The sequence below is a fragment of the Soonwooa sp. genome (assembly GCF_030151385.1).
Classification (GTDB): Bacteria; Bacteroidota; Bacteroidia; order Flavobacteriales; family Weeksellaceae; genus Soonwooa.
In genome coordinates this window covers 1-47,254 of record NZ_JASLDS010000008.1, presented here as the reverse complement: position 1 = coordinate 47,254, position 47,254 = coordinate 1, and the positions used below count along the sequence as shown (strand labels likewise).

Genomic DNA, 47,254 nt, shown 5'->3' with positions numbered 1-47,254 from the left:
TTATGAATTATGAATTATGAATTATGAATTATGAATTATGAATTATGAATTATGAATTATGAATTATGAATTATGAATTATGAATTATGAATTATGAATTATGAATTATGAATTATGAATTATGAATTATTTTTACTAAACACTAAACACTAAACACTAAACACTAACACCAAAAACCGCCAACCATCAACCAAAAAATCCCTATGTAACAAAAGTAGCGGTGTAGGATTTTTCAAACTCAGAACTTTGTACAACTAAATTGAAGAATATGAAAATAGAACAAATTTATACAGACTGTTTGGCTCAGGGCGCTTATTATATCGTTTCCAATGGCGAGGCAGCGATTATTGATCCTCTTCGTGAAACTCAACCCTATATTGAGAGGTTGCAAAAAGATAATGTTACATTAAAATATATTTTCGAAACGCATTTTCATGCTGATTTTGTAAGCGGTCACGTTGATTTGAGCAAAAAAACAGGTGCTAAAATCGTGTATGGACCAACTGCAAATCCAGATTTTGAAGCAATTATTGCTAAAGACGAGCAAGTTTTCGAAATTGGAAATATCAAGATTAAAGTTCTTCACACGCCTGGTCACACGATGGAAAGCAGCACTTTTCTTTTGATTGATGAAAATGCAAAGGAAACCGCGATTTTCTCTGGAGATACGTTGTTTTTAGGTGATGTTGGTCGTCCAGATTTAGCTCAAAAAGCTGCAGGTATGACGCAGGAAGATTTGGCTGGATTGCTTTATGATTCTTTGAAAAACAAAATTATGCCTTTAGCGGACGATACTGTTGTTTATCCAGCTCACGGAGCGGGTTCGGCTTGTGGTAAAAATATGCAAAAAGAAACGGTCGATACTTTAGGAAATCAAAAAAAGACAAATTATGCTTTAAATCAACCTAACAAAGAGGCTTTTATAAAAGCAGTTACCGATGGATTGTTACCGGCTCCTGCTTATTTCGGAATGAATGTGGCGATGAATAAAAATGGCTTCGATAATTTCGATAAGGTTTTAAATAATGGTCTAAAAGCTTTATCTGCCAACGAATTTGAAGAAATTGCAGAAAATTCTGAAGCCTTGATTTTAGATACACGTTCCGCAGCAGATTTTACAAAAGGATTTATTCCGCAATCGATAAATATTGGACTGAATGGTGATTTTGCACCTTGGGTTGGTGCTTTGGTGAAAGATGTTCGACAACCGATTTTGTTAGTAGCTGATAAAGGAAATGAAAAAGAAGTCGTTACCAGATTGAGTCGTGTGGGTTTTGATAATATTTTAGGACATCTTGAAAATGGTTTTGAAACTTGGAAAGGCTCAGGAAAAGCAATCGATATGATTAACAGAATTTCAGCGGAACAATTGGATTCAGAATATTTTGAAGATATAAAAATTCTGGACGTTCGTAAGGAAAATGAATTCGAAGCCGAACATGTGGAAAACGCTTACAGCAGACCTTTGGCGTACATTAATGATTGGATAAATGATCTAGATTCTAAAGAGCATTTTTATATTCATTGTGCAGGAGGTTACAGAAGTATGATGGCGGCGAGTATTTTGCAAGCGCATGGTTATCATAATTTTTCGGAAGTTGAAGGCGGTTTTAATGCAATTTCAAAAACAGATATTCCTAAAACCGATTTTGTTTGTCCATCTAAAAAAATGATATTATGATTATTAATTTCTTAAAGAAAATTTTGGGTTTTGAAGATTCAAAAAAGTTAGTAGAAGTTATTAAAAATGGAGCGGTATTAATTGACGTTCGTTCCAAAGGAGAATTTGCGTCTGGAAGTATTAAAAATGCAGTGAATATTCCATTAAATGAAATTCAAAATCAGAAAAATAAGCTTAAAAATCAAGAAAATATTGTGGTTTTTTGTCGAAGTGGAATACGAAGTAAACAAGCACAATCAATTCTAAAACAAGCTGGATTTGAAAAGGTTTTTAATGGTGGCTCTTTGCAAAACATGAAAAATTTAACAAAGAATTGATTTTATAAATTGAAAGAGTTGAATTCTTAATAAATTATTATACATCAACTTTAAACTTAAAAATTTTCCCGTCCTTGCGACAAAATTTTAAACTTGAAAAAATGAATACAGAACAAAACAAAAATAGTCAACCAAACGCCAATCAAGTTGATCCCAATTACTGGGACAATCGTTGGGAAAACCAAGAAACCGCTTGGGATATTGGTTATGCAACACCTGCGATAACCGATTATATGGATAAAATTGAAGATAAAAACATTTCAATTTTAATTCCCGGTTGTGGAAATGCCTACGAAGCTGAATATCTTTTAAAAAACGGATTTCAGAATATTACTTTGATTGATATCGCACCCAAAGCTGTTGAAATTCTACAAAACAAATTCAGAAATGACCCACAAATAAAAGTAGTTTTAGGTGATTTTTTTGAGCATAGCGCCAACTATGAATTGATGTTGGAGCAAACTTTTTTCTGCGCGTTACCTGTCGCATTGCGAGAAAATTATGCAAAGAAATCCGCTGAACTTTTACAACCAAACGGAAAAATTGTTGGGGTGATGTTTAATACTGTTTTTGAACAGCAAGGTCCTCCTTATGGTGGCAATATTGAAGAATATCACAAGATTTTCGAGCCTTTTTTCAATATTAAAAAAATGGAAGAATGTTATAATTCTATTCCACCAAGAAAAGGAAGTGAAGCTTTTGTGGAGTTGGAAGTTATATGTGAAAAGTAAAAAGAGCCAAGGGAAAGGTGTAAGTAAAAAGAGCTGAGGGAAAAGTAAAAAGTAAAAAGAAACAAGTAAAAAGTATTCAAACCTTAAACTTTCAAACTCGGAATTCAAACCTCGTATCTCGCAACTCGCATCCCGAACCTCGAAACAAAAATTATGTTAGAATTAATAAAAAATCCGTGGCCGTGGTATGTTGCGGGACCTTTAATCGGGCTTACTGTCCCAATGTTACTTATTTTAGGTAACAAAACTTTTGGAATTTCCTCATCGTTAAGACACATTTGTGCGTCTTGTGCACCATCGAATATTCCGTTTTTTAAATACAATTGGAAAAGCGAAGTCTGGAATTTAGTTTTCGTTTTCGGAATTTTAATTGGTGGATTTATCGCTTTTAATTTCCTTTCAAATGGGCAACCAGTCGATGTTAACCCCAATCTTAAAACCGAATTGGCAAGCTACGGAATTACAGATTTTTCAAGTTTAATCCCAGCTGATTTTATGAATTGGGAAACTTTATTTTCATTGAAAGGTTTCTTTCTATTTGTAGTTGGTGGATTTTTAGTTGGATTCGGAACGCGCTATGCAGGTGGTTGTACGAGCGGACATTCCATCATGGGATTATCGAATCTTCAGTGGCCGTCATTAGTTGCAACTATTTGTTTTATGTTAGGCGGATTCATAGTTGCTAATTTAGTAATGCCTTGGATTTTGTCTCTTTAGTAAGAATAAAGGAAAAAGGAAAAAGTTAAAAGAGCCAAGTTAGTAGTAGAAAGTTAGAAGGAAAAAGTAAAAAGAATCAAGTTTAAAGTTTGGGAAGGAGAACGATAGCGAGGAAAATTGTAATTTTTAACTCATAACTCATAACTCGAATCACGCATCTCGAATCAAAAAAAATGAAAACATCAGATTATATAAAATTTTTAGTCGCCGGAATATTCTTCGGAATCGTCATCACAAAAGCGGAACTCATCAGTTGGTTCAGAATTCAGGAAATGTTCCGTTTGCAATCTTTCCACATGTACGGCGTTATCGGAAGTGCTGTTGTGACGGGAATGTTGTCGGTTTGGTTAATCAAAAAATTCAAAATAAAATCTTTGGATGGCGAACCTATAAAAATCGCTGACAAAAAATTCAATAAAGGTCAAATTTACGGTGGTTTAATCTTCGGATTTGGCTGGGCGATTACAGGCGCTTGTCCAGGACCATTATTTGCACAAATCGGAACTGGAGCTTTGGTTGTTATAGTAACCTTGCTTTCAGCTATTTTGGGAACTTGGGTTTATGGTAAATTCCGTGATAAGTTGCCGCATTAGAGATACGAGTTACGAGTACCGAGATAAGGGATTTGTAAAGTAAGATTCGAGGTTTATTTTTATCCTACATTTGATAAGTTTATGATATGCTTAACCTTAAGCCTTAAACCTCAAAATCAGCAACTCGAACCTCATAACTCATAACTGGAAACCCTAACCTCGAACCTCGTAACTGGAACCCGCATCTCCTAACTCATATTTTTCCTACATTTATGCTTCGTAATTTGAAATATGAAAAACCCTTTCAACCGAACCATTACAATTTTTGGAATTTTTAAGCAGCTTCAACCTTTCATTAGGCCTTATCGTCTAATGATTTTTTGGACTTTGGTGCTTACTTTGTTGGGCGCTTTGGCGGCGCAAGTCAACCCGATTGTTCTGAAATATACGGTGGATGAGGTTCAAAAGTTGATTGATTTGCCACATCCAATGCAGGAAGGTGTTCATGTTTTGGTCATTATTTCGATTATTCTTTTGGTGAAGGAAATTGCGAATATCTTCATCAATTTCGGACAGAAATTTTACGGTGAAAAAATCCGAATCAACGTTAGTTCCGAGTTGGCACAGCGCGCAATTGATAAAATTCTGACCTATAAAGTTTCTTATTTTAATGATGAAAACCACGAATCTGGAAAACTTCAAACCCGCATCGATAGAGGAATTGAAAGTTTAACAAAGCTCGTACAGAACTTTTTCATCGATATTTTACCTCTTTTTACGACTTCCATTATTGCGCTTATCGTGATGTATATGCAGAATGTGTATGTCGGTTTGGTTTCCACGATTATCGTTCCGATTTACTTTTGGGTGAGCAATCTTCAAGCTAAAAAACTCGCTGGTGTACGCCGAACTTTAAGAAATCAACGTGAGCAAAAAACATCGGGATTGCTGAATCTTATTAATTCGATTTTAGTGATTAAAAGTTTTGTGCGCGAAGATTTTGAAGGTAAAAAACAATACGACCTCCAAATGCAATTGATGGAAAGCCAGTTGTACACACGTAAAACGAACTTTTTCTATGATGGATTAAAAACATTTATCGAGCAAATTGGTGTCGTTTTAATTATTCTTTTAACCGTTTATTTAGTGCTCGACCAACAGATGACGATTGGTGCAATCATGTTGCATATTATGTTGTTTAACAACGTTTCTTCGCCTATTCGCCAGCTTCACCGGATTTATGACGATATGAATGACGCAATGATTTATGCAGAAGGTTATTTTGATATTTTAAACGCTGATGATGAAGAAGAACCGAGCGGAACTTTTGTTGAAAAAGAGATTAAAGGAAATTTTGAACTTCAACACGTTAATTTTTCTTATCCCAACGGAACGCAGGCGCTTTTCGATGTTAATATGTTGATAGAACATGGAAAAACTACAGCGTTGGTAGGACTTTCGGGCGCTGGGAAATCCACAATTATCAATTTACTTTGCAAATTTTATTTGCCAGATTCGGGTGAAATTTTGCTGGACGGCGTCAATCTTAATGATTATGACAATACTTTTTTGAGAGACGATATCGGTTTGGTGCTTCAAAAAAATCACATTTTTAAAGGAAGTATTGAAGATAATATTCGATACGGTGATATGAACGCCAGTTTTGAAGCCGTTGTTGAAGCGGCGAAAAAAGCATATCTGCACGAGCAAGTGATGGATTTACCATTGGCTTATCAGCATGATGCGACGCAGCTTTCTGGTGGTCAACAACAGCGAATTGCGATCGCAAGATTGTTTTTGAAAAATCCACCTATTATTTTCTTGGACGAGCCGACGGCAAGTTTAGACGCGATTGCCACGGAACAAATTAAAAACTCTTTGGATGCTATTAAAAAAGGCAGAACAGTGGTTATTATTTCGCATTCGTTGTCACAAATTATCGATTCGGATAGAATTTATGTGATGAAAAAAGGTCGCGTTGTCGAAAACGGAACACATGACGAGTTGTACCATCAAGACGGAACTTACAAAGAAATTTTTGATGCGTCCGCTCGAAGTTTGAACCTCGATTTGTTGGTGAAAACGTATAAAGATGATGAATAATTAATTTGAAATTTTTTTTCAATCATTTCAAAAAAATATAATTTTCAAACTAAAAACTAAAAACTAAAAACCAAACTCTCGTGTCCGAACATTACCTCAAAAAAATAGACCGCGTAACCGCTATTCTCACGCAATTGCAGAGCAAACCTTTGGTGCGTGCTCAGGATTTGGCGACGAAATTTGACGTCAGCATTCGGACGATTTACCGCGATATTAAAACTTTAGAAAGCGCAGGAATTCCCATTATTGGCGAAGCTGGAAATGGCTATTCTTTAATGGAGGGCTACAAATTGCCGCCTGTAATGTTTACCAAAGAAGAAGTTTTGAGTTTTATTACCGCCGAAAAATTAATGCACAAATTTTCACATGAAAGTTTAGGAAGTCATTATCAAACTGCGATGGATAAAGTAAAATCTGTTCTGAAATATTCCGATAAAAATATGATTCAGGATATTGAAAAACAGATTGATGTTTACAATTATGCGCAAAAAGAGGTAGATGTTGTCAAGAATGCCATCCCAATTATTTTGGAAAGCATTGCTGAGAAAAAACAATTGAAACTAAATTACCAAGCCGTCAACAACGAAGTTACAGAGAGAATTGTAGAAGCTGTCGGGATATTTTTCGAGTTTAATTTTTGGTATATGATGGCATTTTGCACACTGAGAAGGGATTTCCGGCAATTCCGTATGGACAGAATGCAAGGAATTAGGAAACTGGATTCCGATTTTAAAACGGAATATGGCAGTCTTGCCGATTACAAAAAGAGTTCCCAAAAGGAAAAAGTTGAAGTTCAGATTTTAGTTCCCGAAAAATTGAATGCGCACATCGTTAATTCCAAGAAATTTTATGGTTTAACAAAAGAAGAATACACCGAAAACGGAATTCTGATGACTTTTGAAACGGAATGGATTGATGATGGTTTTCCGCGTTGGCTACTTACTTTCGGCGACCAATTGGAAATTATTTATCCAGAAACTTTAAAAGATAATTTCAAAAATCTGGTGAAGAGGATTTATGAAAAACTTTAATAAATAGTTTCGGGCGCGGCAAAGCCGCGCCCGAAACCCAAAATTGTTTAAACTGTCGTTGTCAAATATTCATCCAAAAACTATCGCTCCCAGAAAAATGGAGGTTCAATTCCCAATGCTCGTAAATACACGTAAGCTTGCCCTCTGTGATGAATTTCATTATCCACGAAATACAAAATATTTTCATAAACTGGGAATTTGTACTCGCCAAAAAGATTAAAATTCTCCTCAAATCTTTCCGCAGGAATTTGATTATAATAATCGTTTATCAAAACCGTTTCCTCATCCCAACGGTCCAAAAGTTCCTGTTTTGTTTTTGGCTGAAAAGCATCTTCGTTGTAAGCATCCATTTTATCATTCAAAATTCCCTTCAAAGCTTGACTTCCGATAGAAATCATTTCCACTGCCATTTTTGAAAAAGGTCTCATTCCTCCAATCGAAAACTCCAATAAATCCTTTTCTGGAAAAGCCTCAATCACTCTTCTGGTCAAGTTTCTGTGTCCTTGCCAATGTTTCAAAAGTTGTTCTTTAGAAAGAACTTGCGCTGTTGCTGTCATGTCTTTTTGTTTTAAAATTAATTTCTACGACAAAATTACGAGGCGGTTCTGACAACAGTTTGTCAGTAGCGAAAACAAATTTTCTTTTTCTTTTTTGGGTGTGCCCGCTTGCCGTTTTGGCGCTCGCTTCGCTCGCGCTCCTTGGCGGTCAGTCGGTCTACGCCTGCAATCTTTTACCTCCACTTCGTGTCGGCAAAAGGATTTCCGGCTCCGCCCTCACACGGGATTTCGTCTTCGGAACAAAAATTCAACATATGATTGAAATTGGAACCAATTCAAAATCAATAGCAACTAAGTACTTGTTTAAATATTATTGTGATTTTTTTTAACATTAAGGAATTAAGATTTAAAAGAAATGAGCTTAAAAACCTTAACAAAAATCAATTTATTGATTTCTTAATTAAATAAACAGATTGATGTACTAAATTTGACTACATCGAACCTAAATGTTTCTTAATGTTTAATAAAGAATAAACTTCGTTTATTTTTTTAAGTAAATTAAGCTTATGAATTTTAAACAATTTCTAAACGTTTCACGAAAGTTGATATTTTTAAATTCAATCATTTAGGAAAATTATTTATCCTAAGTTCGTGACATTAAAATAACCATTCGTTCAACCAGATTTTGAAAAGAATGTGTCGTGAAAATGCTCCGTAGGAGCATCCTGTTAATAGCAATGCAAATGAATGAAACTGAGCTCCGTAGGAGCGACCTTAAAATTATTCAAACAGATTAAAAAAAACGTATCGAGAACTTTTGCAAAAAAACTCCCGATACACGTTGTTAAATTATGAACTAATGTTGCAGATAAAAATGTTTTCTCTTAAACGAACATTACTTAAACTGGCTTTCCAAATTCTGTAGTTCAGAAATAATAGAATTAATTCTATTTTCCGTTTTTCTCAATTGTCGTTTACCCAAATAAAAATACGCAAACAAAATCCATCCAAAAGTCAATGCATAAGCGATGATTTTAAACCGTAAACTACCATCTTGCAGCACTTCAACCATATAAAGTCCTAAAGCCGCACTTAACAAAACAAAATATAAGGGAATATTCCAACGGACTAATTTTTTTCGAAATTCATTATAGCTTTGCCATTGCTGTAGATATTGGGATGGCGCAGCATTTTCGTCGATTTCTTTTAATTTTTTTGCATTCACAAAAGAAACAAAAGCTTGTAAAAAGCAAATTGCAGCAACCGCAAACATGGCAAAATAAAGCGTAACACTCGGATGTCGAAAATCTATAAAATAAGCCAATCCTAAAATATAGATTGCCGTTAAGCTTAGCAAAATGCTTCCTATTCTTTCTCTACGAATCATTTTTTGCTGGCTGCTTGTCATTTTAGAAAAATCAAACTTTAGTTCTGGAGCGGGCTCCGAGTTCGATTTCCAAAGCTGTTGTATATCATTGAAGTCTTGCATTTTCTTTAAAAATTTCGGTAAGTTCTTTTTTTATTCTATGAATTTTCACGCGCAGATTATTTTCGGTAATTCCTGTAATCTCTGCAATTTCTTCGTAAGGTTTTTCTTCCAAAACCAAAGAAATAATAATTCTGTCGGCTTCCTTTAGTTGGTGAATACTTTTGTGAAGAATCTGGATGTCTTGTTGACGGTCATCGCTCGGTTCGTCTGCAATATTGGGGAGTTTTGCGTCAGAAATTCTTTCCGTTCGCTTTTGTTTTTCGAGGCTCATTAGACATTTGTTTACTGCAATTCTGTAAATCCATGTGCTCAATTTTGCATCATTTCGGAACTGTTCCAGATTTTGCCAAACCGCTATGAAAGTCTCTTGCAAAACATCTTTTGCCTTGTCGGTGTCGCCTGTATAACTCAGGCAAAGCTTCCTGATTCCTGGCGCAAACTCCTTGTATATTTCGTTGAAATACTCTTGTGAAGGCATCTTAATTTTTTAAGAATTTATCCAAATTATCGTAAAACCATTGCGGATTATCGTACATGATGAAATGTTTGGCGTCCGCAATTTGTAAAGTTAGGTTTTTTACATTTTTATATTGTTCAGAAAGCATGGTTTCAGATTGTTTAAGTGTTCCGTAATTACTTCCTAAGACCAAAACCGGACAAATAATCTTTGTTAAATCAGCTCGTAAATCGGTAGTCATCATCTCATAAAAAGCCGTTCCTAAGGTTGTTCTATCGCTTTTCATTTCCCATGAAGCAACCAATTTAATTTTTTCAGGATTGGTAACCAAAGCAGTCGCACCTTTTTCAGAAAACGCTTTTAGTTGGTCGTCTGTCATTGAAGTGAATTGCTTAACCGACGCATCTTTGTTGATGAATTGCTTAGCTTGTTCTTCGGTAATCGCTGGATTTTGCAGAGCAGGATAAAACGGAACGCCATCTACAATTATTACTTTTTTGAAAAGTTGAGGTTCCGTACTTGCAATTGAAGCACTTAGAAAACCACCCAAACTATGTCCCATGATAATTGGATTTTTCAGATGTTTTTCTTTTGTGTAAGCAATAATTTCGTCGCGCATTTTAAGAAGAAAATCGCCAGAAACTGGCTTTACACCTGCAAAACCAGGAAGTGTGAGAATATGACATTCGTAGTTGTTTTTCACGTGTTCGGCAGTTTCGTTCCACACATCACCACTAGAGCTAAAACCCGGAATCATAATAATCGGCGTTCCTTTTCCCACAATTTTTACATCAAAATCGTATTTCGATTGCGCGCTCAACATGGAGATAGAGCCAATCAAAATTCCCATTGTAAAAAGTCCTTTAAAAATATTTATTTTTTGAGATTTAAAGATTTTCAAAATCAATATTGCACCAATAATTGTCCAAAAAGCTGTATGTAAAGTTTCCATTTTCTTAAATTTTAAATTATAAACTCAGTTTTAGAATATTCTGATTATAAGATTAGGAAGCTTACAAATTATTACAAAAAAAATGAAAATAAATTGTAATACATTGATTATCAATATTAATTTTTATTATTTGGGAGTGCCCGCTTGCCGTTTTGGCGCTCGCTTCGCTCGCGCTCCACAGCTTGCGGTCGGTCTACGCCTGCAATCTTTTACCTCCACTTCGTGTCGGCAAAAGGATTTCCGGCTCCGCCCTCACACAGGATTTTGGTTTAAAAAAGATAGCCTTAGAAATGCTAAGACTATCTTGAAAAGAAAAATTTTTATTTGATTGCAATATTAAGTTGTTTAATGTATTTTTTTGATAGAGGTATATGTTTTAGAGTTTAATAAATTGTGAGTGAACTAGAAGGGGAATATAAGAAATTGTTGAAGGCTGTTTCGTTTGAAATAATTTGTCAAATGATTGGTTTTATTACTTAATGAATATCTATATCTAAATTGAATTTTCAATTAATAAGATTATCATTAAGAGTAAGGTCTTTAAAAGTCTGGTGTTTAAGACTCTTTATTCTACTTTCCTGCATTCGGTACTACATCGTTTTAGATTATGTTTTTTAGAACAGACGAAAACTATCTAAGTTGTTTCTATTATTTGCTACATAATTTTAGAAAATTGTCGAACATTTCTGGGTTTTCCATATTTTGTTTTGCAACAATAGGTGATATGACTTTTTTGCTTTCTTTTCCCCTAAGAAGATACTCTAAATATAAGTTGGCAGAGCCTATTGGAAGTTCTTTTTCTTTATTGGATGTTGGATTTATTTTAGTAATAAGACATGTTTTGTCCAGTTCATAAACGTAGTATGTGTTATTTTTATAGTTAATACTAGTTCTGTAAAGTGTATTCTCTGTGCTAGCTTTATTTTGAGATTTAGGAAATGTTACATTGCAAATAAATAGGGCAACAAGAATGTGAGTTTTCATGACTTTAAGTTTAATTGTTTTTTTTAGTTTTCCCCAGCTTTAATTGTATGCCCAGTTTTGTATCCATAACTCACTATAGTTATTTTGTTTTTTTCAATAAGTAGTTTTAGCCAACCGTAAGTAGCAAATTCTGAATTACCTCCAATATTAAATCCTAGATAGCATGGTATATCAAATTTCACAGTATTACTAGCCGTGTTAGAGTTATTGTAATACGTAAACAATGGAAAATTTCCAGGGTAGTAGCCTGTGTTTGTTCCTATTTCGGAGTTTTCTGGAAAGTTATATAGCGCACCGCCATTGCTAGTGCAAAATCCTAGTGGTTGAATGCTTGACAAAAAAATAGTGCATTGCGTTATGTTACCAGCATTATCGACATTCCGTGAATATAAAATATTGTAATTATAGACAACGTTGTTGATTGTTATAGTACCTATGTAACTTTGGGTAGAATAATTGAAGTTAGTCAATTCTTCACCTAGCATTACAACTTCTGCTTTATCGCTAAATACAAGTCCTTCGATTTCGCTTCTATCACTGCAATCTTGAAATATTAATATTGCCAACAAGATTTTCATTAAATCGTAAATGTTATTTTTCATTTTTCTTTAGTTTTTGAGTTACCACAGTCTTCCGGTTCTTGTTATTTTTATTCCAAAATAAGATACATCCGTTTTTTCGAGGCTTGATGGGAATAATACATTTCCGCCTACAAAGTATTTTGGAGAGTAATAGATTTCAATACTACCTATTGAATTTTGCATTCCTACTAAGGTAAAGCCTAGGTTCGGTTTAAGGTCTTTTGGATAGAAGGACGGTTTGTCAAAAAATACACCAGCTTTTACCATGAACTCATCATCATCATCAACTCTATGTAACATTATACCTCCGCCATAACGTAAAACAGAATAGTTATATTCGCCTTCTCTTACGTCGTCTGTACTGGATGTTCCTCCCTGGCTAGAAGCTTCTGCATCTGCGTCATAGTGTATGTTTCCATTCCTTTTGAAATAGCCTCCTTCTGCATAAAACTTTAGTAGTGAGTCAACATCCCAACTTCCTCTAAGCAAAACTGTACCACCGTATTCAGTAATTGTTGCAGTTGTACCTGGCGTAATACTTATCCCGAGGCTGTATTTGGGACTGAGGTAAGCCGATACTATTTTATTATTTGCAATACCGAAAACAAAGCCTAGGTCAAAACCAAAAGTTTTGGGACTTTCTATATAGGATTTATTGCTATGGTAAGAATTTATGTTGTTAGAAACTAGCGGAATTTGCTCCATGTTTAATCCCATGTATATCTTGCCAGATGTAAAACCAGGACTGGCCTTATCTTCCAAAATTGACATGCCAGATACCGCTGCAGCTGTCATACCTGCATAGGCGAGCTTTGCATCATCGTCTCTTCTCTTTTGTTCTTCAACTCTTACTTTTCTTTCTGCTGTTTTTTTAGCTTCGACGGCTTGTTGGTACTTTTGCTGAGCATTTGCACGTTCTTCGTCGGTAGTTGCGTTATTTTGAGCATTCTGATAATGAGTCATTGCGTTAGTATAATCGCCACTCTGCATTGCGCTGTCGCCTTGCTGAATTTCAGAAGTATATTTTTCTTGTTTTTCTTTCTCGAGGCGTTGATTTTCTTCATTGTCTTTATTTGAAGAGTTTTGCAAATCTTCAAGTATATCTTCAAGTTTTTTATAATCTCTCTTCAAATCATCTACTGCAAATACTTTCTTTTCATTGTCAGTAACTGTGGTGCGTGTATTACAAGGATAATCACTTCTAAGAACATACTTTGCTTTTTTATCTAGATCTGGAATTTTTTGGCATATTTCTTCTTTCAATCGCCAGTATTTATCATATTCTTCAACTGCGCTAAGTCCAGAGTCTGTTTTATTACTAGAATTATTATGGTTATTTCCTTTTGGATTGCTGGAATTAGATGAGAGATTATTATTGCAATTTTTGTCACAGACTCGTTGTCCTCCTTCACAGGTATAAGAGGGTATTCCCCAATCATCTTTCTGGTTTTCTATATAACGATACACTGTATATGTAAAATTTCTAATTTGACTTGGGGGACTATTACTAAAACCTCCTTCCATTCCATTAAAATATATGGCACCTGCTTTAATATCATATCGTCCCGAAAAAAAACGTTCACCTGTTGATAATTCACCCTTTGTGCTAAAATGAACGTTCTTAGAGCCTGTATTTCTAATTTTGAAAAGATATTCGTACTTTTTAACTGAAGATGCCCAACCATTACATTTCATTGAAAATTGTAAATTCGGGAAACAAGAGATCGTGGACCAAGCTCCCCAATCTGTTTTTCCTTCACCGTTTTTTTGTCCAAAACAAAAAGTAAAGGGAATTAAAATACTCAATAGTAAAATTTTTATTTTCATGGCTTATGTATTTTGTTTAACACAAAGCTATGTGGGGTAGTAGAAAAAAAAAATACCTAGAGCTAGGTATTTTTACATTCTATATCCACGCTTCTTTTAGCGTTTTTTGTACCAATTCTAAAGGTGATTTTACATCGGCTTTTTCGAGTATGTTGCGCCGATGTGTGTTGACTGTATAAAGTTTAATTGATAAATCATCAGCAATTTGTTGGCTCGTTTTGCCTTCGACAATTCCTTTTAGGATGTCGCGTTCTCTTTTTGTAAAAATGTCAAAAGATTTTTTGAGGACAAAATCTTTGATGTTGTAGTAGGATGGACGCCCGTCAATCCCAATAATTGATACCGATGGTTCTCCTTTTGGCTTTATATGGGAAATGTCAGTATGGATGTGGAAACTGTGGAAAATATTGTCTTTGTCATAATCTACCATTAAGTATTGTACCAATATTCGCTTGTAATTCCCATTGCTAGCTTTCAAGCGTACATCGTATTGGAATTTATAGAAAGGATATTCCTCATAAGACAAAGCATTGAGGAAGCCAGTGATAATTTCCTCAAAGTTGATTACAAAAAAGCGATCTTCGGGATGTATAATTTCAAATAAAAGTTTTGAGTCAAAGCTTTTTGGGTCGTATCCCAAAACCTGTTGCAATTCCTCACTAGAGCTAGCAACGCCGCCATTTACCAAGTCAAAAAGGAGGTAGTAGTAATCACCAGCGTGAAAAATACTCAGGAGTTTTTTATAATGTTCAATCTGTTCAGTCCAATTTGCAGTATTACTGCGATCAGACTTGTTTTGGATGTTACGATCCCAAAGTTTTTTAGCTGCATTTAGCAGCTTGTCAGAATTTTCCATGATTTTTAGTTTTTTTTAGTTTAGGTTATTTTATATCCATGCTTCTTTTATAGCACATTGGATAAGCTCGAGCGGTGTTTTTACATTTGCTTTTTCAATAATATTGCGGCGATGTGTATTGACGGTGTGAAGGCTTATGAAAAGCTCGTCAGCAATTTGTTGGCTCGTTTTATTTTCCACAATTCCCTTGATAATTTCTAATTCGCGTTTTGTAAACAAACAAGCAGAGTGATCGCAAGTCTGATCCTCAATATTGTAATGAGAAATTTCATCATCAAGGCCAATTAGAGACAGACATGGAAGTCCGTCTTCCTTAATGTGCGTGATATCTGTGTCCAAAGAAAGTGTTTTGTAAAAATGAGTTTCATCAAAATCAATTTGAACAGTCTGATGCAGAATTCTTACATAGGTTCCATCTTTTTTTTTCAGTCTAAAGTCATATTGGGCTTTGTAAAAGGCAAGCTTTTCGTAAGGAAGTTTTTTGAAAAAAGCGTCAATTTTTTTCTCAAAATTCACAACATATTTTTTGTCATCAGGATGTACATTGTCCAAAAAAGTCTTAAGATTCATTTCATGGCTTTCATACCCTAGGACATCTTTCACGTTTTCGCTTATCATTTCGAATTCCGATGCCGATAAATCTACCACATAATGAAAATAAGAGCCAATATGGAAAATATTAAGCAGGCGTTTATAGACTTCAATCTGTTTTTTTGTTGAGGAAGCATGGTGCTTTTTTTCTTTGTCGACGACGTTTTTCCAGAATTTTCGTGCTGTGGAAATAAAGTTAGAATTGGGTTTCATGGTTTTGTGTTTTTATAGTATTAAATTACATAAAATCAATGTATTGAGTGATGTTTTTTTTGTTTTTTTATTTGGGTGTGCCCGCTTGCCGTTTTGGCGCTCGCTTCGCTCGCGCTCCTCAGCTGGCGGTCGGTCTACGCCTACAATCTTTTACCTCCACTTCGTGTTGGCAAAAGGATTTCCGGCTCCGCCCTCACACGTGATTTCGGCTTCAAAGGAAACTAAGTGAACATTTTTAAAATTTCGTATGCTATTCGAACAAAAAGAAATTGATTATACTTTGTGCTCTAACAATTTGGAGGTACTAAAAAAATATTCGGCACCACAGGCGCCTAATATTTTTTTTAAAATAAGGTCTTGATACAACTTTGAGCTCGAATGTTACTTTTTAAGAAAGAGTGTTTCCAGTGGCGGCGAAGCCGCCGCTGGAAACTTCAACTTCAACTTCAAGGTGCAAGACATCAAACACCAAACACTAAAAACTATACACCAAACACGAACCTCGCAATCCTAATACGTCAACATCAAACCAGCTCCCCAACCCATTTCCGAATCATAATTTCCAGAAATAGAAAGCCACTTTTTAACGATGTAACTTAAGCCTGTATTAAATTCCTTATCAGAGTTTACGGAAATACTTCCGCGAAGCCTTCTCGAAAGCGGAATATCCTCTCTGCTAAACTCCAATACAGCTTTTCCGTTGTGGTCGACACTTGCGTCTGCAGTAACTAAAAACGGCAAAACGTACTGAATACCAACGATAAAAACATTATTATTTTTCGGAGCTACATTTTGCCCAAACCACGTTTTCTTTGGATTCATGAGCATTCCATGATGGTCAAGTTCAAAATGCTTTTTCTGGGTTCGGAATCCAACATAAGGCAACGCCCATTGGAATTTACCGAGATAACGTCCAACCTTTACATTTCCTTCAAAGTGGTTAAAATCCCAGTTCGAATGAAAATTATTCACATTCACCCAACGAGGACCGAACATTGTCATTGTTTCTGCATGGATTCTATTGCTCGAAACATCCAACATCGCCATTGAACTCATCATCGAATTATCTCGTTTAAAATCTTTCCAAGCCTGTTTTTTATTAGGTAATTGTGGATTTGGAGCTGAATTTTCATAAGAGAAAATTCGTCCCATTCCCGCCATCATGTGATACAAAATATGACAATGAAAAAACCAATCGCCATCTTGATTGGCAGCAAATTCTATAGTGTTGGTTTCCATCGGCGTAATGTCCATCACATTTTTCAAGGGTGAATATTCACCTTTAGAATTAATTAATCTAAAATCGTGACCATGCAAATGCATTGGGTGGCGCATCATCGAGTTGTTGTACATTTTGATACGCAAAACTTCACCTTTCTTAACCAAAATTTTATCCGTTTCCAAAACCGTTTTGTTATCCAAAGTCCACAAATAATGTGACATATTTCCTTCCAGAGTGAAATTCAATTCCTTGACATTATCTGATGGAAGTTCTGTAATTTCTGGTGCCGAAAGCATATTGTACGACAAACGTTTGATTTCAGGTTTGTCGTCCAACTTCATTTCCGAGTGTTTAGAATGGTCTGTCTCTTCATGTTTTGATGGCTCTTCTTTTGTTTTAACGCCCATCATTTCGTTCATGTGCTTTGCCGAAGCTTTTCGTTGAGCTTCCGAAAGTTCGGGATACATTACTTCATTCATATCCATCATTTGGTTGCCCATTTCCATGTTCATCGGCTTCATGTTGCCACTCATTTTCATCATGCCGTTCATCATTTTCATACCTTCAAAAAGCATCAAACGAGGGAGATTCGGCGCTTCTACTTTTTCACCCGAACCAAGCCACAACGAAGCATGACCAGAGCGGTCTTCTGACGTTGCTCGAAATTCAAAACTTTTATTTTCTGGAATCGTAACTTCAATATCGTAAGTTTCAGAAATACCAACAATTAGTCTATCCACGACAACGGGATTCACTTCATTTCCATCATTTCCAACAACTGTAATTTTTCCACCGCCATAATTCAACCAAAAATAAGTTGAAGAACCGCCGTTGGCTACTCGTAATCGAACTTTGTCGCCCGCTTTAAGATTCGAATAATCCGAACTTGGCTGTCCATTAATTAAGAATTTTTCGTAGTAAACGTCACTCACATCCATCGCTTCCATACGTTTCCATTCATTGAGTAATTTTGTTCCGAAACTACTTGCTTTTATAGCTTCCCAATAAGATTGAACCGCATTTTTCTTTACTGCGTACCAATCTGTATTTCCCATGTGAAGACGACGCATGATGTTTTTGGGATTTTCATCACTCCATTCACCCAACAAAACTGGTATTTCCGCTGAGTAATTTTGATTTAATTCTTGACCTTCACGTTTTTTGAAAATCAAAATTCCATTCATCCCAATTTGTTCCTGAATACCTTGGTGTGAGTGATACCAATAAGTTCCATTTTGCGAAATTTTAAATTTATATAAATGTGTTTCGCCCGGCATGACAGGTTTCGTTGTCAAATACGGAACGCCATCTTGCTCGTTCGGCAAAATCACGCCATGCCAATGGAAACCCGTTTTCTCTTTCATTTGATTATGAAGATAAATTTCTGCAGTATCGCCTTCTGTAAAGTATAAAGTTGGCGCTTGCAATTTTCCGTTAACCGCAATTGCGCGGCGGTTTTTTCCTGTAAAATTGACAATCGTGTCTTTTACATACAAATCGTATCGAACAGTTTTTCCACCAAAAGAAACCTTTCCGTTTTCGAAATTTCGTTTTAGTTTATCATTATTTTTAGAATCGTTTTGATGTTTGTTTTCAGATTTTAGTGTTTTCACCAACTCGAGTTCCATTCCGCACTTTGGACATTTTCCAGGTTTGTCGGAAACCACTTCAGGATGCATCGGACAAACATATTTTCCTTGCTGAATTGTGGCAGTTTTAGTCTCTGTATGTTGATGATTTTGTGAAAACCCGAATGCGAAAAACGATACTAAAATTACAATTAGTAGTCTTTTCATTTTTTCTAAATTTTTAAGTAAGAAGTAATTTAAGTGTTAGTTTTTTTTAACAAAATTCAAATTTTAGTTGTCATCGAATTAATTTAAATTCCGTAGGAACGAACTGTTAATAGAAAATCAGTGAAATTATCAAGAGAGCACCGTAGTACAGCTTGTTATTTTTGCAGACCGCTCCTAGCGGAGCTTAAGATTAAATCATCAAAAATCTTCTACTAACAGAATGCTCCTCTGGAGCATTGTTAAGTACATATTAAGTAAGAAAGTACTAACTAATTTCGTGTGAATTTTAGTCGTATTTTATTCATTATTATATTATAAGTTGAAAGTTCCGTAGGAACAATCTGTTAATAGAAATCTTATGAAATCCTTAAAAGAGCACCGTAGGTGCGGTCTGTTAATCTAACAGGTCGCTCCTAGCGGAGCTTAAGATTAAATCATCAAAAATCTTCTACTAACAGAATGCTCCTCTGGAGCATTATTCAGCATATATTCTACAAGTAAGTATTGTAGATACTAATTTTAGTCTAAAAACTAAATACTAATAACCAAAAACTATTTGCTAATTTTTAATCTCAGATTTTACGCTTCCGCAAGACAACATTTTGCTTCCATAGTATGGATTTACAATTTTGTTTTCGTTGCTCAACCAGCTGCCTTCCGCCATCGGACAATATTGAACGTAAACACTTTTATCCGAAAGTTTGAACTTTTTAGCAATCTCAATCATATTATCAGAAAGATTGTAAAAAGATTCTCTTTGCTTTTGGATGTTTCGCGCTTCGGCAATTGCTGTAGCATCTTTTCTTAAGGAAGTAATATTACCTTCAGAAATTAATTTTACATCGATAGTTCCTGCTGTTTTTATGAAATCCAAGGCAGCTTTTGAAGTTTCGTCGGACTTATCCGAAGCCAAAGCATTTTTTATAGCGATGTATTGATTGTAAAGTTTAGAAATGTTCGCATTGCTCGTCTTTTGAGCAGAAATTGAAATGATTGCGAATATAGAAAGTGCGAATGTTAGAATATATTTTTTCATTGTAATTGATTTTAAGATTTAATCCTTCGACTTCGCTCAAAATGACAAGGGAAGCCAAGAATCAAGGTTTTTTTTTGAATTTAAATTTTATAAGATTTGTCATTTCTACGAAGAAGAAATCTTCTTCCAAGTGATGAGATTCCTCATTCCACTTCGTTTCATTCGGAATGACAAAGACAATGTTTTAACTGAAAAATAATTTCAATCCAAAAATTCTAAATTCGAAAATTACAATGTTGAATAAATATAGGTACAGACCACGATTCAGGTGGTGCGTTGATTTGTATTGATGAAAATTTTGAATCCGAAAAAGAAATATCGGGAAACTCAAAATGATGCGTAACAACTTCTGCAATTGAAGAAATAAAACTCAATTGTAAAAGTTCGGATTTTTGAGAAGTATCGGTTTTTAAAACTTTAAACTCGGTTTTACAACAATCATTTTTAGATTTTGTTCCACATTTTCCACATGCTTCATCTAATGTTTGATTGATAGAAGCCAACTCATTCATGCAATAATGCACACTGAAAACTGCTCCAGAAGACAATCCGAAGTAGAAAACAGAAAATACTATTGCAAGAATCTTTTTCATTTACAGTACAAAAGTAAATATACAATTTTTAAGCTTGTTATATTTTTGTGGAGAAATGTTATAAAATATTTTGATGCTTAAACTGTTTTAAAAGCGTAATTTTAAACTTTAAATTTTAACAAATGACATTCAAAGTATATACAAAAACGGGTGACAAAGGCGAAACTGGTTTGTACGGCGGAACAAGAATTTCTAAGGCAAGTGCGCGTGTAGAGTCTTACGGAAACATCGATGAACTCAACGCTTTTATTGGAGTTGCGAAATCTTATGTTAAGGATTTGCGTGTTTTGGACCAATTAAAGAAAATTCAATTTGACTTGTTTACAGTTGGTTCCGAAGCAGCGACGCCAATTGATAAATTGTTTTTAGCAAACGGAAAAGCGCGTTTACCGTTGGTAATTTCTGAAAAGGAAATTGAAGAATTAGAAGCTTGGATTGATGCTTTCGAGGAAGAATTAGAACCGCTTCAATATTTTATTTTACCTGGAGGTGGAAAAGCAGCGACGCATTTTCACGTAGCAAGAACGGTTTGCAGAAGAGCCGAAAGAAGCATGGTTTTCTTGAATGAAACCGAAGAAGTCCGTCCAGAATTGATAAAATATCTAAATCGTCTTTCGGATTATCTTTTTGTATTGTCCAGATATATTTCAAAAATCGAAAACGAGCCAGAAGAATATTGGAATCCTAATGACAGAGCTTGAGCAGTTTTACGAAAATGAACCTCCTGAACTTAGAGAAGTTTATTTAGTATTAAGGCAAATTATCCTCAAACAGGACGATAACATCACACCAGAATGGAAATACAAACTTCCATTCTTTTATTATAAAGGTAAAATGTTGTGCTATTTGTGGTTTCATAAATCTTTCAAAATGCCATATATTTCTATTATGGATGCTAATCTTTTGCATGACGACAGGTTATTGATGGAAGATAGAAAACGTGCAGGAATTTTACTTATCAATCCTAATGAAGATTTGCAAATTGATTTAATTGAAGAGATTTTGCAAAATACTCTTGAACTTTTTAAAAAAGGAATTATTAAAACACCGAAAAAATGAAAAAAGCCCTACTTTTTATTAATGGTGAGCCACCGAAAAATTTAGTTGACTTTTCTAAATATGATTTGGTAGCTTGTACAGACGGCGCATTGGATTATCTTTTAAAATTTGATTCTGAGATTGTTTTAAAGCTTGATTTCATTTCTGGGGATTTTGATTCGCATATTGTTGATGATTTTAACAACGAAAAATTCATTGAAACACCCGATCAAAATAAAACCGATTTCCAAAAAGCTTTAGAACTTATTTTAGAAAAAGGAATTATAAATGTAGATGTTTTTGGCGCAAGTGGTGGAGAAATGGATCACTTTTTAGGAAATTTGAGTGTTGCCGATTTTATGAAATCCGAAATGAATATTCGTTTTTTTGATGAGTTTTCAAGTTATTATTTTATTCCAAAATCTTTCACGATTTCGGATGTTAAGGACAAAATGATTTCACTTTTTCCGTTTCCAAAAGCCGAAAGTATTACAACAAAAGGTTTGAAATGGCCTTTGTATAAAGAAAATCTTAAAATGGGTGAACGCATCGGAACACGGAACCTCGCTGAAAACGATAGTGTTAGCATAGAATATAAGAAAGGGAATCTTCTCATTTTTGTTGGACATTAACTTTATCATAAAAAATATTAAAAGGTGCATTTAGCATCTTTTTTTATTTAATTTTGTATTTGTATAATTTGTAAAATCAGGATTTAAGAAATGAAAATAAAATATTCGGAGTTAATTGACCAGACCCTTTATTTTCCCACACAAGAATTCAATGTTGAGGAGAATAAGTTGACCTTTCATGATATACCTTTGATGGATGTTGTTGAAAAATACGGAACACCGCTAAAGCTCAATTATCTTCCGAAAATTTCACAAAATATTCAACGTGCAAAAGCTTGGTTCAAAGAAGCATTCGAAAAGCACGATTACCAAAAGAATTATCGTTACTGTTATTGTACGAAGTCGAGTCATTTTGCTTTCGTTTTGGAAGAAGCAATTAAGAATGATATTTCGATTGAGACTTCATCGGCTTTTGATATGGATATTGTTAAAAGTCTCCACGAGAAAGGAAAATTCGATAAAGATATTGAAGTCATTTGTAACGGTTTCAAAACAGATGATTATTTGACGAAAATTTCGGATATGATTAATTCTGGTTTTGAAAACATCACACCGATTTTGGACAATTATCGTGAGTTGGATAAGCTGACGGAATCGATTGATACGACTTTTAATATCGGAATCCGTATTGCATCGGAGGAAGAACCGAAGTTTGAATTCTATACTTCGCGTTTAGGAATTGGTTATCGTGATATTATCCCTTATTACAGTCAAAAAATTGCTGAGCATCCGAATGCTAGACTAAAGATGTTGCATTTCTTCATTAATACTGGTATTAAAGATACATCGTATTATTGGAATGAATTGTACAAGTGTCTTCGTGTATATGCGCGTCTTAAGAAGATTGCACCTGAGGTTGATTCACTTAATATTGGTGGCGGTTTCCCAATTAAGACTTCTCTAAATTTCGATTACGATTATCAATATATGATTGACGAAATCGTTTCTCAAATCAAAAAATTCTGTGAAGAGGAGGGTGTTGATGCACCTAATATTTATACCGAATTTGGTAGTTTTACAGTAGGTGAAAGTGGCGCTACACTTTATAGAATCGTCTCTCAGAAGCGTCAAAATGATAGAGAAAAATGGAATATGATCGACTCATCTTTCATGACAACTTTGCCTGACACTTGGGCGATTTCTCGTCACTTTATTATGCTTCCACTCAACCGTTGGGATGACACTTACGAAAGAGTTTTCCTTGGAGGATTGACTTGTGACTCTGATGATTATTACAACTCAGAGCAGCATACCAATGCAATCTATCTTCCTGTTTATAATGATACAAAGCCTTTGTACATAGGCTTTTTCCATACTGGTGCTTATCAAGATACAATTAGTGGTTATGGTGGTGTGCACCATTGCTTGATTCCACAGCCGAAGCATATTTTGATTGATCAAGATGAAGATGGAAAATTTACGTATAAAGTTTTCCAAGAAGCGCAACAACCAGAAGATGTTTTAAAACTTTTAGGATATTAATAATTAAGGCGGCCATTGGCCGCCTTAATTATTAATATCCACCAGCGGCAGCGAAGCTGCCGCTGGAATAAAAAATTGCGCAAACGAAGTTTGCGCAATTTGTATACTTAATCTTTATTTCGGCAATTTTCTGGGATTTTGTACATCAGTACAAGTGCCCAAATTTGCAAAATACCTTGTACAGCATTTGCGATGGTTAATATCGGATCGTTTAGAATGTTCATTACTATAATTGGCATTGCAAGCGTCCCGACAACCACAAAACCTAACAAAATAAATCTCATCCAATCGACGCCTCTTTTCATCAGATATCCCATGATGAAAATTACAACCAAAGCCAAGAATGGTACAATATTGTACAAAGGATTGGCTAATTGGTCAAATTTCCAGATGAAAATTCCGATTCCGATAGCACCAGATAAATACACCAAATTTCCTGCTTTAACATGATTGGGATGGATGATAATTTGCTCAGCTTTTCTCTTATCATCTATTAAATGAAGGATTTGCGCCTCTTCTTGCGAACTAAACTGTCGACCTCTATTCTTTAAAATATTAAAAGCATATTCTATCGATTCCGAAACATAGCGGTCATTTGGAGAAATGTAAAGTTCTAACTCTTTATCATTTTTCTGTTCTAAAATTTTTCTATCAACATACATAGCTTTGTGATTTGGTTAATCCTAATTTACGGAAAATAACTGAACATCAATACTTTGTAGTGTTAAAATTTTAATGTTTGATGGATGTGATTAGCATTGTTGCAAGCATATTAAATTTTGTTTAACTATATTTTGATTCTTAATTGGCTAAACAATCCTCTTTTTGAATGCTTTTTTGATTAAATATTATTTCTAAATGTTGGAGATATTCCTTGTGATAATTCTCAATTCGCTCAGGCGTTGCATTTTTTTCTAAATCATGAAAATGAAAACCTTCCATTCTCGTCATTCCTGCAAATTCATTCATTTTATGAAATCCGAATAGAATAGAATCGTCAATTGGGTGTTGGTCAAAAAACTCACCTTTCATGGTAAAGGCAGTATCTGGCGCATTCCAACTTGTTGTAACCATATATTTTTTTCCGTGCATTAGTCCGCCTCTACCATAATTAATTGCTGGATTTTTGCTAGAACGTCCATCATTAGCATAGATACCGTTGTTGTGTCCTGCGGTGAAAACTTCGTCAATATATAATTTTAAACGATTTGGAACTTGGAACCACCAAACAGGAAAATGATAAATTATTAAATCTGCCCATTTGAAATGTTCAACTTCTAAAAACGGATCAAAATCGTCATTGATATTGGTCATGCGAAATTCAATATTATTTTGTTCTAAGAAATTGGAAGTCCATTGACTCAAAGTATTGTTAAATGCTCCTCCTGAATGGGCGAATTTTTGTCCGCCGTTAATGATAAATACTTTCATTATTTTATTGTTTTCTAAATTGTTCTGCAAAGTTCGGGGAGTTTTATGTATTATAAAAATAATTTAATTTATACATTTGTATCATTAAAATAATGATTATGCTTAATTTGGAATGGCTTCGAACTTTTAAATCCGTTTACGAAACGCAGTCCTTTACGGTTGCTGCACGTAATTTGTTTGTTTCGCAACCTGGTGTTAGTTTGCACATCAGTTCGTTAGAAGCTTACGTTGGTTATGCTTTGTTTGATAGAGTTGGAAAGAAATTGGTTCCGACCGAAAAAGCGCAGATGTTGTATAATTTTACGGTAGAACCTCTTCTAAAGTTAGAAACTGCCGAACAAGCTTTTCATAAAACGACCAAAACTGAACGCCCAACTTTAAGTATTGGAATGTGCTTTGAGACTTTTCAATTTACCTTAGAGAAGTATATTCCGACCTTTGATTTTAATGTCATCATTCGTTTTGGATTGTACGAACAGATGTTTTCAGATTTGGATAAAGGTTTGTTGGATTTGATAATAACCCCTCAAAAAACCAATTTAAGAACATTGGAGTTTGAGCCTTTTTCGCAAGAAAAAATTGTTTTGATTAATGGAAAGAATACGGAGACAAAGCTTTTAGAAAAACTGCTTTTACAAAACAGAATTGAAGAAGCCGAAGATTGGCTAAAACAACAAATTTGGTACAGCACGGCTGCTGATATGGAACATTTGCATCGTTTTTGGCAGGCTAATTTCAACAGGCATCCAGATTTTAAACCCAATTACATTGTTCCAAATATTTGCTCAATTATCAGATGTTTGAGTATTGGTGACGGTTTTGCAATTGTACCTGATTTCTTGTGCAAAAATCATATTGACGACGATAAAATCGAAATCGCTTGGGATGGCATCAACAAAATTGAAAACACGCTTTATTTTGGAACTCGAAAAAAGCCTCGCAATCTTGCCGAGATTAATCAAATCAAAGAGATATTTCGCAAGGCTGATTTTTAATTAAAATATTTGGTAATCTTTGGAAGTTCCAATTCTGCGTAATCGTTGACCAGTGTATTTGCCAAAGTGTAATCTTGTCCTAGAGTATGTTCGCTTTTGTAGGCGGCGCAAAATATGCCAGCGCGATGCGATGCCAAAATTCCGTTGGTAGAATCTTCAATTACCATACAATGTTCGATGGCTTCGTCAGCAATTTCTGCAGCGCGAAGAAATATTTCTGGATGAGGTTTTGATTCTTTAAGGTCAGCACCACTTATTTTTCCAATAAAAAATGGATCCAATTGAAATTTTTTAAAAACCATTTCAATGGTTGTATTGGAAGCCGAAGATGCTAAAACCAATTTGATGTTGTTGTCAAAATAATGTTGAATTAAACTTTTAACTCCAGGAAGCAAATCAAATTCTGGGTCGTTGTCAAAAAGTTCTTTGAAGATTTCACGCTTCTTTTTTACCAATTCTTCCTTTTTGGCATCGAGCTTATACTTGTCAATTAATTCTAAACAAACGCTGTCGGTTGTGCGCCCTGTAAAGGTTTTGAAAAGGTCTTCAGTAACGTCCATCCCATAATGTGCAAACATTCCGAAATAGGCTTTACGGTGAAGCGGTTCTGTGTCTACGATGACACCATCCATATCAAATAATACGGCTTTTAAACTCATTTTTCTTTCATTTTTACTTGACGCAAAAGTACTGAAAATTAATTTTTTAAGCCCAAAATCCAACTCGAAGCTATATCTAAAACTTTCGGTGAAATAGTTTCGGTGATTTCTCCGTATTCATCAGGACTTCCTGTTGTAGCTGTTTGGAAAAGATGGTTTACTCCAGCGATTTCTTCTGTTTTGAAATTCTTGTTTCCTGCTTTTGTCAGAGCCATTTTAATGGCTTCTAGATTTGGTTTCGCTGCAACTTGCGAATCTAAACTTCCGTTAAGTGCTAAAACGGGGATTTTAATTTTTGACCAATTATCAGCTGGTTTGTATTGTAAGAAATAAGTCATCCAAGGCTCGGTCAATTGTGAATATGCCGATTTTTCCTGCGGATTTAGATTTGGGAAATTTTTTGTCAAGAAATTAGAAAAGTCAACGGCAATATTTTTTCCTTTGTAATCGGCGATATAGTTGAATATTGCTTTTTTTTGCTCCAAATCTTTTTTAACAACATCTTCAGGTAATCCTGCATGTTTCAAAATATCCTCGTTTTGACGGTACATCAGTTGGTTTATCGCAACGCCAGGACCTGCTAGGGAAATGATAAATTTAACATTTGGATTTTTAACAGCGACCATTGGTGCAATCATGCCGCCCTCGCTGTGACCAAGAAGTCCAATATTTTTGTAGCCACGTTTTGATAAAAAATCTACCGCTGCATCGATATCTCCAGTGAAGTTTTCGGAGGTGTCATTGCGCGAACCAACGGAAGATTCTCCCATACCGCGATCATCCAGTCGTAAAGTTGCAATTCCTTTTTTCGCAAAATCGTCGGCGATAACAGCAAAAGGTTTGTGGCCTGCAATTTCTTCATCTCGATTTTGTGCGCCAGATCCAGTAATTAAAATGACAATGGGAAAATTCTTTTTGTCTTTCGGAAGGCTAATTGTTCCAGCTAAAGTGTTGCCGTCTTTTTGATTTTTAAAACTAATATTTTCGGTAGGATAGTCGAAAGGCGGCTTTGGAGTTTGCGGGCGGACAAGTACCGAACTTTCATTTCCGGAATATGGTGTTAAAGTCATATCGAAGCTCAAACCGTTTTGCATAAACTTTCCTGAAATTTTGTTATCCTTATAAGTGCCAACAAAAGTGATGTGTAACTTCTCTGAATTTAGATTGAGTTGATTGTTAATAAAACTAGCTTTTTCAATCGGAATGCCTTTGGCGCCTTGTTTGGGGCTGTCCATAGTTGCTGTAGGATTTTCTGAAGTGCCACTAAGGTTGATAATCAATGGGAGTGTCTGACCAGAAAATTCGAGTTCGCCTTGCCAGCTTCCAATAATATTTTGTGCATTCATAAGGATTGCGAATAAAAAACTTAAAACTAAAAAGTATTTTTTCATGATTTGAAATTTATAAGATTGTGTATACAATATATTTAGTAATAATTTCGGAAAAAATGAAAATCGCGGCAAAAGCGCCATAATGCCAAGTTTTCTTCGCATTGGTAGCTGTTTTGAAACCGAAAACCATCAGACAAATCGCATAAGCAATTATTCCTAAAGCAAGGCAAGAAATCCAAATAAGATTAAAAGTTTCATCTGGGGAAAACTGGATATTTCTAATGCCGACAGAAGGATCATTGATTTTTGCTTCAATGCTTTGCATTGCTGGGATGTTGTTTAGCAAAGGAAAGATATAGATGGGAATTCTGTACAAAAAAGATGTGTTAAGAATGTCAATCATTCGGGTTTTTGGATTGATGATTCTTCCCAATATAAAAAGCAAAATACATGGCAAAACAATATCAATGATGTTGGCTGTAATAGCTTGTGTATAGGTTATTAACGGAAAAGAATGTGCATCGAGAATGCCATCATAAATAGTCTTGTTAAAATATGATATAAAAGATCCAGCAACGGCGGTTATAATACCAATTAGAAGGAATGCCTTTGACGGTATTTTGGCAAGTGGATTAAAAATATAGGTCCAATTCATAATTTATGATTTTAAGTTTTTAATTTTTTCGATGAGGTCATCCATTTTGTTGCGCATGGTCGGGTAGGAGAGTTCTGCCTGTTTTGCCATTTCTTTGATGCTGCCGCTGTTTAGGAAGAATTCTAAGATGAAGTCTTGCTCATCACGATTTAGCTTTAAGTATAGTGGTAAGTCATAATCACCGTTGACGACAGTGCTGCAATTGCCACAAGTCATTTGACTGACGCGCAAAGTCGATTCGCAGCTTGGACAAAAGATCGGAAGTTTCATTATTTTGAAATTATTTTTGATAAAGTTAAAAATAATTTTAATAAAATTTAAAATTATTTTAAATATGATTTGATTTTGTTTAATTCAAGCCATAAAAAAACCTCTCACAAGGAAAGGCTTATTATTAATTGCTAGGATTTTATTTCCAAAAATCTTCTTGATAGGTTCGGACGGATATTTTTGTACAATTATTGGTGGACATTATAAGATTAATCTTGTCAATAGGATTCTCAATACTATATCTGAATTGCGCAATCTTATCTTTAGATTCTACTTTGCTTCCATTTTTAAAAATGGCAGTCCATCTGTACGAAATATCATTGCTGTCTTGTTCGGGTATCAAAACCAATTTTCCATCTTCATATTTGTACTCTTTGTAAGTCATCGTGTTAATGATACAATCCTTGGTTTCAGTTGAAACATGCTGATAACTTGGCTCGTCCTTATTTGCTTCAGTAACATTAACTTGTTTTGAGCACGTTTCTGTGCCTTTATTGGTAAGCGTTGTCAAAGACAATGTTAGCTTGCCAGCTTTTTGTGGATTGACATATACAAAATTTGCACGATTATCATTTTCGATAAAATTTTCTTTGCCTTTAATCGACCATTGATAACACTCTGCACATTGCGCGTTGTCTTTTTCTATACTAAACTTCGTGTTCTCATTAACCGAAATTGTTGATGGTCCACTAATGTGACATTGTGCAAATGCTGCAATCGTCACATTAATGAACAATAAACTTAAAATATTTTTCATTTTGCGTTTTTACTTTTAGCTTCTTATATAATTAAACTTGAATAACACCAAGATTAAATTTCTCTGTAATTGGAGCGTGATCGGCAGCCTCAATTCCCATGCTTATCCATTTTCTAGTGTCGACTGGATTGATAATGGCATCTGTCCAAAGTCTTGCGGCTGCATATTTAGGGTCGATTTGCTTGTTGTAATTCGCTACAATTTTATCTAAAATTTCTTTACGTTCTTCCTCGCTAATTTGTTTACCTTGCTTTTTAAGCGCAGATTCCTGAATTTGTAATAAAACAGTTCCTGCTTGTTGGCCGCCCATTACGGCAAGTTCTGCCCAAGGCCAAGCCACGATTAATCTCGGATCGTAAGCTTTTCCACACATGGCGTAGTTTCCGGCACCATAAGAGTTACCTGTGATAACTGTGAATTTCGGAACAACAGAGTTAGAAACAGCATTTACCATTTTTGCACCGTCTTTGATGATGCCACCATGCTCGGATTTAGAACCAACCATAAAGCCAGTTACGTCTTGTAAAAATACCAATGGGATTTTTCTTTGGTTGCAATTTGCGATAAAACGCGTCGCTTTATCAGCAGAATCCGAGTAAATAACACCTCCGAATTGCATTTCGCCTTTTCCGCTTTTTACTAATTTTCTTTGGTTGGCAACAATCCCAACACTCCAGCCATCGATACGTGCAGTACAGCAAATGATACTTTTTCCGTAGTCTGGCTTGTATTCTTCGTATTCCGAATTGTCGACAAGACATTTAATAATATCAAATGTGTCATATTGCTCCGAACGGCCAACTGGCATAATTCCGAAAATGTTTTCTGGACTTTCTTTTGGTGGAGCACTTTCGATGCGGTCAAATCCAGCTTTGTCATAACTTCCGATGGACTTCATAATTGTTTTGATACGATCCAAAGCATCTTTATCGTTTTTAGCTTTATAATCTGTAACACCCGAAATAGAACAATGCGTTGTTGCACCGCCTAAAGTTTCGTTATCGATAGATTCGCCGATTGCCGCTTTTACAAGATAACTTCCTGCAAGGAAAATACTTCCAGTTCCGTCAACAATCATCGCTTCATCGCTCATAATTGGCAGATAAGCGCCACCAGCAACGCAACTTCCCATAATCGCAGAAATCTGAACGATTCCAGCTGAACTCATTTTTGCATTGTTTCGGAAAATACGTCCGAACATTTCTTTATCAGGGAAAATTTCGTCTTGCATTGGAAGATATACACCAGCAGAATCTACCAAGTAAATAATCGGAAGTCTGTTTTCCATCGCGATTTCTTGTGCACGTAGATTTTTCTTACCTGTAATCGGGAACCAAGCGCCAGCTTTTACTGTAGCATCATTAGCAACAACAATACATTGTTTTCCAGAAACATATCCAATAACGACTACAACGCCACCAGAAGGACAACCACCGTGTTCTTCGTACATGTCGAATCCTGCAAAAGCGCCAACTTCGATGCTTTCCGAATTTTTGTCTAGAAGATAGTCGATACGTTCGCGAGCCGTTAGCTTGCCTTGGCCGTGTTGCTTCTGTAAAGCTTTGTCGCCGCCACCTTTTTTTATTTGGTTATAGAGTCTATTTATTTCTGAAAGTTTCAGTTTGTTTTGATCTTCACGCTTGTTGAATTCTAAATCCATTTTGTAATTTTTCTTAGAGTCTAAAAATACTCGTTTTTATAGATACGGACAAAATTTGATCTTTGATAATCTCATTTTTAAGAAAAAAAAGTATTTTTTTTTTAACTAATTAACCAAAAATCCCCGCATCAATCGAAGTGGGGATTTTGTTTATATCAACTTAAGCTTTCTTTTTGCGCATTCTCATATTCAGGAATTCTACAACTAACGAGAAGAAAATTGCGAAATACAGGTAGCCTTTTGGCACAGCACCAACTTCTTGTCCACCAAGTACAGCGCCTGACAAGTGCATACTTTCTGTGATTAGCATAAAACCAATAAGGATTAAAAATGCCAACCCAAGAATCTGAATTGATGGATTTTGATTGACAAAATTTCCAACAGGAACCGCAAATAACATCATCACACCAACCGAAATAACAACGGCTGTTATCATAATTGGAAGCGCACCATGGACGCCATTCGTCATACCAACAGCGGTTAAGATACTGTCAACAGAGAATACCAAGTCAATTAATAGAATTTGAAAAATAATATTTCCAAAAGATTTTGCTCCAGAGCCTGTAGACAGTTCCTTTTCGTGTTCGCCTTTGTTGTCCACCTTTTCGTGGATTTCTTTAGTACTTTTATATATCAAGAAAATACCTCCAGCTAATAGAATCAAAGCTTGTCCTGTAAAGTCGGCGCGGAACCATCCCCAATCTATTCCAAAGAGAGAGGCCTTCATCGCGATTAGCCAAGTGATACCAAATAGCAAACCTATTCTCATAAACATGGCAAGGAAAAGTCCAATTCTTGTTGCTTTTTTGCGTTGGTCAGGATGTAATTTACCAGTAACTATCGAGATAAAGATAATATTGTCAATCCCAAGGATTATCTCCAAAAAGGTCAGAGTGAGAAGCGCGATGATAGCGTCCACCGAGCTGAATATTTGTAAAATTTCCATTCTTTTATTTTTGCAAAAATAACTTTATTATCGCTAGTTTTGCATTAAATTTTACAAGCCGTTATACAATGTTGAGCTCGCACTTGGTTAGATTACATTTAATCGTTTTTTTGTGGGGATTTACCGCAATTTTAGGAAAGTTGATTCAGGTAGATGCCGCATCTTTGGTTTTTTACAGAATGCTTTTCACAGCATTTTTTTTGTTTATCTATTTAAGATTTATTAAAAAAGAAAATCTTCGAGTTGACAAAAAAACATTGTTTCGACTTGTTGGCATTGGAAGTGTCATGGCGGCGCATTGGTTTTTCTTTTTTGAGTCCATTAAAGTCTCGAATGTCTCGATTGCGTTATCATGTTTGTCACTGTCGACTTTATTTGCTGCTTTTATTGAGCCTATTGTTTTTAGAAGAAAAATAGACTGGGTCGAGATTCTTATTGGTGTTGTTATTGTAGCTTGTATTTTATTGATTTTCAATGCAGAGTTTAAATATAAATTAGGAATCTTCTATGGCATTCTTTGTGCGCTTTGTGGAACTATTTTTTCTGTCCTTAATGGAAAAATGTATGGCAAAACGTCCTCAGGAAATATTATTTTTTATGAAATATTTGGTGGATGGGCGATGATTACAATCTTTTTTATGTTAACAGGACAATTATCACTCTTCCATGAAATAAGTTTGAAGGATTATGCGTTAGTAATTTTATTGGCTAGTGTTTTTACAGCCTATCCAATGTTCGAAAGTATAAAGTTGATGAAGTATATTTCACCTTTTACATTGATATTAACGGTTAATCTAGAGCCAGTGTATGGGATTATATTAGCTTTTTTTATCTTTGGAGCTTCAGAACATATGAGTCCGATATTTTATATCGCCTCGGCTGTCATGATATTGTCCATTATTGTTAATGGTTTGATTAAATCTAAAAGGAGGAAGTCGGCAGAGCTGATGGAGTCCAGTAAGATCATAGATTAATGAAGAAATATTTATTTTTTATTTGCCTTTGTATGTTAAGTTTGACAGAGGCACAAATTATCAGAAAATATTCCAACGAATTTCTGAATATCGGTGCAGGAGCACGTGGTCTTGGTATGGGCGGCGCGGTTATCTCTAACCAAGAAGACGTCTATGCGCCAATGTGGAATCCTGCAGGACTTAACGGTATCGAAACCGATTGGCAAGCTGCAGCAATGCATGCGGAGTATTTTGAATCCATCGCTAAATATGATTATGTTGCTTTTGCAAAATCTGTGGAAAATGGGGTGTTCGGTGTTTCATTGGTGCGTTTGGGTGTTGATAACATTCTTAACACTACCCAAATGATTGACCAAGACGGAAATATTGATTATGATAAAATATCTTCTTTTTCGACGGCAGATTATGCGGCGATTTTGTCTTATGCTTTTTATCCAGCTGGTAATCATCGTCTTAATCTCGGTGTTAACGCGAAAGTAGTCTATCGTAATGTTGGAAAATTTGCAAGTGGTTATGGTTTTGGCTTTGACTTAGGTGCAATTTATAAAAGCGAATCAGGTTGGAACTATGGTGCGATGTTACGCGATGCAACAACAACAGTTAACTTCTGGACGGTTAACCAAAAAGAATTATCGACGGTTGTTAATGGGGAAGAGTTTAACCCAGCGCCAAAAGATAAAATGGAAATCACAATGCCAAAGCTTAATGTTGGGGCAAGTAGATTGTTCGAAATTAATCGTGATTTAAAACTTCTTCCTGAAGCTGGTATTAATGTTGATTTTGCTAAAACACCATCTTTAATTTCAACAGATTTTGCGAGTATTACACCTTACGCTGGTGCCGAGCTAACCTTCCAAGATATGATATTTGTGCGATTGGGTGTTAACCAATTTAGCAATATTACAGATATTGAAAGTCTAAAGCGCAAAGTGTCTTTCCAACCAAGTGCGGGAATTGGTATTAAGTACAAAGGACTTACTTTGGACTACGCAATTACGAATTCTGGAATTGGTGGTTCTAATTTCTATTCGAATTTTTTCTCTTTGAAACTTGATATGAAAGATTTCAGAAACTAAATCTTAATTTTTTTTCTCAATTGTTAATAAATTGAGAACTGTCATATTTCCATAAGCTTAACTAATTCAATTAGTTAAGCTTTTTTATTTTTGAATTTATTTAGAATTATTAAAAATAAATTTGCAGAAATGTTAATTATTTATAAATTCGCAGCGTTATTTTAAATCTTTCTAAATAAATATAACGTGAACAAGAAAATATTTAGCCTCGGATTAATCGCGATTTCTGGATTTGCATTTAGCCAAATGAAATATGAAGCGGTTAGTGATACAGTAAAGATTCAACAGATTGAAGACGTGCTTCTTCATAAAACTGGTAATCCAAACAAAGCAAAACCTTTATCGTCAAAATCGAACTTGACGATGATGGAAACACCACAACCTGTTGCAATTGTAACACATGAGATTATCGAAGAGCAACAAGCTAAACAATTAAGCGACGTTTTGCAAAATGTGAATGGTGTCTATGTGACATCATCTCGTGGGAATTCGCAAGATAGCTTTGGAGGTCGAGGTTTTTCTTTAGGTAACGATAATATTTTCAAAAACGGAACTAGAATTAACAGTGGAGTTTTCCCAGAAGTTAGCGGTTTAGAAAGAGTTGAGGTACTAAAAGGTGCTAATGCGATGATGTTCGGTAACACGGCTGCTGGTGGTGTTATTAACTTAATTACAAAAAAACCACGTTTCCATTTTGGTGGAAGTGCGACGCTTAATGTTGGAAGCTGGAACTCTTACAAGCCAACTTTTGATGTTTATGGACCTTTGTCAAAGACCGTTGCTTTCCGTGCTAATGGTGCTTATGAGTATGCTGATAGTTTTAGAGATGTTGTTCACTCAGAAAAATATTATTTTAATCCATCTTTCATTATTAATTTAGGTGAAAAATCTCAATTAATTGTTGAGGGAGATTATCTTAAAAACAATTCGACGCCAGATTTTGGTATTGGTGCTTTAACGACAGGTGATGGTAGTTTTAGATTGGTAGATTGGTTACCTCGTAATACATTTTTCGGAACAGATTGGCAATACCAAAACGTTCAGCAGACCTCTACGAATATTACATTTAACTCTCAGTTGAGTGACAAATGGACATTGAATGTTATTGGTTCTTATCAAAACTATGTTAAGGATTATTTTTCGACAGAAAGAGTGCAGTGGACTTATCAAAAGGCATTAGATCGTTACAATTGGACAACGCCGTTTAATAAAACTTATAATGAGCAAAATTATGGTTCTATCCAAGCGAATCTAAATGGTGAGTTTAACACTGGTAGAATTGGACACAAAGTATTAGTAGGTGCTGATGCTGATTACGGACAAGCCGACGCTTATGCGTATGCTTTGAAGTCGCCGACTAGCATTCTTTTTTTAGATGATCCATCAACGTGGAATAATGGAAGCCTTGCAAAGCCTGCTTCTACGGATCTATCAATGACAAGAGCAACTGCACGAAGAGCTGGTGTATATGTTCAAGATTTTGTGAGCTTAACTAAAGAGTTCAAAGTTATTGCAGGTCTTAGATGGTCCTATTTAGAAAATATGCCATCTTACAAAACAACTTATGCAACAAGTGCAAAACCTGCAACTAAAGATGCTGTGGCAAATTCTAAAACTTCTGATAATGCCTTATCTCCAAAATTAGGAATTGTCTATATGCCTAATGATAACTTGTCTGTTTTTGCAACATATACAAATTCTTTTGCTGCAAATACAGGTAGAGATGTTTATGACAATAGCTTAAAACCTACTAATATTGATCAATACGAATTAGGTGCTAAAAAGAATCTTTGGAATAATGCTGTGGCTGTTAACCTTTCATTATATCAAATCATTTATCAGAATTATTACCAAACGTCAACATTTTTGGCTGATGGTGTTACTCCAAATACTGATACGACAATTAAGGAATTTGCTGGTAAAATGCGAAGCCGTGGTGTGGAGTTAGATATTACTGGTAATCCAACGCCTAATATTTCTGTAATCGGTGGATTTTCATATAACAATTCAGTTTACTTAGATACACCTGCAGAAACTGGTTATGTTGAGAATCAAAGATTGGTAAGAACGCCTGCAACAACGGCTAATCTATCTGTCTTCTATAAGTTTACAGATGTTCTTAAAGGACTTAAACTTGGTGCTGGCGCTTATTTCATCGGAGATCGTCTTGCAGGATGGAATGATACAAAGGCAACTATGATCACTAGAAATGGAATCACAAGAACATTTGATCTTAAAGATTACACAACAGTATCTTTTTCTGCGGGTTATGAGTGGAAGAAATTCATGATTCAAGCGAAAGTTAACAACTTATTCGATACGGTTAACTATAATGTTCATGAGAATTATTCGGTTAATCCTATTGCACCAAGAAATTATTATGTTACTTTGACATACAAATTATAATAATATCTACTAGAATTAAATTTTTCATATCAAAAGTGGAGGCTTATTAGCTTCCACTTTTTGGGTTTCCAAATAAAAAATAAATACAGAATGGACAATATTAAAAACACAAAAACTTTTATGCGAATTGTACACCGTTATTTGGGCTATTTTTTAGCAGGAATCATGGCGGTGTATGCTATTAGCGGAATCTTATTGGTCTATCGCGATACCGATTTTCTTAAAAAAGAAATTAAATACGAAAAGAAATTTGATGCTAACCTCGACGAAAAAGCACTTGGTAAAGAAATCAAAATTAAAGGATTTGAAGTTGATAAAACCGAAAACGGCATCATGTACTTCAAACAAGGGACTTATAATATCGTAACAGGTGAGGCTAAATATTCTAAAAAAGAGTTGCCTTTTGTATTGGATAAAATGACAAAACTTCACAAATCGCAATCCAAAGACACTTTGTCGCCGCTTAATACTTTCTTTGGGATTTCACTGTTCTTCTTTGTTATTTCGAGTTTTTGGATGTTTAATCCTAAGACCAAAGCCTTCAAGCGCGGGATAATTTTTACAGCAATTGGCTTGGTATTAGCCTTGGCAATGTTATTTATTTAAGAAAATATCTGAACTTGTTTCAGAAAATGATAATTTTGCAGCATAAAAGAAGTGCGGCTTGTTGATTTTCTTTCGAGAAAGTAGGAAAGTCCGGACACCAAAGAGCAGCATAGCGGATAACATCCGTCACGCGCGAGCGTAGGACAAGTGCAACAGAAAGCAAGTACAGTTCGGCTGTAGTGAAACCAGGTAAACTCTATGCGGTGCAATGCTAAGTATATCGCCAGTTAAGGTCGGCTCGGTCGTTGGCGAGGGGTAAGCAGCTAAAGTTGCAGAGCAATTTGCAAATCAGATAAATAACAAGCGCCCTCCTAGGAGGGCACAGAATCCGGCTTATAGCACTTCTTTTATTTTAAAATTCTTTACGAATTATATTCTCTTTCCCATTCTTCGGCAGCATTGCTAAGATCTTGATAGAACTCCGCACCGTACTTTCTTGTTAATGGCTCTTTTAAGAATTGGTAGATTTTTACTTTTAATTCTTTTCCTAAAGTACAAGCATCATCACAAATTGGCCACTCGTGGTAGTTAAGCGCTGTAAAGGTTCTGTAATTGGTAACACGAATTGGGTAAAGGTGACAAGAAATTGGCTTTTTCCAATCGATGGCACCATCTTCATAAGCTTTTTCGATACCGCATTTTGTCCAACCTTTTTCATCAAAAATAACATAAGCGCACTCAGAATTGTTAACCAAAGTTGTTACCAAATCGCCTTCGCTATCAGTTACATACGTGCCTTGTTCTTCAATAGCCTTAATGCCTTCTGGTCTTAGATAAGGTTTTATTTTTGGGAAAATTTCGTCAAGTATTGCAAGTTCGTCCTCATCTAGAGGCGCGCCAGTATCACCATCAACACAACATGCACCTTTACACTTTGAAAGGTTGCATACAAATTCCTCAGAAAAAATATCTTCAGAAATTAATTTATCTTCTAACTGAATCATGTCTAAATATGAAATATAAAAGGTGCTATTTTAAAAATAAACAGCGAAATTATTATTAACCAAAGTCCTGCTTCTTGCATCCAATATTTTGGTAAAAACTTCAGCATTCGGCTTAGGATAATGGTTACGGGAAGTGCTAAAACCAAAAGCATTTCGTAATTAGTTCCCATGTACAAAATTACGGATATTAACAATGCCAAAGAAAAAAGCAGCAAAAATGTGTATTTGTATTTACTAGTTGGGCTTTTCTCGTTAAAATGTTTGAAGTGATCCATTATGCCATAGATCAACATGAGTACAATTGGACTTATAATAATCAAATGCGTGAATTTATCAACCAGTTTAAAATGTTTTGTAAATGGCAAATAGTTAGGATTCCAACTTGTATAACCCACCCAATACATAACACTGAAATAAACTATTAAAATTAATAATGCTCCAAAAATTAGTCTAAATAGATTAGCAAGCACTTTTCCTGAAGTCACAAAAATATGGACAATTACAAAGAAAATTAATGGCCAAAAAACGGGTGAGAATAGGTAATTGATACACAGTAATGCGCCAACCAACATATAGGAGCCTTTCCTAAGTTTGTCACTCGTTGAGGTTAATATTAAAAGTAAAATTGAGTTAATCAACAGTGTTACAGCAAGTCCAATGCTGAGGTCTCCTGGATAAAAAGCAAATACAAAAAATGTGTATAGGAAAAGCGGAAGATGCGTTTGGTAGTTGAGTGCCAACTTGTTAAATAAAAAATATCCCAAAGCAATCCCTGCAAATGTTATAACAGCGGATATTGCGTCCAATCTATTGATATCCATTGCGTTAAATGCAATGATGATCAGTAGTAAAAACCCAATGTAAACAGGAATTGAAAAAATATTGCTTTCTTTAGAAAGTAATCGAAACATTTTTTATAAATTTGTGCAAAGTTAATTTAAAAAAAGAAAAGCAATGACATCTTTCTGGTTGTTCTTAGGTAGTGTTTTCAAGTGGACTTTCGGGTTCTTTGATTTTGCAGGTGATTTCCTAAACTGGGTGCTATTTTTTGTAGCTGCAGGATTTTTCATTTATTGGTGCTACGTGTTGGTAGTAACTTTAGGAGGTGATAAGGATAAAGAATACCATTCTGAAACTGAAGGTAAATTCCCTTACTATGATCCAAAATTATACAAAAACGAAGGTTAAATAAATTGATTATAATAAATATAAGCCCACATTATTACAATGTGGGCTTTATTTTATATAAGATTTTAGGCCTTATTTTTCCTTTCTACAAGGGACAACCACAACTGGCACATTAGAGATTTTAGTAAGATCTTTGGTTAGAGAACCTACAAAAACATCGTAAATACCGCTTCTACCGTGTGATCCCATCACAATATAATCGCCAGCTTTTTCGGCAACATAATCCATAATAACTTCCGAAGCATTACCTTGTTTCAAAATGTGATCAGCTTCAACATCGTGAGCAATAATATGTTGTTCTAATCTGTTAAGTTCTTTTAGCTCGTATTTTAATTCGTTTTCTTCAACTTCTGGAAAGTACTGATATCCCATATCGCTTATTACAAATCCAATGTCAGTAGGACTTACGTGGATAAGGTGGATTTTTGCGTTCACATCTTTAGCAAAAGAAATCGCATAATCTACAAGTTTTTCTGTGCTATCAGAGAAGTCGATTGGAAGAATAATATTTTTCATGACTACATATTTTCAGGTTAATATTGATTTTTACTAAATATTGATTTCGGAAATTTTTAACTTAAAAATTAAGGCGAAACCAATGTTTTTTCTTCTTATAAAGGTAAGAATTCTAAATTAAAGTTTTATTGAATGCGTAATGATAAAAGTCTTTTATCTTCCAAAAAGCCCTCAAGAATATCATTTTCTTCAACCTTGCCAACGCCTTTTGGTGTTCCTGTAAATATTAAATCGCCGACTCTTAGTGTGAAATATTGCGAGGCAAATGCAATAATACTATCAATATCAAAAATCATATCTGCTGTATTTCCATTTTGTACTTTTTCGCCGTTTTTGGTGAGAGAAAAATTAAGAGATGATAAATTATAATCGTTTTTGTTAACGAAATCTGTAATGACAGCAGAACCATCAAATCCTTTTGCAAGTTCCCAAGGTAGACCTTTTGCTTTTAGTTCACTTTGTAAATCGCGGGCTGTGAAGTCAATGCCCAAACCAATTTCGTCATAATGTTTGTTCGCATTTTCCTTTTGGATGTATTTACCACCTTTTGAGATTTTCACAATAACTTCCAATTCATAATGAACATCCTGACTAAATTCTGGGATGTAGAAGTCGGAATCTTTTTTCAAAACCGCTGTGTCAGGTTTTATAAAAATTACTGGATTCTCAGGAACTTCGTTGCCGAGTTCTTTGGCGTGTTCGGAATAGTTGCGACCTATGCAAATGATTTTCATGTCTTGATTTTAAGTTTAATTAAAATAAAAAAGCAAGATTAAAACTTGCTCATTAATTGAATTTTTGTCCAAATTTTCTTTGTGTACAACGGGAAGTCGGCGTTTTGGAGCCAACCATAATAGCCGTGGTCTTTTTGGAAAACACTTTTCACGGTTTGACCTTTGTATTTTCCGAAGTTGAAGATTTCTTCATTCTTATCATTGTAACTGATAAAACCTGCTAAATCCGCGTTTTTTTGATGGTAAGAATATTCACTTAGTCCTAAAATATCATTCGGAAGATCATCGTATTTTCCAATTTGTGCATCCAAAACTTCGAAAGTTGCCAAAGTATCAGCTTCTGCAGAGTGCGCATTTTCTAAGGTTTTACCACAATAAAATTGGTAAGCAGCGCCAAGATTACGAGGTTCTTTTTTAAAGAATATTGTTTGTGCATCAACAAATTTATGTTTTGATAAATCGAAATCCATCCCAGCGCGAAGTAATTCTTCTGCTAGAACAGGAATGTCAAAACGATTGGAGTTGAATCCTCCCAAGTCAGAATCTTTTATCATCTCCAAAACTTTGGGCGCGATATCTTTGAAAATTGGTGCATTCATAACATCTTTATCATAGATGCCGTGTACCAAACTTGCTCCTTCAGGAATCGGCATGCCTGGATTAACAAGCCAAGTTTTAGTTTCTTTGGATGCGTCTGGGTTAACTTTCAGAATCGAAATTTCTACAATTCTGTCTGTTGATACGTTGGTGCCCGTTGTTTCTAAATCGAAAACACAAAGCGGTTTATGCAGTTTTAAATTCATTTTTTTATTGAATTATGAATTATGAATTATGAATTATGAATTATGAATTATGAATTATGAATTATGAATTATGAATTATGAATTATGAATTATGAATTATGTTTTTTAAAACCAAATACTAAAAACTATAACCTAAACACTAATAACTATTTAAGCTGTTTCTGAAATACCAACGAAATCAAAATATAATATACAACCAAAAGCGGAATAGCATTGACTCCTAAAGCGATTAGCAGAATAATACCTCCGATTAATAATGCGACTTTTGGATAGTTGTCCTCCAGTTTCATCGATTTAAATTTCATCGAAATCATTTTAATAGGACTTATCAAAAGCCAGCTACAAAGTGCTGTTAATATTAATAAAACCGCTGGTGATAAAATACTATTTAATTGTTCTGCGTTAAAAAATCCTGTGGTCGAATGTTGTTGAGCGATGTAATACAAGCCAAACAAGAAAACGGTATTGGTTGGTGTGTTAAGACCTTTGAAATAGTACTTTTGGTCTTCATCCAAATTGAAAATCGCCAATCTTAAACACGAAAATAAAGTTACAAAAAAGCCTAAATATTTTAATTCAAAAGGGAAATCGATTCCAAATGCTGAGCTGCCATAAGCTTCTAAAAATTTGTAAAGAACAACGCCTGGCAAAAATCCAAAACTTACCATGTCTGCCAAAGAATCCAATTGAACACCAAGGTCGCTATTGGATTTGAGTGCGCGTGCTACAAAACCATCGAAGAAATCCAAAACCAACGAAATGATGATGCAGATCGCAGTTGTCTTGTAATCGTTATTCAACAAATGGATGATTCCGACACAGCCGGAAAACAAGTTGCCAAGCGTAAAGGCGTTGGCAAGATTATTCTTAATAAAGTTCATAGAGCAAAAATACAAAATATTGATGTCGGGCATCTAATTATTCCTGAAAGAAAAATAAGGATTGTTATTCTGAACTTGTAAAAAATGTATTTTTGTAAGATGAAAGAAATAAGATGGCAGGAGTTTTTGGTCCTGATGTATCGCCTATTTTTGGTTTACTTTTTTTATCAAATTGCAAGATTGTTGTTTTGGTTTTTTAACCAAGACTTGCTGAAAGTTGACAGTATTGGCGATTATTTCGGTTTGGCATTTCATGGGACGGCATTTGACACGACCGCGATTCTGTATGTTAATTCAGTTTTTATTTTGCTGAGTTTGGTTCCAATTATTATCAATTCAAAAGCAGGTTATCAGAAGTTTTTGTTTTGGTGGTATTTTATCACAAACGGAATAACCTATTCTTTTAATTTTGGTGATATTGTCTATTTCAGATTCAGTCAATCGCGTTTGACATCTTCTGTCCTTTCTGTTGTAGAACACGAAAACAATCTTTCCAAAGTTTTTCTAAATGCCATGATTCAAAATCCTTTGGTCCCAATAAGTTTTGTTGTTTGTATGGTGCTTTGGGTGTTTTTGTATAAACGTGTTAAAGTCCAATATCGGAAGCCTCAGAATTTAATTGTGTATTTTGTGTCGAGCATTCTGATATTGTGTGGAACGACGGTTTTGGTTGTTGGTGGTATTCGCGGCGACTTCAAACATTCTACGCGACCAATTAATTTGGTGGATGCTAACAAACATGTTAAGAATCCAACTTTAGCCAATGTTGTTCTTAATAGTGTTTTCTCATTTTTTAGAACCATTGATACCAATAATTTTAAAGAAGTTCATTTTGTTGATCAAAAATTTATCGATGAGGAGATTAAACCTTACAAAGAGTATGATAGAGTAGAGGATTCAAAACCGAATGTTGTCATTTTTATTGTAGAAAGTTTCGGTAAAGAGTATTCTGGTGCTTTTAATAAAGATACCAATATTAAGAACTTTGTATCGTACACGCCTTTTGTAGATAGTTTGGCGCAGCATAGTTTAATATTTACCAATGCTTATGCCAATGGACGTCAGTCGATTCATGGGATGAGTTCTGTTTTGGCTGGTATTCCGAGTTTGACAGACGCTTTTACATCATCGCCGTATTCTAATCAGAAAATTCAGTCGATTGTTTCTGTTGCTAATGATTTGGGTTATGATACCAGTTTTTATCATGGTGCACCAAATGGTTCGATGGGCTTTTTGGGCTTTGGAAATATTTTGGGTTTCAAACATTATTTCGGAAAAGACGAATATAATAATGATAAAGATTTCGATGGAATTTGGGCGATCTGGGATGAACCGTTTTTTCAGTATTTCGCAAATAACATTGGCAAGCAGCAACCTTTTTTAGCGACGATTTTTACGGCATCCTCGCATGATCCATTTAAGATTCCAGAAAAGTATGAGGGTAAATTCAAAAAAGGACCTTTGGCAATCCACGAACCTATCCAATATACAGATATGTCGCTCAAAAAATTCTTTGAAACCGCTTCCAAAAAACCTTGGTACCAAAACACGATTTTTGTGATTACGGCAGATCATACCAATATGACATATTATCCCGAATATCAAAAAGCGATGAATCGATTTGCTATTCCGATTATGTTTTATTCTCCAAATCCAAAATACAATCTCCAAGGTGTCAATAAAGATTTGGCGCAACAAATTGACATCTATCCAACTTTGGCTGATTTGATGGGTTACAATAAGCCAATCCGAAGTTGGGGAAGAAGTTTGGTTTCAGATAAGAATGAGCCGAGCATTATTGTAAATTCTGATTCTATCCAAGAACAAATGATTATCGGCGATTTTATTTACACTTTTAATGGAAAAGATGTAACGGGAATCTATGATAAAACTGATCTCGGACTAACGCAAAACCTGATTAATAAACCAAAATCCAAACAGCAGGATTTGGATATGCTCAAGGTAAAAGCTTGGTATCAAGATTATATGAATCGTGTGATTAACAAAAAGTTGTATTAGCTGCATATTACTTTTTGAATCATTAATTGAAAAAAGCTTGTTGGTATCGATTATTTAGTTATTTTTATCCTATGTTAATTTAACTTTAACAAGTTCTTTATATCATAACATTGTTAATAAATTTTAGATTATGAAAAAATTCATGCTTGCATTTGCAACAATATTCATTAGTGCTATGTCTTTCGCTCAAATCGAGGGAAAATGGAAGACTATCGACGACGAAACAGGAAAAGCAAAATCTTATGTTGAGATTTTTAAAAAGTCGGATGGTAAATATTACGGAAAAGTTGTTCAGTTGTTGATTAAACCAGAAGATCCTAACTGTACAGGTTGTAAAGATGACCGTAAAGGAAAACCAATTTTGGGAATGGAAGTTATTCGTGGATTATCAAAAGACGGTAACGAATTTACTGGCGGAACAATCACCGATCCAAAAAACGGAAAAACGTACAAGTGTACCGTAACAAGGGATGGAGACAAACTTAACGTAAGAGGTTACATGGGAATTTCTCTTATCGGAAGAACCCAAACTTGGCAAAAAGCCGACTAATAATTAGCAAATTATAATATCAAAATAGAGCAAGTTCTTTGGAGCTTGCTTTTTATGTTATGTAAGTAATAAAAAAAACTTATTTTTGTAGTCTAAAATTTTCAATAATGAAAGAATATACTTTTCGTGAAGTCATTGCTCAAGCTATGAGTGAGGAGATGCGCAAGGACGAGTCCATATATCTAATAGGAGAGGAGGTTGCAGAATACAATGGAGCTTACAAAGCTTCTAAAGGAATGCTAGATGAGTTTGGAGCAAAAAGAATCATCGATGCACCAATTGCTGAGCTAGGTTTTGCTGGTATTTCTGTAGGTGCAGCTATGAATGGGAATCGCCCAATTGTAGAATTCATGACCTTTAACTTCTCGATGGTAGCAATTGACCAAATCATCAACAACGCTGCAAAAATGTTCCAGATGACAGGTGGACAATGGAATATTCCAATCGTTTTCCGTGGACCAACAGCTTCTGCAGGTCAGTTAGGAGCGACACACTCGCAAGCTTTCGAAAGTTGGTATGCTAACTGTCCAGGACTTAAAGTAGTTGTTCCGTCGAATCCTTACGATGCAAAAGGACTTTTGAAAACTGCAATTCAGGATAACGATCCAGTTATTTTCATGGAGTCAGAGCAAATGTATGGTGACAAAATGGAAATTCCAGAAGAAGAATATTATATTCCAATTGGGAAAGCCGATATCAAAAAAGAAGGTAAAGATGTAACTTTGGTTTCTTTCGGTAAAATCATGAAGTTGGCGATGCAAGCTGCGGCAGAATTAGAAGCAGAAGGTATTTCTGTGGAGGTTATCGACCTTAGAACAGTTCGTCCTTTAGATTATGACACAGTTTTGACATCTGTTAAAAAGACAAACAGATTGGTGATTTTGGAAGAAGCTTGGCCGTTTGGTTCTGTAGCTTCAGAAATTACCTATATGGTTCAGCAGAAAGCTTTCGATTATTTGGATGCGCCAATTAAGAGAATTACAACGCCAGATGCGCCAGCACCATATTCAGCAGCATTATTTGCAGAATGGTTCCCGAAACTAGAAACTGTAAAAGCTGAAATCAAAAAAGCAATGTACATCAAAGCATAAACAATTAACTCCCGATTCTGTTGGGAGTTTTTTTATGGCGTGTCCCTTCGCTCGGTAACTTTTGGTGCTCGCTTCGCACCGCAAGTTCCTCGCTCGGGTCGCTACGCCCGCTACAATCTTTAGGTGGACGCTCGGACGGCTCCGCTACGCTCCGCCGCCTCGCGTCCACCCAAAGGATTTCCGCTATCATCGCTCACGCGGGATTCGTGGTTTTGATAAAAATTATTCAAAAAAAGAAAATAAAATTTGCAGATTCAAAAAATAGTTCTATTTTTGCAACTCAAAATGAGATGTAAAATATGTTAATAATTCCAGTAAAAGACGGAGAGTCTATCGATAGAGCTTTAAAAAAGTATAAGAGAAAATTTGATAAAACAGGTGTTGTTCGTAAACTAAGATCAAGACAACAGTTTAACAAACCTTCTGTAGTAGACAGACAGGCTAAACAGAAAGCAGCTCATAAGCAAAGAATTCAAAGTAAAGAAGAACAGGCTTAAGCCAAGTTTATACTTTAAAACTTATATAAATCACTCTCAAATTATTATATTTGAGAGTGATTTTTGTATTGATATACCTTAATAAAATATATGCTTGATAAATTTTTGGATTATATTACTGTTGAAAAGAGATATTCTGTTAATACTATAATTTCGTACCGAAAAGACTTAGAGGATTTCGAATGCTTTATTTTAAAAACTGAAGCTTCTATAGATTTTAAGAAAGTAGACAAGAAGATAGTACGAAACTTTATTGTCCATCTGGGTAGCCAAAATCTTAGTAAAAGGAGTATTAATAGGAAACTTTCATCCTTGCGCAGTTTTTATCTCTATCTATTAAGGATTGGTGAGATATCTTTTTCGCCCTTAGAGACTATTGCTTCATTAAAATTTTATGCTGAAAAGCAAATTCCTTTTTCGGAAGACGAAATGAATCTTTTAGAAGCTGAGATAGAGAAGAAGTCTGATATAACACTTTTGGAAAAATTAATTATTGAAACATTATATCAAACCGGAATGAGGAAGTCGGAGCTTTGTAATTTACAATTTAAAAATGTGGATTTCTCAACGATGGAGCTGAAAATTCTAGGCAAGGGTAATAAAGAGAGAATAGTACCGGTGTCTTCAAAACTGATAAGAGATTTTAATAATTATATTGCTATAAGAAAAGCACAGGCAGAGTTTGATCTTTATTTCTTTGTGAGTAAAAAAGGTAAAAAATTGACAGAAAAGTTTGTCTATTTAGTCGTAAATAAGTACCTTAGTTATGTTACAACAAAGACGAAGAAAAGCCCTCATATATTGCGACATAGTTTTGCCACACATGTTTTAAATAAGTGAGCTGAGATTTCTAAAGTCAAAAAATTGTTAGGACATTCTAGCTTAGCATCAACACAAGTTTATACT

Annotated in this window: 49 protein-coding genes and 1 other RNA gene; 23 read left to right on the top strand and 27 right to left on the bottom strand. The window is 35.0% G+C overall.

Annotated features, from left to right (window positions below):
• Nucleotides 1-268: 268 nt before the first annotated feature.
• The 7 genes from Q1V95_RS01245 (at nucleotide 269) to Q1V95_RS01215 (ending at nucleotide 7,113) form a co-directional block, all read left to right on the top strand.
• Nucleotides 269-1,681: an MBL fold metallo-hydrolase gene (locus Q1V95_RS01245; RefSeq protein WP_300669383.1), complete on the top strand. Its 1,413-nt coding sequence runs from the start codon at nucleotides 269-271 to the stop codon at nucleotides 1,679-1,681.
• The gene (locus Q1V95_RS01240) at nucleotides 1,678-1,998 is read left to right on the top strand and encodes a rhodanese-like domain-containing protein (RefSeq protein ID WP_300669382.1); all 321 of its coding nucleotides are present in this window, start codon (nucleotides 1,678-1,680) and stop codon (nucleotides 1,996-1,998) included. Before Q1V95_RS01245 ends, Q1V95_RS01240 begins: the two co-directional genes overlap by 4 nt.
• 101 nt (nucleotides 1,999-2,099) lie before the next feature.
• Complete coding sequence (locus Q1V95_RS01235) at nucleotides 2,100-2,729, top strand: methyltransferase domain-containing protein (RefSeq protein WP_300669380.1); 630 nt, start codon at nucleotides 2,100-2,102, stop codon at nucleotides 2,727-2,729.
• Between the two features lie 129 nt (nucleotides 2,730-2,858).
• Nucleotides 2,859-3,446 carry a YeeE/YedE thiosulfate transporter family protein gene (locus Q1V95_RS01230; RefSeq protein WP_300669392.1) on the top strand — a complete coding sequence of 196 codons (588 nt, stop codon included), beginning with the start codon at nucleotides 2,859-2,861 and terminating at the stop codon, nucleotides 3,444-3,446.
• Between the two features lie 173 nt (nucleotides 3,447-3,619).
• Nucleotides 3,620-4,039, top strand: coding sequence for a DUF6691 family protein (locus Q1V95_RS01225; RefSeq protein ID WP_300669377.1), 420 nt, complete (start codon nucleotides 3,620-3,622; stop codon nucleotides 4,037-4,039).
• A gap of 255 nt (nucleotides 4,040-4,294) precedes the next feature.
• Nucleotides 4,295-6,082 carry an ABC transporter ATP-binding protein gene (locus Q1V95_RS01220; protein WP_366143261.1) on the top strand — a complete coding sequence of 596 codons (1,788 nt, stop codon included), beginning with the start codon at nucleotides 4,295-4,297 and terminating at the stop codon, nucleotides 6,080-6,082.
• A gap of 80 nt (nucleotides 6,083-6,162) precedes the next feature.
• On the top strand, nucleotides 6,163-7,113 hold the full coding sequence (locus Q1V95_RS01215) for a YafY family protein (protein WP_300669375.1): 951 nt from the start codon (nucleotides 6,163-6,165) through the stop codon (nucleotides 7,111-7,113).
• An 80-nt stretch (nucleotides 7,114-7,193) separates the two neighbouring features.
• Here the strand turns inward: Q1V95_RS01215 and Q1V95_RS01210 are convergent, their stop codons facing one another.
• The 12 genes from Q1V95_RS01210 to Q1V95_RS01155 form a co-directional block, all read right to left on the bottom strand.
• The gene (locus Q1V95_RS01210; protein ID WP_300669372.1) at nucleotides 7,194-7,670 is read right to left on the bottom strand and encodes a DinB family protein; all 477 of its coding nucleotides are present in this window, start codon (nucleotides 7,668-7,670) and stop codon (nucleotides 7,194-7,196) included.
• Nucleotides 7,671-8,505: 835 nt separating this feature from the next.
• Nucleotides 8,506-8,997 carry a hypothetical protein gene (locus Q1V95_RS01205; RefSeq protein WP_300669370.1) on the bottom strand — a complete coding sequence of 164 codons (492 nt, stop codon included), beginning with the start codon at nucleotides 8,995-8,997 and terminating at the stop codon, nucleotides 8,506-8,508.
• 85 nt (nucleotides 8,998-9,082) lie between these two features.
• Nucleotides 9,083-9,577, bottom strand: coding sequence for a sigma-70 family RNA polymerase sigma factor (locus Q1V95_RS01200; protein ID WP_300669368.1), 495 nt, complete (start codon nucleotides 9,575-9,577; stop codon nucleotides 9,083-9,085).
• 1 nt (nucleotide 9,578) lies between these two features.
• Nucleotides 9,579-10,508 (bottom strand): alpha/beta hydrolase, encoded by a 930-nt coding sequence (locus Q1V95_RS01195; RefSeq protein ID WP_300669364.1) that lies wholly within the window; start codon nucleotides 10,506-10,508, stop codon nucleotides 9,579-9,581.
• A 648-nt stretch (nucleotides 10,509-11,156) separates the two neighbouring features.
• A complete protein-coding gene (locus Q1V95_RS01190; protein WP_300669361.1) occupies nucleotides 11,157-11,492 on the bottom strand; it encodes a hypothetical protein in 336 nt (111 codons plus the stop codon).
• A gap of 23 nt (nucleotides 11,493-11,515) precedes the next feature.
• Nucleotides 11,516-12,058, bottom strand: coding sequence for a hypothetical protein (locus tag Q1V95_RS01185; RefSeq protein WP_300669358.1), 543 nt, complete (start codon nucleotides 12,056-12,058; stop codon nucleotides 11,516-11,518).
• A gap of 54 nt (nucleotides 12,059-12,112) precedes the next feature.
• Nucleotides 12,113-13,768, bottom strand: a complete 1,656-nt coding sequence (locus Q1V95_RS01180; RefSeq protein ID WP_300669355.1) for a hypothetical protein — start codon at nucleotides 13,766-13,768, stop codon at nucleotides 12,113-12,115.
• Between the two features lie 211 nt (nucleotides 13,769-13,979).
• The gene (locus Q1V95_RS01175) at nucleotides 13,980-14,756 is read right to left on the bottom strand and encodes a LuxR C-terminal-related transcriptional regulator (RefSeq protein ID WP_300669352.1); all 777 of its coding nucleotides are present in this window, start codon (nucleotides 14,754-14,756) and stop codon (nucleotides 13,980-13,982) included.
• Between the two features lie 30 nt (nucleotides 14,757-14,786).
• Nucleotides 14,787-15,560 (bottom strand): LuxR C-terminal-related transcriptional regulator, encoded by a 774-nt coding sequence (locus Q1V95_RS01170; RefSeq protein WP_300669350.1) that lies wholly within the window; start codon nucleotides 15,558-15,560, stop codon nucleotides 14,787-14,789.
• Between the two features lie 510 nt (nucleotides 15,561-16,070).
• Nucleotides 16,071-18,578: a multicopper oxidase domain-containing protein gene (locus tag Q1V95_RS01165; RefSeq protein WP_300669347.1), complete on the bottom strand. Its 2,508-nt coding sequence runs from the start codon at nucleotides 18,576-18,578 to the stop codon at nucleotides 16,071-16,073.
• A 559-nt stretch (nucleotides 18,579-19,137) separates the two neighbouring features.
• Nucleotides 19,138-19,614, bottom strand: coding sequence for a DUF3347 domain-containing protein (locus Q1V95_RS01160; protein ID WP_300669345.1), 477 nt, complete (start codon nucleotides 19,612-19,614; stop codon nucleotides 19,138-19,140).
• A gap of 215 nt (nucleotides 19,615-19,829) precedes the next feature.
• Nucleotides 19,830-20,207 (bottom strand): hypothetical protein, encoded by a 378-nt coding sequence (locus Q1V95_RS01155; RefSeq protein WP_300669342.1) that lies wholly within the window; start codon nucleotides 20,205-20,207, stop codon nucleotides 19,830-19,832.
• A gap of 122 nt (nucleotides 20,208-20,329) precedes the next feature.
• On the opposite strand from Q1V95_RS01155, the gene Q1V95_RS01150 reads away from it, so the two are divergent.
• From Q1V95_RS01150 to Q1V95_RS01135, 4 genes are all read left to right on the top strand, one after another.
• A complete protein-coding gene (locus tag Q1V95_RS01150) occupies nucleotides 20,330-20,908 on the top strand; it encodes a cob(I)yrinic acid a,c-diamide adenosyltransferase (RefSeq protein ID WP_300669340.1) in 579 nt (192 codons plus the stop codon).
• Nucleotides 20,895-21,266, top strand: a complete 372-nt coding sequence (locus Q1V95_RS01145; protein ID WP_300669338.1) for a DUF1801 domain-containing protein — start codon at nucleotides 20,895-20,897, stop codon at nucleotides 21,264-21,266. The genes Q1V95_RS01150 and Q1V95_RS01145 overlap by 14 nt, the downstream gene beginning before the upstream one ends.
• Entirely contained in the window at nucleotides 21,263-21,877 is a 615-nt protein-coding gene (locus Q1V95_RS01140) for a thiamine diphosphokinase (RefSeq protein WP_300669336.1), read from the top strand. The genes Q1V95_RS01145 and Q1V95_RS01140 overlap by 4 nt, the downstream gene beginning before the upstream one ends.
• 90 nt (nucleotides 21,878-21,967) lie before the next feature.
• Nucleotides 21,968-23,359: an arginine decarboxylase gene (locus tag Q1V95_RS01135; protein WP_300669333.1), complete on the top strand. Its 1,392-nt coding sequence runs from the start codon at nucleotides 21,968-21,970 to the stop codon at nucleotides 23,357-23,359.
• A 107-nt stretch (nucleotides 23,360-23,466) separates the two neighbouring features.
• Here Q1V95_RS01135 and Q1V95_RS01130 read toward each other — a convergent pair whose 3' ends face one another.
• Both Q1V95_RS01130 and Q1V95_RS01125 read right to left on the bottom strand, forming a co-directional pair.
• The gene (locus tag Q1V95_RS01130; protein WP_300669330.1) at nucleotides 23,467-24,021 is read right to left on the bottom strand and encodes a hypothetical protein; all 555 of its coding nucleotides are present in this window, start codon (nucleotides 24,019-24,021) and stop codon (nucleotides 23,467-23,469) included.
• 139 nt (nucleotides 24,022-24,160) lie between these two features.
• Entirely contained in the window at nucleotides 24,161-24,793 is a 633-nt protein-coding gene (locus Q1V95_RS01125; RefSeq protein ID WP_300669386.1) for an NAD(P)H-dependent oxidoreductase, read from the bottom strand.
• A 95-nt stretch (nucleotides 24,794-24,888) separates the two neighbouring features.
• Here Q1V95_RS01125 and Q1V95_RS01120 point away from each other — a divergent pair, with 95 nt between their 5' ends.
• A complete protein-coding gene (locus tag Q1V95_RS01120) occupies nucleotides 24,889-25,785 on the top strand; it encodes a LysR family transcriptional regulator (RefSeq protein ID WP_300669328.1) in 897 nt (298 codons plus the stop codon).
• Here the strand turns inward: Q1V95_RS01120 and Q1V95_RS01115 are convergent.
• The 7 genes from Q1V95_RS01115 to Q1V95_RS01085 all read right to left on the bottom strand — a co-directional run bounded on the left by Q1V95_RS01115 (nucleotide 25,782) and on the right by Q1V95_RS01085 (nucleotide 32,063).
• On the bottom strand, nucleotides 25,782-26,444 hold the full coding sequence (locus Q1V95_RS01115; protein WP_300669325.1) for an HAD family phosphatase: 663 nt from the start codon (nucleotides 26,442-26,444) through the stop codon (nucleotides 25,782-25,784). The genes Q1V95_RS01120 and Q1V95_RS01115 overlap by 4 nt on opposite strands.
• 38 nt (nucleotides 26,445-26,482) lie before the next feature.
• Nucleotides 26,483-27,835, bottom strand: coding sequence for an alpha/beta fold hydrolase (locus tag Q1V95_RS01110; RefSeq protein ID WP_300669322.1), 1,353 nt, complete (start codon nucleotides 27,833-27,835; stop codon nucleotides 26,483-26,485).
• A 10-nt stretch (nucleotides 27,836-27,845) separates the two neighbouring features.
• Nucleotides 27,846-28,430: a hypothetical protein gene (locus tag Q1V95_RS01105; RefSeq protein WP_300669319.1), complete on the bottom strand. Its 585-nt coding sequence runs from the start codon at nucleotides 28,428-28,430 to the stop codon at nucleotides 27,846-27,848.
• A gap of 3 nt (nucleotides 28,431-28,433) precedes the next feature.
• The gene (locus Q1V95_RS01100; RefSeq protein WP_300669316.1) at nucleotides 28,434-28,700 is read right to left on the bottom strand and encodes a DUF2089 family protein; all 267 of its coding nucleotides are present in this window, start codon (nucleotides 28,698-28,700) and stop codon (nucleotides 28,434-28,436) included.
• Between the two features lie 139 nt (nucleotides 28,701-28,839).
• Nucleotides 28,840-29,457: a hypothetical protein gene (locus Q1V95_RS01095; protein ID WP_300669315.1), complete on the bottom strand. Its 618-nt coding sequence runs from the start codon at nucleotides 29,455-29,457 to the stop codon at nucleotides 28,840-28,842.
• A gap of 31 nt (nucleotides 29,458-29,488) precedes the next feature.
• The gene (locus tag Q1V95_RS01090) at nucleotides 29,489-31,117 is read right to left on the bottom strand and encodes a carboxyl transferase domain-containing protein (protein ID WP_300669314.1); all 1,629 of its coding nucleotides are present in this window, start codon (nucleotides 31,115-31,117) and stop codon (nucleotides 29,489-29,491) included.
• Between the two features lie 160 nt (nucleotides 31,118-31,277).
• Nucleotides 31,278-32,063 (bottom strand): TerC family protein, encoded by a 786-nt coding sequence (locus Q1V95_RS01085; protein ID WP_300669311.1) that lies wholly within the window; start codon nucleotides 32,061-32,063, stop codon nucleotides 31,278-31,280.
• Nucleotides 32,064-32,131: 68 nt separating this feature from the next.
• Between Q1V95_RS01085 and Q1V95_RS01080 the strand changes: the two genes are divergently transcribed.
• The 5 genes from Q1V95_RS01080 to rnpB all read left to right on the top strand — a co-directional run bounded on the left by Q1V95_RS01080 (nucleotide 32,132) and on the right by rnpB (nucleotide 37,477).
• Nucleotides 32,132-33,037: an EamA family transporter gene (locus Q1V95_RS01080; RefSeq protein ID WP_300669308.1), complete on the top strand. Its 906-nt coding sequence runs from the start codon at nucleotides 32,132-32,134 to the stop codon at nucleotides 33,035-33,037.
• Nucleotides 33,037-34,113: a PorV/PorQ family protein gene (locus Q1V95_RS01075; RefSeq protein WP_300669305.1), complete on the top strand. Its 1,077-nt coding sequence runs from the start codon at nucleotides 33,037-33,039 to the stop codon at nucleotides 34,111-34,113. Before Q1V95_RS01080 ends, Q1V95_RS01075 begins: the two co-directional genes overlap by 1 nt.
• Before the next feature lie 186 nt (nucleotides 34,114-34,299).
• On the top strand, nucleotides 34,300-36,519 hold the full coding sequence (locus Q1V95_RS01070) for a TonB-dependent siderophore receptor (RefSeq protein WP_300669302.1): 2,220 nt from the start codon (nucleotides 34,300-34,302) through the stop codon (nucleotides 36,517-36,519).
• Nucleotides 36,520-36,609: 90 nt separating this feature from the next.
• Nucleotides 36,610-37,125, top strand: a complete 516-nt coding sequence (locus Q1V95_RS01065; RefSeq protein ID WP_300669299.1) for a hypothetical protein — start codon at nucleotides 36,610-36,612, stop codon at nucleotides 37,123-37,125.
• 45 nt (nucleotides 37,126-37,170) lie between these two features.
• Nucleotides 37,171-37,477: RNase P RNA component class A (gene rnpB / locus Q1V95_RS01060), an RNA gene on the top strand.
• Nucleotides 37,478-37,487: 10 nt separating this feature from the next.
• Here rnpB and Q1V95_RS01055 read toward each other — a convergent pair.
• Both Q1V95_RS01055 and Q1V95_RS01050 read right to left on the bottom strand, forming a co-directional pair.
• Nucleotides 37,488-38,069, bottom strand: a complete 582-nt coding sequence (locus Q1V95_RS01055; protein WP_300669296.1) for a DUF3109 family protein — start codon at nucleotides 38,067-38,069, stop codon at nucleotides 37,488-37,490.
• 2 nt (nucleotides 38,070-38,071) lie between these two features.
• Nucleotides 38,072-38,980, bottom strand: coding sequence for a DUF6427 family protein (locus Q1V95_RS01050; protein ID WP_300669293.1), 909 nt, complete (start codon nucleotides 38,978-38,980; stop codon nucleotides 38,072-38,074).
• A 43-nt stretch (nucleotides 38,981-39,023) separates the two neighbouring features.
• Between Q1V95_RS01050 and Q1V95_RS01045 the strand changes: the two genes are divergently transcribed.
• On the top strand, nucleotides 39,024-39,257 hold the full coding sequence (locus Q1V95_RS01045) for a hypothetical protein (RefSeq protein ID WP_300669290.1): 234 nt from the start codon (nucleotides 39,024-39,026) through the stop codon (nucleotides 39,255-39,257).
• 72 nt (nucleotides 39,258-39,329) lie between these two features.
• Here Q1V95_RS01045 and Q1V95_RS01040 read toward each other — a convergent pair whose 3' ends face one another.
• The 4 genes from Q1V95_RS01040 to Q1V95_RS01025 all read right to left on the bottom strand — a co-directional run bounded on the left by Q1V95_RS01040 (nucleotide 39,330) and on the right by Q1V95_RS01025 (nucleotide 42,191).
• Nucleotides 39,330-39,773, bottom strand: a complete 444-nt coding sequence (locus Q1V95_RS01040) for a universal stress protein (RefSeq protein ID WP_300669279.1) — start codon at nucleotides 39,771-39,773, stop codon at nucleotides 39,330-39,332.
• A 125-nt stretch (nucleotides 39,774-39,898) separates the two neighbouring features.
• Nucleotides 39,899-40,507 carry a fumarylacetoacetate hydrolase family protein gene (locus Q1V95_RS01035; RefSeq protein WP_300669276.1) on the bottom strand — a complete coding sequence of 203 codons (609 nt, stop codon included), beginning with the start codon at nucleotides 40,505-40,507 and terminating at the stop codon, nucleotides 39,899-39,901.
• Between the two features lie 38 nt (nucleotides 40,508-40,545).
• Nucleotides 40,546-41,310: a 3'-5' exonuclease gene (locus Q1V95_RS01030; protein WP_300669274.1), complete on the bottom strand. Its 765-nt coding sequence runs from the start codon at nucleotides 41,308-41,310 to the stop codon at nucleotides 40,546-40,548.
• A 146-nt stretch (nucleotides 41,311-41,456) separates the two neighbouring features.
• Nucleotides 41,457-42,191 carry a CDP-alcohol phosphatidyltransferase family protein gene (locus Q1V95_RS01025; protein WP_300669271.1) on the bottom strand — a complete coding sequence of 245 codons (735 nt, stop codon included), beginning with the start codon at nucleotides 42,189-42,191 and terminating at the stop codon, nucleotides 41,457-41,459.
• 99 nt (nucleotides 42,192-42,290) lie between these two features.
• Between Q1V95_RS01025 and Q1V95_RS01020 the strand changes: the two genes are divergently transcribed.
• The 5 genes from Q1V95_RS01020 to Q1V95_RS01000 all read left to right on the top strand — a co-directional run bounded on the left by Q1V95_RS01020 (nucleotide 42,291) and on the right by Q1V95_RS01000 (nucleotide 47,188).
• Entirely contained in the window at nucleotides 42,291-44,210 is a 1,920-nt protein-coding gene (locus Q1V95_RS01020; RefSeq protein ID WP_300669268.1) for an alkaline phosphatase family protein, read from the top strand.
• Nucleotides 44,211-44,340: 130 nt separating this feature from the next.
• Nucleotides 44,341-44,760 (top strand): DUF2147 domain-containing protein, encoded by a 420-nt coding sequence (locus Q1V95_RS01015; protein ID WP_300669265.1) that lies wholly within the window; start codon nucleotides 44,341-44,343, stop codon nucleotides 44,758-44,760.
• 107 nt (nucleotides 44,761-44,867) lie between these two features.
• On the top strand, nucleotides 44,868-45,851 hold the full coding sequence (locus Q1V95_RS01010; protein WP_300669262.1) for a pyruvate dehydrogenase complex E1 component subunit beta: 984 nt from the start codon (nucleotides 44,868-44,870) through the stop codon (nucleotides 45,849-45,851).
• Between the two features lie 299 nt (nucleotides 45,852-46,150).
• Nucleotides 46,151-46,348: a 30S ribosomal protein S21 gene (gene rpsU / locus Q1V95_RS01005; RefSeq protein ID WP_300669258.1), complete on the top strand. Its 198-nt coding sequence runs from the start codon at nucleotides 46,151-46,153 to the stop codon at nucleotides 46,346-46,348.
• A 90-nt stretch (nucleotides 46,349-46,438) separates the two neighbouring features.
• Complete coding sequence (locus Q1V95_RS01000; RefSeq protein ID WP_300669255.1) at nucleotides 46,439-47,188, top strand: tyrosine-type recombinase/integrase; 750 nt, start codon at nucleotides 46,439-46,441, stop codon at nucleotides 47,186-47,188.
• Nucleotides 47,189-47,254: the final 66 nt, after the last annotated feature.

Coding starts and splice junctions, on each gene's coding strand:
- Q1V95_RS01140 (WP_300669336.1), top strand. CDS start 21,263: ATGAAAAAAGCCCTACTTTTTATTAATGGTGAGCCACCGAAAAATTTA.
- Q1V95_RS01090 (WP_300669314.1), bottom strand. CDS start 31,117: ATGGATTTAGAATTCAACAAGCGTGAAGATCAAAACAAACTGAAACTT.
- Q1V95_RS01210 (WP_300669372.1), bottom strand. CDS start 7,670: ATGACAGCAACAGCGCAAGTTCTTTCTAAAGAACAACTTTTGAAACAT.
- Q1V95_RS01065 (WP_300669299.1), top strand. CDS start 36,610: ATGGACAATATTAAAAACACAAAAACTTTTATGCGAATTGTACACCGT.
- Q1V95_RS01020 (WP_300669268.1), top strand. CDS start 42,291: ATGAAAGAAATAAGATGGCAGGAGTTTTTGGTCCTGATGTATCGCCTA.
- Q1V95_RS01080 (WP_300669308.1), top strand. CDS start 32,132: ATGTTGAGCTCGCACTTGGTTAGATTACATTTAATCGTTTTTTTGTGG.
- Q1V95_RS01135 (WP_300669333.1), top strand. CDS start 21,968: ATGAAAATAAAATATTCGGAGTTAATTGACCAGACCCTTTATTTTCCC.
- Q1V95_RS01040 (WP_300669279.1), bottom strand. CDS start 39,773: ATGAAAAATATTATTCTTCCAATCGACTTCTCTGATAGCACAGAAAAA.
- Q1V95_RS01180 (WP_300669355.1), bottom strand. CDS start 13,768: ATGAAATGTAATGGTTGGGCATCTTCAGTTAAAAAGTACGAATATCTT.
- Q1V95_RS01030 (WP_300669274.1), bottom strand. CDS start 41,310: ATGAATTTAAAACTGCATAAACCGCTTTGTGTTTTCGATTTAGAAACA.
- Q1V95_RS01245 (WP_300669383.1), top strand. CDS start 269: ATGAAAATAGAACAAATTTATACAGACTGTTTGGCTCAGGGCGCTTAT.
- Q1V95_RS01240 (WP_300669382.1), top strand. CDS start 1,678: ATGATTATTAATTTCTTAAAGAAAATTTTGGGTTTTGAAGATTCAAAA.
- Q1V95_RS01200 (WP_300669368.1), bottom strand. CDS start 9,577: ATGCCTTCACAAGAGTATTTCAACGAAATATACAAGGAGTTTGCGCCA.
- Q1V95_RS01075 (WP_300669305.1), top strand. CDS start 33,037: ATGAAGAAATATTTATTTTTTATTTGCCTTTGTATGTTAAGTTTGACA.
- Q1V95_RS01010 (WP_300669262.1), top strand. CDS start 44,868: ATGAAAGAATATACTTTTCGTGAAGTCATTGCTCAAGCTATGAGTGAG.
- Q1V95_RS01110 (WP_300669322.1), bottom strand. CDS start 27,835: ATGAAAAAATACTTTTTAGTTTTAAGTTTTTTATTCGCAATCCTTATG.
- Q1V95_RS01025 (WP_300669271.1), bottom strand. CDS start 42,191: ATGAACTTTATTAAGAATAATCTTGCCAACGCCTTTACGCTTGGCAAC.
- Q1V95_RS01205 (WP_300669370.1), bottom strand. CDS start 8,997: ATGATTCGTAGAGAAAGAATAGGAAGCATTTTGCTAAGCTTAACGGCA.
- Q1V95_RS01105 (WP_300669319.1), bottom strand. CDS start 28,430: ATGAATTGGACCTATATTTTTAATCCACTTGCCAAAATACCGTCAAAG.
- Q1V95_RS01015 (WP_300669265.1), top strand. CDS start 44,341: ATGAAAAAATTCATGCTTGCATTTGCAACAATATTCATTAGTGCTATG.
- Q1V95_RS01100 (WP_300669316.1), bottom strand. CDS start 28,700: ATGAAACTTCCGATCTTTTGTCCAAGCTGCGAATCGACTTTGCGCGTC.
- Q1V95_RS01190 (WP_300669361.1), bottom strand. CDS start 11,492: ATGAAAACTCACATTCTTGTTGCCCTATTTATTTGCAATGTAACATTT.
- Q1V95_RS01055 (WP_300669296.1), bottom strand. CDS start 38,069: ATGATTCAGTTAGAAGATAAATTAATTTCTGAAGATATTTTTTCTGAG.
- Q1V95_RS01120 (WP_300669328.1), top strand. CDS start 24,889: ATGCTTAATTTGGAATGGCTTCGAACTTTTAAATCCGTTTACGAAACG.
- Q1V95_RS01045 (WP_300669290.1), top strand. CDS start 39,024: ATGACATCTTTCTGGTTGTTCTTAGGTAGTGTTTTCAAGTGGACTTTC.
- Q1V95_RS01095 (WP_300669315.1), bottom strand. CDS start 29,457: ATGAAAAATATTTTAAGTTTATTGTTCATTAATGTGACGATTGCAGCA.
- Q1V95_RS01035 (WP_300669276.1), bottom strand. CDS start 40,507: ATGAAAATCATTTGCATAGGTCGCAACTATTCCGAACACGCCAAAGAA.
- Q1V95_RS01195 (WP_300669364.1), bottom strand. CDS start 10,508: ATGGAAACTTTACATACAGCTTTTTGGACAATTATTGGTGCAATATTG.
- Q1V95_RS01145 (WP_300669338.1), top strand. CDS start 20,895: ATGACAGAGCTTGAGCAGTTTTACGAAAATGAACCTCCTGAACTTAGA.
- Q1V95_RS01155 (WP_300669342.1), bottom strand. CDS start 20,207: ATGAAAAAGATTCTTGCAATAGTATTTTCTGTTTTCTACTTCGGATTG.
- Q1V95_RS01170 (WP_300669350.1), bottom strand. CDS start 15,560: ATGAAACCCAATTCTAACTTTATTTCCACAGCACGAAAATTCTGGAAA.
- Q1V95_RS01130 (WP_300669330.1), bottom strand. CDS start 24,021: ATGTATGTTGATAGAAAAATTTTAGAACAGAAAAATGATAAAGAGTTA.
- Q1V95_RS01050 (WP_300669293.1), bottom strand. CDS start 38,980: ATGTTTCGATTACTTTCTAAAGAAAGCAATATTTTTTCAATTCCTGTT.
- Q1V95_RS01150 (WP_300669340.1), top strand. CDS start 20,330: ATGACATTCAAAGTATATACAAAAACGGGTGACAAAGGCGAAACTGGT.
- Q1V95_RS01000 (WP_300669255.1), top strand. CDS start 46,439: ATGCTTGATAAATTTTTGGATTATATTACTGTTGAAAAGAGATATTCT.
- Q1V95_RS01165 (WP_300669347.1), bottom strand. CDS start 18,578: ATGAAAAGACTACTAATTGTAATTTTAGTATCGTTTTTCGCATTCGGG.
- Q1V95_RS01225 (WP_300669377.1), top strand. CDS start 3,620: ATGAAAACATCAGATTATATAAAATTTTTAGTCGCCGGAATATTCTTC.
- Q1V95_RS01085 (WP_300669311.1), bottom strand. CDS start 32,063: ATGGAAATTTTACAAATATTCAGCTCGGTGGACGCTATCATCGCGCTT.
- Q1V95_RS01115 (WP_300669325.1), bottom strand. CDS start 26,444: ATGAGTTTAAAAGCCGTATTATTTGATATGGATGGTGTCATCGTAGAC.
- Q1V95_RS01175 (WP_300669352.1), bottom strand. CDS start 14,756: ATGGAAAATTCTGACAAGCTGCTAAATGCAGCTAAAAAACTTTGGGAT.
- Q1V95_RS01235 (WP_300669380.1), top strand. CDS start 2,100: ATGAATACAGAACAAAACAAAAATAGTCAACCAAACGCCAATCAAGTT.
- rpsU (WP_300669258.1), top strand. CDS start 46,151: ATGTTAATAATTCCAGTAAAAGACGGAGAGTCTATCGATAGAGCTTTA.
- Q1V95_RS01160 (WP_300669345.1), bottom strand. CDS start 19,614: ATGAAAAAATATATTCTAACATTCGCACTTTCTATATTCGCAATCATT.